We start from the raw sequence: 53,048 nt of genomic DNA, 5'->3' as shown, positions 1-53,048 counted from the left end.
TGCCGATCGAGGTGCGCGGCCCGGATGCCGAGCGGCTCCTCGACCGCGTCTTCACGCGCGACGTCTCGAAAGTGCGCGTCGGGCGGTGCAGCTATCAGATCGCGTGTTATGCCGACGGCGGCATGATCCTCGACGGCGTACTGGTGCGCCTCGCCGAGGATCGCTTCTGGTACGGGCAGGCCGACGGCGACCTGACGCACTGGCTGCGCGCGCATGCGCAGGACCTCGACGTCGAGGTGACCGACCCGCAGGTCTGGATCAGCCAGGTGCAGGGGCCTGACTCGCTCCGCGTGCTCGCGGCGGCGGTGGACGGCGCCTACCCGGAGCCCTTCCGCTACTTCGATGCGGCGCGGGTCACCATCGCGGGGCAGGAGGTGGTGATCACCCGCACGGGCTTCACCAACGAGCTCGGCTGGGAGGTCTACCTCGGCCCCGAGATCGATGCCGCGGCCGTGGGCGCACGGCTGCTGGAGGCGGGCGCGCCCTACGGTCTGACGCCTGTCGCCATCGGCGGCGCGCGCCGCATCGAGGCGGGGCTCCTGAACGCGGGCGCGGATTTCGACGGCTCGGTGACGCCCTTCGCCGCCGGGCTCGGCGCCATGGTGAGCGTCAGCAAGGGCGACTACGTCGGCAAGGCCGCACTGGAAGGCGCCGACCGCCGCTGCCGGACGTGGGGCCTGCGCGTGGCGGGCGGCGTCGCGCGGCTCGGTCCCGTGCTCTGGCAGGCGGGCGCGCCGGCGGGCCGCGTCTGCTCCAGCGCGTGGTCGCCCTATCAGGCGTGCGGCGTGGCGATCGTGCGCCTCGAGAACCCGGACCTCGGCCCCGGCACGCGTCTCGAGGTCGCCTGCCGCGACGGCGTGACCCGCGATGCCGAAATCTGCGCGCTGCCGATGTACGACGCCGAGCGCCGCATCCCGCGCGGCGATCTCGTGGACATTCCCGAGCGGCCCTGAGCCTTCGAGCATGAGCAGAGGCGGCTTTGTCGCAACCAAGCCGCCCCTCGCGCCCATCCTGTTCACCCCCTCCTGTACACGTCCTCATACCGCGTGATGTCGTCCTCGCCGAGGTAGGCGCCGGTCTGGACCTCGATGAGGACGACGTCGAGCTTGCCGGGGTTCTCGAGGCGGTGTACGGCGCCGAGGGGGACGTAGACGGACTGGTTCTCGGAGACGAGTTGGGTGGCGTCGTCGATGGTGACCTTCGCGGTGCCTTCGACCACGATCCAGTGTTCGGCGCGGTGGTGGTGGGACTGGAGCGAGAGGGCGGCGCCGGGCTTCACGACGATGCGCTTCACCTGGAAGCGCGGGCCGGTGACGAGGCTCTCGAAGCTGCCCCATGGGCGGTGATCGACGGGGAGCTGCACGGCCTGCGCCGCGCCCTCGGCCTTCAGCGCCGCGACGGCCTCCTTCACGCGCTGCGCCTCGCTCTTCTTCGCCACGAGGACGGCGTCGGGCATGGCCACCGCGACGATGTCCTCGAGCCCGAGGCCCACGATGCGCTGGCCGCCGCTCTCCGCGCGCAGGAGCGTGTCGCGGCAGTCGATCGCCGTGGCGCCGTCACCGGCCACGGTGCCGTCGGCGTCCGGCCCCGCCTCCTGCCAGACGGCGTCCCAGCCGCCGAGGTCGGACCAACGCCCGGCGTAGGACATGACGGCGAGGTCCTCGGCCTTCTCCATCACCGCGTAGTCGATTGAGATGTCCGGAAGCGTGGCCCATGGCTCCGGCGAAAGCCGGGTGAAGCCGAGGTCGGCCTCGGCCCCGGCGAGCGCGGCCGCGACGCCCTCGAGCACCTCCGGCGCGTGGCGCGCGTAGGCGTCGCGCAGCGCGTCCGCGCGGGCGAGGAAGATGCCGGCGTTCCAGAGATGGCGGCCGGAGGCGGCCATCTCGGCGGCGCGCGCGGCGTCGGGCTTCTCGACGAAGCGGGCCAGTGGCTGCGGCGTTTCGGCCCCCGCCTCGGCCTCGGGGGCGAGCTCGAGGTAGCCGTAGCCCGTCTCGGCCCGCGTGGGCGCGATGCCGAAGGTGACGAGCGCGCCCTCGGCCGCGCGCGGCGCGGCGGCGGCGACGGCGGCGCGGAAGGCCTCCGGCTCCGGCATCACGTGGTCCGAGGGCGCGGCGAGGACGAGCGCCTCCGGCTCCCGCTCGGCGAGCCAGAGCGCGGCGGCGAGCACGGCGGGCGCGGTGTTGCGCCCCTCGGGCTCGATCAGCACCGTCTGCGCGGCCTGCTCCACGCCGGCGAGCTGCTCGGTCGCGATGAAGCGGAAGGGCTCGGCGGTGATCACCAGCGGCGCGGCGAAGCCCGGCCCGGAAAGCCGCCGCGCCGAGGCCTGAAAGAGGCTCTCGGGCCCGGTGAGCTGCGCGAACTGCTTCGGGTAGGACTTCCGCGAGAGCGGCCAGAGCCGCGTGCCGGAGCCCCCGGCGAGGAGGACGGGATGGATCGGGGTCATGTGTTCTCCCGTTCAGGCCCGTACCCGGGCCGCGTTCTCCAGATACCAGCGATAGGTCGCCTCGACACCCTCGCGGAGGCCGATCCTCGCGCGCCAGCCCATCGCCGTGAGGCGCGAGACGTCCATCAGCTTGCGCGGCGTGCCGTCGGGCTTCGTCGGATCGGTCTCGATCCGGCCCGTGAAGCCCGTGACCTCGGCCACCATCCGCGCGAGCTCGAGGATCGAGATGTCCTCGCCGGTGCCGACGTTGATGTGGCTGAGCATGGGCTCGGTGTTGGCCTCGTAGGTGGCCCGGTCGAGGTCGAGCACGAAGAGGCTCGCCTCGGCCATGTCGTCGACGTGCAGGAACTCGCGCCGGGGCCTGCCGGTGCCCCAGATGGTCACGCGCTCGGCGCCGGTCTGCGTCGCCTCGTGGAAGCGGCGGATCAGGGCGGGCAGGACATGGCTGTTCTCGGGGTGGAAGTTGTCGCCCGGGCCGTAGAGGTTCGTCGGCATGACGGAGCGATAATCCCGCCCGTATTGCCGGTTGTAGCTCTCGCAGAGCTTGATGCCGGCGATCTTGGCGATGGCGTAGGGCTCGTTCGTGGGCTCGAGCGGGCCCGTCAGCAGCGCGTCCTCCGCCATCGGCTGCGCCGCGTCGCGCGGGTAGATGCAGGACGAGCCGAGCTGCAACAGCCGCTCGACGCCGGCCTCGTGGGCGGCGTGGATCACGTTTGCCGCGATCATCAGGTTCGCGTGGATGAACTCGGCCGGGTAGGTGTTGTTGGCGTGAATGCCGCCGACCTTCGCCGCGGCGAGGATCACGACGTCGGGCCGCTCGGCGGCCATGAAGGCACGCACGGCCGCCTGATCGGTGAGGTCGAGCTCGGCGTGCGTGCGGGTGATCAGATCGAGATCCTCCCCCGCATCCCGCCGCGCCTCCAGCTGCCGCAGGATGGCGCTCCCCACCATGCCGCGGTGGCCGGCGATGTAGATCTTCATGGCCTCAGCCCTCCTGCGCGACGGGGATGTCGTAGCCGTTCTCGCGCAAGAGCGCATGGCGCCGTGCGGTCTCGAGGTCGGCGGCGACCATCTCGGCGCACATCTCGCGGGCGGTGATCTCGGGCGTCCAGCCGAGCTTCGCCTTGGCCTTCGCCGGGTCGCCGAGGAGCGTCTCGACCTCGGCGGGGCGGAAGTAGCGCGGGTCGATGCGCAGGATCACGTCGCCGGGCCGCACGGCCGGGGCGCTGTCGCTGCGCACGCGGGCCACGCGGGCGATCTCCTCGACGCCCTCGCCCTCGAAGGTGAGCTCGATGCCGAGCTCCTCGGCGGCCCAGGTGATGAACCGGCGCACGGAATACTGTTCGCCGGTGGCGATCACGAAATCCTCCGGCGTCTCCTGCTGCAGCATCATCCACTGCATGCGCACGTAGTCCTTCGCGTGGCCCCAGTCGCGCAGCGCGTCGATGTTGCCCATGTAGAGGCAGTCCTGCAGGCCCTGCGCGATATTGGCGAAGCCGCGGGTGATCTTGCGGGTGACGAAGGTCTCGCCCCGCCGCGGGCTCTCGTGATTGAAGAGGAGGCCGTTGCAGGCATACATCCCGTAGGCCTCGCGGTAGTTCACCGTGATCCAGTAGGCGTAGAGCTTCGCCACGGCGTAGGGTGAGCGCGGGTGGAAGGGCGTCGCCTCGGTCTGTGGCACCTCTTGCACGAGGCCGTAGAGCTCCGAGGTCGAGGCTTGGTAGAAGCGCGTGGTCTCATGGAGCCCGAGGAACCGGATGGCCTCCAAGAGCCGCAACGTGCCCATCGCGTCGACGTCGGCGGTGTACTCCGGGCTCTCGAAGCTCACCGCGACATGGCTCTGCGCGCCGAGGTTATAGACTTCATCAGGGCGCACCTCCGCGAGGATCCGCGTGAGGTTGGATGTCGGTGAGATCGCCGTAATGCAGCTGCAACCGCGGGTCGGGATCGTGCGGATCCTGGTAGATGTGATCGATCCGCTCGGTGTTGAAGAGAGAGGCGCGGCGCTTGACTCCGTGCACCTCGTAGCCCTTCGCGAGGAGGAACTCCGCGAGGTAGGAGCCATCCTGCCCGGTGATGCCGGTGATGAGCGCGCGTTTGGTCATATCGTCTCTCTCCGGGCACGAGGGCGTCCCGTCTTTCAGGACAGGGCGCCGCAGCCGGTCCACTTTGCGACAAATCCAGCCGATCACCGGTATGGTCAGCGGAGGGTTTCCAAGTGGTTAACAAGCCGCCGAAGCCGGTGGTGCGTGAGGTCGGCGTGGCCGTGGCCAACCCAAGCGGCTGGCGCGATCGCTTTCTTGCTGGTGGGGCTATGCAGGGCAGGGCGCCTCGGAGGCGGCGCGCGGTGGACTGGCGACCGACCTCAGTGCCGGCGCCAGAGGGCGCGTCCGTTCACGCGTCTCCGGCCGGGCCGCGCCGCACTTCGCCGCCGGAGATGTGGATGCCGCATTCGGTTTTTTCCGCGCCCGGCCAGCGACCGGCGCGGGGGTCTTCGCCCGGGTCCACGGGCATGGTGCAGGGCCAGCAGCCGATCGAAGGGTAGCCCTCGGCGACCAGCGGGTGCTGGGGCAGATCGTACGCGGTGATGTAGTGGGCGACGTCGTCGGCCGTCCAGTGGGCGAGGGGGTTCACCTTGATCCGCGGCGGGGCGTCGGGCGGGCGCTCGACCTCGAAGGGGTCCAGCGTCGCACGCTCTGCGGTCTGGTAGCGCTTGCGCCCGGTGACCCAGCCGTCGAACCTGGCGAGCGCCGCCTGCAGCGGCTCCGTCTTGCGCAGGGCGCAGCAGGCGTCCGGGTCCTCGTGGTAAAGCGTGTCGTCCGGATCGACGGCGCGGATGCGCTCGGGGTCGGGGCGGATGACCTCCAGCCCCGCGAGCCCGAGGCGGTCTGCGAGCATGTCGCGATAGGCCAGCGTCTCGGGAAAGAGCCGCCCGGTATCGACGAGCAGCACCGGGGCGCGCGGGTCGATCCTGGCTGTCATGTGCAGGAGCACCGCCGAGTCCGCGCCGAAGGAGCTGACCACCGCGACGCGTCCCATGGCGTTGAGCGCGTGCGCCATGATGTCCCAGCCGGGGCGGCCGAAAAACCAGCGGTTCAGCATTCTGACGCGCGCGTCGAGCGACATAGGTCTGATCCCGGATGCGAACTTCGATAAGAAGGTAGCTGCCCGCCGCGCGCGCCCCCAATGCGGCTAAGCGCCGCCCATCATCGCACACTGGGCGCGGCGCCGGGCGGACCTGTTTCGGCCGCCGCGGCCCGGCCCGGCACCGCCGCCAGCATGCGCCGCGCTGCATCGCGCGACCCCGGCCAGCGGATCCTCCACAGATCAGGGTCGGTCGACGCGGAGTGATCGAAGTATCAACCCACCTTATTCATCGAAATCGGGGGAGATGGCTGGCGTGCCCGCGAAAGCTCTGTAGAATCAAGTTGCTACACGAAACCCGACAGCAACGTTCGGAGCACGCCACGGGTGGAACGCGACAGCCGGTCGCCACGGGGTTCAACAGGTCCCTGCGCGTCGAGAGCCGGGCCGAGTGGCTGACTGGTGGTTCGGCAGGACCGTGGCCCCCGATGGGGCCGTGGTGCTGCGCGAGGTCCTCGAGCGGAGCGGCATCGTCGAGTGGATGATCCCTCAGCTGACCGATCCGCGGCGCCGGGAGGACGTGGTCCATGACCTCCCCTCGCTGATCCGGACGAGCGTTCTGCTCGCCGCGCAGGGCTGGCGCGACCACGACGACGCGGACGCGCTCAGGGACGATCCCGCCTTCCGGCGGGCGGCCAGTTCGGCCTCCGGGCGCACCCCGCTCGACCGCCCGCATGGCTTGGCCTCGCAGCCCACGCTGTCGCGCTTCACCGCCATCATGGCGGAGCCGTCCAACCGGTCCGAGCTACGCAAGGCGGCCCTCGAGCTCGGCGCCCGGGCCCCGCGCGCTGAGCGGGGCGGCAAGCGGCCCCGGCGGCTGACCCTCGATGTCGACAGCCTTCGCATCGAAGTCCACGGCCACCAGCCCAAGCCCGAGTCGCACGTCAGCGTCGGCGTTCCTTGCTCCGCGCGATCCAGTCGGCGCCGGCATAGGCGACGGCGTGCACGTGAACTTCGCGGCTATCGTCGTCCACTGTGAACGCGACGACCGCTTTTCGGCCGGCGGGAACGGCGCGCAATCCTGGAGCGATCTCGTCGCGACGGCTGCCCTTGTGCGGCAGGTTGGCCAAGGCCTCGATCGTCGCTTCGATTTCCTCCAGCCGGCGCTCTGCCACCGCGGAGCCGGCGTAGTCCATCAGCCATGCCGTTATGGAATCGAGATCCTCGGAAACGGCAGGATGAAATCGGATGCGGTAGCTCACGTCTTACTGGCGGTTCGAAGCCGCGCACGGGCGGCGCTGAAGGCTTTTTCGGCCGAGACATAGTCGGCGCGGGGCGTGCCGAGGCGGGCGCGAAGCTCCTCGGTCATCGCGGCAAGCGCCAGCTCGCGTTCCTCGTCATCCCGCATCATCTGTTCAAGAGCGGCTGCCACAGCCGCGCTCTGCGTCGCGAACACGCCCTCGTCAACCTTCTCGACGAGAAAGCGATGGTGGCGGTCGGTGAAGCTCAGCGTCGTCTTGACGGTCATGTGGACACTCCGAGTATGACTTGGTCATATAGCTTGTCACCTGCACGCCTGCAAGGCTTCCGCGTGGGGAGCCGGGCAGAGCGGCTGACCGCGCGTTCGGCAGTCCGGTGCAACCGACGGGGGCGCGCAAGCCTGCTGAACGGGGCCGTGGTGCTGCGCGAGATCATGGAGCGAAGCGGCATCGTTGAGTGGATGATCCCGCAGCTGACCGATCCGCGGCGCCGGGAGGAAGAAGCGGCCCCGCCGCATCGTGCTCGTCGTCCAGGAGCGCGAAGACAACCTGCTGCTCGACCGCTTCTTCCTCGTAACCTCGCTGGACCATGGCCAGATGAGCCGACAGGAGGTACTCGACCATGACCGCGAGCGCGGCCCCCGCCGAGGGTCATATGGGCGAACTGAAGGACGTCCTCGGCCCCGCGCTCTCATCGACCAACCGGCCGAAGTCGCACTGGCGGGGTCAGAGGCCGCCGAGCGGCTCCGAGGCCGTCGATGCCTTCGCCCCGCACACCAGGTCCGGCTGCTCATCTCGCTCCTGACCTATCAGCTGACGCACATCGCCCGCCGCGCCATGGCGCACATCACCGGGGCGGCTGGAGCTTGCGCCACCCGCGCGATCACGTGCGCCGCGCCGGCTCTCGGCTTGTCCTCTCGGGCGGACGGATGACGCTCGTGCTCTCAAGAAAAGCCACGCCCCTCTGGGCTCTCCTCTGGCCGCGGATCGCCCGGATGCACTGGGCTGGTCCTTGAGCCCGCTCCGGCGGACCGTCTTTCGAGCCACAAGTGAATGCTGCCTGACCACCGGCGTCATCGCGCATGCGAGGTCATTCCCTCCGGAACACGCGTTCGTTGCCACGAGGAGCCAACCCGCAGGCTATGCGTGTATGGCCGCCGTCCACCAGTCGTCCACGCTCCTCGATGCCCCGTCACCCCCTGCGCCGGGCCATCAAACAGGCCCCGAGCAGCGTTCGGCGAATATTGCGGGATCAAAGTCCGCACGTTCAGTATCGCATCGCGGCATGACGAGGGCGTTTTGAGTTGACAGCTTATCGATAGATTAAAAAATATGACCGGCGAGATCATTTTGTGACCTTGTGATAGCTTGCGTTATGCTTCAAATATGTGCATGGGTGCCACAACACAGGGCGCACCGATGCTTTCACACAATATAGGCGTTGACCTGGGAACGGCCAACACGGTCATCGTTACTGCAAGAAAAGGCATCGTGCTTGACGAGCCGTCTGTGGTCGCCTTTCAAAATTCGAAAGGCAAGAGAAACTTCTTGGCCGTGGGCGAAGATGCGAAGCTCATGCTTGGCAAAACCCCGCAAAGCATCGTTGCCAGTCAGCCGTTGAGTGACGGCGTGATCGCGGATTTTGATTACGCCGAAACAATGATAAAACAATTCTTCAAGAAGGCTACGCCCCGAAGCAGGTACTTGAAGCTCAAGACTGTCGTCTGTGTGCCTTTCGGCGCCACTCCTGTCGAAAAAAGAGCTATACAACAGGCGATTAAATCTGCCGGTGCGAGCTCCGCTGGCCTGCTCGAAGAGCCGATGGCCGCTGCTTTGGGTGCGAACCTCCCGGTATTGACGCCAAAAGGATCAATGGTGGTCGATATTGGTGGGGGGACCACTGAGATTGCAGTTGTTGCCCTTGGCGGTATCGTTGAGGCGACGTCTATAAAGACAGGTGGCAATCATTTTGATTCCGCGATTATCCAGAGTGTTAAAAAGAGATTGAATCTGCACATAGGAGGGGCAACAGCTGAGCAAATCAAGCTTGAAATCGGCTCCGCCAACTGCCCATGTCTGGCAGATGATAAGGAACCATTACAGATTTCAGGCGTCGGCAGTACGGATGGAATTCCAAAATCCGAAAGTATTAACCAGAAAAGCTATTCAGTCGCGGTGAAGCCTTTAATTGATAATATCGAGATCGCGATTAGAAATGTTCTCGAGCGAACGCCTCCTGACGTGGCGTCCGATGTTTACGAATATGGTATAACCCTTACGGGCGGCGGCTGTCTCTTGAAAGACTTGGATATCGAGCTGACAAGGCGCCTAAAAATCCGTGTTGTAGTTGCAGAGAACCCGAAATATTGCGTAGCCTATGGTGCAGCTCGTGCCGTCCAGATGGGTAAAAAGTTCGTTCATGCTATAGAGTACGACGTTTAGCGGATACCCGAAAACGCCAGCCGGATGCGCGGCGCCTCGAAGGGGATGACCTCTCCCCCGAGCACAGCGACCGGCTCGATCAGCGCCGTCATCTCGGAGATGCCCAGATCGGGAAACGCGAGGCCCATCGAGTGAAAGCAGGCGAGGCGGCGGCCCGGTTTCGGGTTGAGGCCGGGATGGATGTCGCGACGCCCGAGTTTCAGGTGATGGGCGATGTCCCACTCCGCGCTCGCGCCGTCGATCCGGGTGACGACCCAGCAATGGCCGTCCTCGCAGGTGCCGCCCTTCTCCTCAGGGAAGAAGAAGCCCGTGACGTAGCCCGCCTCGATCCCGGCGGCGCGGAGCGCGGCGATGAAGTAGGTGTTGATGTCCACGCAGGAGCCCTCGACGAGGCCGCAGCCGAGGGCCGGCACGACCTCGAACCCGTCGTTGAAGCGCGCCTCGGGGTGGCCGTAGGTGAAGCGGGCGGCGACGTGGTTCGCCACGGCGCGGGCGCGCTCGAGGCCCGCGCGGTCGCCGGCGATGTCGTCGACCTCCGCGACCAGGTCGTCCGCGTAGCGCGTGAAGCGCGAGGGGTGGGGCGTGAAGATCGCGTCGGGGTAGGCGCCGCAAGAGGGGTCGAAGCGGAAGGTGACGGCGATCTCGTCGCCCTCCGGCGCCAAGCGATAGGCCCGTTGCCCCGTGGTGGCCTCCTCGATCGCGTCCATCCCGGGCGTCGCGACCGGCGCCCATCTGCCGTGCGGGGTCACCAGCCCGCCGGGGATGAGGACGGCCTCGGCGCCCTCGGGCACTCTGGCGGAATAGGTCATCTGCATCGGCGGGGTCTCCACTGGCACGGGCGGTGCCGCGGTCATGTCAGGCTCGCGACGAGCTGGAACAGGACGCCGGCGGCGAAGGCCCCCGCGAGCGAGAGCGCGATATAGAGCGCGAAGACCGGCGGCCGCGCCAGCGCCCAGACCGCCACGGCGGCAGGGATCGAGGTGACCCCGCCCGCGACGAGGAAGGCCATGCCCGCGCCGGGCGCCATCCCCTGTTCCATCAGGCCGCCGACGAGCGGCAGGGCGGCATAGCCGTTGAGATAGGCGGGCACGCCTACCACCGTCGCGGTCAGGATCGGCATGAGCCCCTCGCCGCCGAGCGTGGCGGTCACCGTCTCGGCCGGGATCCAGGCGAGCATCAGGCTTTCGAGGAGGAAGGCGAGCGTCAGCCACTTGGCGAGAAAGAGCGTCGTACTCGTGGCCTCGCGCGCGAACTTCGCCCGCCGCTCGGGCAAGGTCCAGAAGCGCCAGACGACGGGCTTCGGCGCGCGCACCTTGGACCCGCCGCATCCCCCGTCGCCGATGCCGGGGCGCAGCGGATCGGCGAGCGCGGCGGTGCCGGACAGCAGATGCACCACGAGGCCGCCCACCGCGCCGAGGCCGATCGCGGCGAGGGTCTTGGCCACGGCGAACTGCAGATCGAGGACGCCCGAGGTCAGCACGAACATGGACGGGTCCATGATCGGAGAGGCCAGCCAGAAGGCCATGACCGCCGAGAGCGGCACGCCCATCGCCAGAAGCGCGGCGATCAGCGGGATCACCCCGCAGGAGCAGAAGGGCGACAGCCCGCCTGCTGCCGCGCCGAAGACGATCATCAGGAGCGGCGCGCCGGTGAAGGCCTTCGCGATCAGGTTGTCGGCCCCTGTCGCCCCCGCCCAGGCAGCGATGGCGATGGAGAGGACGAGATAGGGCGCCGTTTTCAGAAGCGCGGCGCCCGTGAAGACCGCGCTTTCCCCCGCCTGCGCCGGGGCGAAGACGGCCAGCACGGCGAGGATCAGGGCGGAGACCAGCCAGACCCGCTGCGTCGTCCAGAGGCTCCGGAGCGCGGCGCGCGACCCGGTGGTGGGGAGTGTCGTGTCGGCCATCACCGGACCTCCGGTTTTCTGGTTGTTTCAGGCATGAAAGGGCAGGGCTCGCGCGTCACGCGGCATCCTCCGACGTGTGAAGGGCGACCCCGGAGCAGCACTCCGACGTGAGGAAATCGAGGACCCGATGCATGGCGGGGTAGTCGACGCGGTTCAGCACCTCGCGCCCGTGCTTCTCCTGTACGACGAGGCCCGCGTCCACGAGCGTCGAGAGGTGATGCGCGAGCGTCGAGGGCGCGAGGCCGAGGTGCTCTCCGATGTCGCTCACGCGCAGACCCTCCGCTCCGGCTTTCACCAGAAGCCGGAAGATCGACAGCCGCGCGTCATGACCGAGCGCGGCGAGCGCGCGGGCGTTGGGGCTCGTGATACTCATGGCAGGCATCGTAACCATATTTCTGGTTATGTCGAGTCGCTTTTCGTTCGGGGGGGTGCGGGTAGGCGCTCTCCGGGCATCGGGATCGCGCGTCGCGCCAACGGCGGTCACCTGGCGGGCCAGCCTCGACGAAGCGCCTCCGCGCGGGACACGTTGACAGCCGCATGCTGCGCGACTACGCGAGCCATGTTGCCGGCGTGATGGCGTCACGACGGTCGCATCCTGCTTTCCTGAGTTCCGTCCTGAACGCCCGGACGTGTCTTCCGCAGAGGTCTGCGGGAGCCATCGTTGTGAGGTGACGTCATGAGCCACGCTCCGAACCTGACCCGTGCCGCTGCGCCCGTATGGTCGAGCCCGACCAGCGGCATGATCTTCATGGCGCTCGCCATGCTGCTCCTGCCGATCGGCGACACCTTCGCCAAGCTGCTGACCGGCGTGATGCACCCGGTCGAGGTGACCATGTGGCGGATGCTGGCGCAGGGGCTCTGCCTGCTCCCGGTCGCGGTCCTGCTGCGCGATCGGTTGCGCGGCGCGATGTTCTCGCCGGTCGTCGCGCTCTCGGGTCTCCTGGTGATGATCACGCTCATCAGCCTCGTGACGGCGTTTTCCGTGATGCCCATCGCGACCGCCATCGCGATCTTCTTCGCAGAGCCGCTGATCCTGACGCTGCTGGCCGGCCCGCTTCTGGGCGAGGTGGCGGGGCCGCGCCGCTACGTCGCCGTGTGCGTCGGGCTGGCGGGGGCGCTCATCGTCATCCGGCCGGGGTTTTCCGAGTTCGGCGCCGCGACGCTGCTGCCGCTCGTCGCGGCCACGGCTTATGCGCTCAACATGATCCTGCTCCGCCGCATCTCCGGCACTCGCTCGGCGCTCACGGTGCAATGCGGGGCGACGGTCTACGCCGCGCTCGGCATGGTCATGTTCGCCGCGGGACTGGGGGCCAGTGGTCTCATCGATCTGACGCCGCTGGACCGGCCCGCCTGGACCTGGGGCGCGATCCTCGGCTGCGGCGCCTTCGCGGCAGCGAGCTTCGTGCTGATCGCGGAAGCGTTCCGCCGGGCCGAGGCGACGACGCTGGCCCCGTTCCAGTACCTGGAGATCGTCGGGGCCACGGCGGCCGGTTTCCTCGTCTTCGCGGAGTTCCCCGACGCGCTCACCTGGCTCGGCGTCGCGATCATCCTCGGCTCGGGCGCCTACATCGTCCACCGAGAGCGCCAACGCGACGCCCGCGTCCCGCGCCGCCGGCGCGGCGGACGCTGACGGTCGGGGCGCGGCCCGCGCTCGTCATAAGGCGCCGGCCGGGGGCGGCGTGCTTTGGGACGCGGATCGGTGCGCTGCCTCTTCTCGTGCAACGTTCGCTGTCTCGCTCGCCAGGGCGCTGAACGGGCCTGATCCGGGTCCGGCCGCGTGCCTGCACGGCGACGACGCCAGTCCGACGCGGACGCTGCACGCTTGCCGGTCGGGCGGCACACTTCCTCGCGACTCACCTCAGGTCGGCGGACGGGCAGGGGGCGGTGCCCCGGTCAGGCGATCACCGATTCGGAAAACTCGTGGCGAGAAGGCCACGGTGCGATCGCCCGCGCGCACCGGTGGTCGGCTGTCGGGTGCGGCGCGCGGCGCCGGGCCGAGAAGTGTAAACCGGGGGTGTAAACTTTCGGGCGGGGCGAGCGGCGGGTGCTCGCTAAGTTCTTGATTTTGCTTGGAGGCGAGTACCGGAATCGAACCGGTGTAGACGGATTTGCAATAGAGTTACACTTATGAAATAGCCAATAAAATATGGCTATATTGCGCCCAAAGTGCACCCTGTGTACAATTTTGTGTACAAGGATTATGGCTGTGGATGTGGGTAGAGTAGCTGCTGCGCAGCGTTACGCAGGCACACAATCCGCCATCCGTGTACCTTACTAATGCAGTCAGCTTTACTACAAAAAGTGATGCAACTGTTACTTCAAAGTTTGCTGTAAGCGTAGGGGCGTCAACGAGCAGCACACAGTGCGTTAAGGTGCTTGGCCGCTGTCAGTGTGCATTGTGTGGCTGGAGAGCGGCTGTAGGGCGCTTGCATTGTGAGTGTCCTTTGGTAGTTTGCTTGCAAACAGGCTCAGCGATAGGGTGAGGTAAGATGATTGGAGTTTTGTGGGGGCGAAGCAGCTTAGTGGTTGCTTCCGTATTTGCTACCGTCGCCAGCGCGGCAGCGGAAACGGCTAATAACAGCTGTCCATTTGAGGTCGGTGACTTGCTTTCTCCGCTTACAGGTTCTGATTTAGATGCGGTCCTATCGTCAGTCCCTCTTGAAAAAGGTGATTTTGAAACCACGCAGGAATTTGAAAGCCGTAGGCAGAGCGCTCTTAAAGATTTCATTGATGCGCCAGTTGTAGCCTTCACGCACGGCGATCCAAAATATCCAGATCAAGACTTCACAACGGCCAGGTATGACGCTGATCTAGAGCGTGTGCTATATAATAGATACTTTATTTCTAACGGCTACGGTGACGCAGGGACAGCTTTGCAAAATACTGAGGTGATAGGTCAATATGATTTTTACGAATACATTTCTTTTGATCTTATATTAGAAGAAGAAGTTGTTGGGACGTATGCTGGCGGCAACGCATTGGGTGCGTCCGTTGAGGTTAAAGAGATTGTGCGCCGTACGATCTCCGTAGCGCAATTAACTCCAAGCCGTGGGTCTGGAGGCCCATATTTCCAAGGCTTGATATCAGCTGATATGCCCCATTGGTCTGGCGATGGATTGGAGCCTGATGAGGTGTTGGCATTTGACTTGCCGCTGGACGTAGCTAAAGACGAATATCACTCGTTGAAAACAGTTGTTGCCTTCAGCTTGGAAGAGCCATACCTCGCTTATAATGAGCACTACATTGGTCCAATTATTACAACCCCATTAGACCGTACTATTCTAAGTACAGTAATGATAGGCAACATCTACTGCGCGGCAGTTCTTGACAGCAAAAATACTGTACTCGATGTGGCTGCCGTGGCGAATTACGACTAAGACCAGCTCTTTTGCGCTTGGCTTGAAGTTAATATCCGTCAGCTTTACTGCAGAAAGTGATGTAACTGTTACTTCAAAGTTTGATGTAAGCGCACAGGCGTCAACGAGCAGCACACAGCGGTCTTAGGTGCTTGGCCGCTGTCAATGCTCCAAACAAGCCTTATGACGGGGTAGAAGTTGGGAGCATTGGTGTTGCGCTTGCGTGTTTGAATGCCTGCCGCTTTGAAGGTCTTTTGAAGGTAATCTTTTTTCTGCTCCGCTTCTCGCCACCATAAATATGTATCAACGAAGTTTTCATATAGCTGTTGACGGCTGGCAGCGTGTGTCTGAGTTTGCGCTTCTGCAGCCGATTTCAGTTGCTCTAGCTTGGTGTCCAGTGTGTCAGCCATACCTTGCTCCTTACTTCAAAGTTTGAAGTAGTGGACCGCATCTGACGGTGGATGACAAGTCTTTATAAATAGTTGTGTGAAGTTGGTTATGCTGTGGCCGCTTGGTCTGCTGCGGTTTGAGCTGGTGAAGTACTTATGTTTTTGAGGTGGTGATTTTGCGTATATGGGAGATTTTAGAGGGCAGGAAAAAGCGCAAGCGCAAGCCAAGCACTGCTGACAGAAAAACAGACTGGGAGCGCAACTTGACCCGTATGCGCAGTCGCAAGCGCCGTTTTGACACTGAAAAGCCCGTCAAGCCTGTGCCGCCTGCATAGCGTGCTGTGAAAGAACTGGCTGAATTTAGACGGGCAAGACGCTTGTGCGCAGTAATAGATTTGAGTTGACGGAACGGGGTAGGGGCATAGTGGAAATAGTGTTCGTTTCGTTCGTTTCGTTCTTTCGTCCGTTCAGTAGTTCACCAGCTCAACCGCACTGCGCAGCTTGTTTTCGTTCAAATCAATATAACGCATTGTGGTGTTGAGGTGCTTGTGACGTGCAAGAGCCTGGATGACACGTGCGTTAATGCCCTTGTCAGCCAACTCTGTCACAAACTGCCTGCGACCTGAGTGTGAGCTTGCACCTGCTATACCAGCTGCTTTGTAAAGTGCTTGAAACAGATTGACGATGGTTTGCGCAGTAAAGCTGCCGCCCTTTGCTGAGTATATGAGTGGGGCATTGGGTTGCTGAGTGCGATTTGGGTGCTGTGCAGCATAACGCTTGAGTTGTTGCGCCAGTCTTTTGTTTACGAGCACTGTCGCCGCGTCGTTGCCCTTTGTCTGCGCTGCCCGCAAATGTATCGTGTCACGTACAGCACCCGTGTCGTCAAATACGTCTCCAACCCGCAGTGCCGCGATCTCACACGCACGCAGTCCTGCATAAAACGAAAGCGCTACAGCTGTGTGGTTGCGAGTTGCATAGCGCTTGTGGTCAATTACAGCTGCCAGTCGCTTGCGCTCCTGTTGCGTCAATAGCTTGGCCTGTTTCATAGCGCAGTTCCCCAAAATGTGTTGTTCTCTTACGTATAAATGTAAATTCAAACATTTTTGCGGACGACCTCTTTTTATGTGTGACGCAAGTCATTGTTTTTGTTGGCGATTGGGTCATAATGTTAGGGATTACTTAATCTATAATATTTTGTATCAGCACACATCAGCCACGCAATATTGAGCATTCAAGTAAGCCAGCAGCTGCTGTTCCGTGTTTTTGAGTGCTTGAGCTTGCGCAGTAGTGATCGCTGTTTGACGCTGCTGCGAGCGTATTGAGCGTAGACACTGTATAGCCGCGCTCACGCTGTAATCGCGTCCTGTGTGTTTTTGATAGGCATACCAGTTACTGTTCTTGCCTAAATAATTTCTGCTAAATGCCTCAGCGCAGTGCACCAGCCCTGCGCTCTGTAGTTGTGTGTATGTTGTTTCAAGTAATGTCATTTTCAAATGCCTCTATGTATTTACCGTTGCTGTTTGAGCGAATGTGTTTTGTTTTAGTTATTTGACATAACAAGGATGTGAGCTGGACAAGCCAACCCACATTCCTCATATTCAAATTTTGTACGATTAAGTTAAGAGCGCCGCATTGCCGCTGCTCTTGCCTTTTCTCGCCTCGTAAAGTTTTTTTGTGTGGTTTCTATGTGCTGTGGCAGGGCCAAGCGTGCCTTTAGTAAGTTGGTGTCAGTTGCCTTTGCGTGGAGCTTTCCAAGTGCATCTGTGCGCACAAGATGCTGTGGGCCTGAATTTATGTATGTGAGCCTGTCGTCCAAACTGCCTAAATCTTGCCTGAACTCTTCGTGTTGTGAATAGCCTGTTGCGCCTTTTATTGTGAGTATGGGAGCGATTGAATTGCTGATAGGGCTGGCAGCTGCGTCAAACTTTGATGCCCATATCGCATTCCACGCTACACAAAATTCGTTTGTGTCGATGGGCGATTTTGCAAGTATGTGGATATGGGGATTTGTTGCTGTGTCGCCAAAGTGCCTAAACACAACGCGATCAAAGCGGCGCTGACAGCTACGGGATTTCCCGTATAGTGTGTGATCCAGCGTGTTAAGACAGCTGCGCCATAGTTTTGCAGCAGCGTCAGTTTTGTTGCCATCAAGTAAGTAAAGGCGGCCAAAATTGAGCGTTGCGTAAATGTCCCAATCGTATGCCTCCATCCACGCTTCCCAAGTCCAGTTTACTCGCTTTTGCCACATAACCGCGTTCCTTTCGCAGTTATTTATCCTTTGCTTACAAAGGCAGTTAGAAAATGGTCGTTCTTGTTATGTTCTGGCCGTAGCATTGCGGCAGCTGATATAGAAAAGGAGCTGTTGCTATGTCTCATCTTGCTAAACTTAACCTGAAAACTGTTCATCGCAGCGCACAAAAAGACCCTGTCGTAAAGCGACGTGAAAAGCTCAGTGCTGCTATTGAAGAACAGTTACAGGTGCTGGCTGCTGCTGAGAAGGGGGAGCAATACGGCGTTGCTTCAAAGCGTTGGCAGCAAAATGACGCTGGCGAGCGTGTTCTTGTTGAGCATCAAAAGCGTGTGCGTGCGTGGTTTTTTGCGCAAGATGGCGGGTGGTATGTGCAGTGTAAATATGGGTCTCGCGTTGTGCAGCTTGGCGATAAGGGCAACGCTGTGTTTGTGAAAGACCTGGCCGCTGTTAAGACTGTGCTGGAAGCGTTCTATGCGGCTTGTGCTGGTGGCGAATTTGACGCTGCACTGAGCGAGCTGGCAGTGCGCAAGCGCAAATAGCTTACATCAAAGTTTGAAGTAAGGGCGCTGTTGCAATGCAGCGCCTTTCTTTTTATCCGTTTAGGATTTTCAAAAGTGTGTTGCTGTCGATCAGATCAGCGTTTTTCGCCTCAAGTGCTCGCATTGCAATTTCTTCCGTTACTGCATAGCCGTCACGCTCCACGCCAAGCGCAGCCAAAAGTTCCGTTTCTGTTAGCTTGCCAGCGGTCAACATATCAAACGCAAGTGTGGCGGGACTTGCTTGGGTGTTGGTGGGTTTTTGGCTTTGCTTTTTTGAAGTGCGCCCGCTGTGCAACTCCGCGTTAAGCAAGGGGCTGTATTTGCTATAGTGCTTGTCCAGCATCGTTGTGCTGTTCCCCATTTGCTTGCTGAGAGCGTGTGTGCTGACACCTCGTTCCAAATCTTGCGTAGCGTAAAAATGACGCCAGCTGTAAAGCGTACGCGGTTGTCCGTCTGCGCCTGTTTTAAGATCAAGTTTTTTTAGCAAGGCGTTATAAGCACGGTTAAGGTTAGCAACTGTCGCAGTCTCTCCCTGTCGTGTCGTCCATACCTTTCCTGTGCTTTTGGCCGCTATCAAAGCATCCAGCGTTTCGTAACTTAGGCGAGGGTTGAGTTGACTTTGACGAAACAGAAAATCAGCCACCCTGTCGCGTGCAACAGCTTTTCGTTTGTTGGTCTTGCCGTCCACATTCACTGCGAGAAAACGATCGTCACCTTTTGTGTGCCATTCAATGTTGCGCCATTCCAAGCCAAGCGCCTCAGTGCCGTGTCGTATGCCAGTATTTGCAAGAAATAAGACGTAGTTGCGCAGGGTTTCGCGTGTTGCTGCTGCTTTGGTGTTGGTTGTTTTTTGATGGAAAGTGCGCAGCGCTGTATAAATTGTTTTGTATTCTGCTGCCGTATAGCTGCCCCTGCTTTGCGTGGGCACGCCTTTGTTAAGAAGGGTGGGGCGCATTGACTTGTTGATCCAACCACGCAGTTCAGCTTCGTCCAAAACCCTGTTCAGTGCTGCGTTGTGATTGTTGATGGTGCTTTGCGCTAGCTTTTTGCCAAATTCTTGTTCTCGCCAAGCGTCAAATGCTGTCAGTGCAGCAAGGTCAATTTTTTCAACGTCTGTTTTTTCAAAGTAGGGTATCAGCCACTTGTTGATAGCGGCGATATAATCTTTATACGCCTGCTTGCCCGTACCTGCCGCCACGTCGTCCTGCATACGCTTAACCGCGAATTCAGCTACGTGCTTGAATTTACGGGTATTTGCGGGCAGCTGATTTTTCAATCGCGCCTGCACATCGTAATACATCTCAAGCGCAACTTCCTTCGCTTTTTCCAAGTCATCCGTGCCAGTGCTTTTTACTTGGCGTTGGCCATTTTGCAGCGTTAGGCGAGCATACCAGTTGTTGCTGCCCTTGCGTTTATCCAGCCGCAGTTTTTTGTGTACTTGGATTGTGCTTGTGCCGTAGCTCATCGCACCTTTGCCTGTAAGTGGTTGACTTGGCGAGATTATAGCTGATTTGGGCTGATTTTGCACGTCAAAACTGTGTACGAATTGTGTGCAGAATTTTGGTGACTAAATATTGTGGGTGACTGCTGAAAATGTAGTAAAAACAACAATATATTGTGGAGGCGAGTAGGGGAATCGAACCCCTGTACACGGATTTGCAATCCGCTGCGTAACCACTCCGCCAACTCGCCTTCGCCACATGAGCTAGACCATACGCGCGCGTGCTGCAAGAGCGCAGGCGCCGGCGCGCGCGGCGCAGGGCGCCGCGGCGCGCATTGCCGGCGCATGGGCCGTGTGGCACTATCGATACAAACCACATCCCGAGCACGACAGGCCCGCATGACCGACTTCGCCGCACGCCGCGAAACCATGGTGGACACGCAGATCCGCCCCGCCGACGTCACCAAGTTTCCCGTGATCGACGCCTTCCTCACCGTCCCGCGCGAACTTTTCGTGCCGGAGGAGAAGCGGGAAGCGGCGTACATGGGAGACAACATCGCCCTCGGGGGCGGGCGCGCGATCCTCGAGCCGCGCACGCTCGCCAAGATGCTCGACGCGCTCGACCTGCAGCCCGACGACCTCGTTCTCGATATCGGGAGCGCCTACGGCTACTCGGCCGCCGTGGCCGCGCATCTCGCCGAGGCGGTGGTCGCCGTCGAGGAGGACGAGGGGATGGCGCGCGAGGCGCAGACCCGCCTCGCCGAATACGGCTCGGACAACGTCGCGCTGCACGACGGGCCGCTCGCCGAGGGGGCGGCGCGGCACGGACCTTACGACGCGATCCTCGTGCAGGGCGCGGTGGGCGAGCTGCCGCAGGCCATCGTCGACCAGCTCAAGGAGGACGGGCGCATCGTCTGCCTGTTCGAGGACGGGCGGCTCGGCACGGTGCGGCTCGGCCACAAGGTCGAGGGCGCGGTGAGCTGGCGCTTCGCCTTCAACGCCGGCGCGCCGGTGCTGCCCGGGTTCGAGCGGCGCACGGAGTTCTCGCTCTGAGGGACGGATCGGCACAATGACGAAGAGAACGAAAGAGGCAGGCATGGGACAGTGGAATGCGGTGCGTCGCCGCCTCGCGGGGCTCGCTCTGGCGGCGGCGACGGCGGCGGGCGCGGCCGGGGGCGCCTCGGCGCAGACGCTCGCCGAGGCGCTCTCGGACGCCTACGTCAACAGCGGCCTTCTGGAGCAGAACCGCGCGCTCCTGCGCGCCGCCGACGAGGACGTGGCGCAGGCGGTCGCGGGGCTGCGGCCGGTGCTCGACTGGTCGGTGTCGATGACCCGGCAGTACGGGCGGGCGCGGTCGCAAGTCACCGGCGCCGTCGGCGGCTTCGTCAGCGAACAGGCTTCGGCCGGCGTCGAGCTGCAATGGCTGCTGTACGATTTCGGCCGCTCCCAACTGCAGCGCGAAGCCGCCAAGGAGACGGTGCTCGCCACGCGCGAAGGCCTCGTATCGATCGAACAGCAGGTGCTGCTCGGCGCGGTGCAGGCCTTCATGAACCTGCGCCGGGCGAGCGACACGGTGGACCTGCGCGAGAACAACGTGCGCGTCATCGAGCGTCAGCTTCGCGCGGCGCGCGACCGGTTCGAGGTGGGCGAGGTGACGCGCACCGACGTGGCGCAGGCGGAGGCGGCGCTGGCGGCGGCGCGCGCCAACCTCGCGCGGGCCGAGGGCGACCTCGCGCAGGCGCGCGAAACATACATCCGCGCCGTCGGCAGCGAGCCGGGGCGCCTCGCCGAGCCGGGGGCGGTGCCCCGCACGGTCTCCAGCGCGGAGGCGGCGCGCGAGCGGGCGGTGCGCGACCATCCCGATCTTGGGCAGGCGCAGCGCGAGGTCACCGTCGAGGAGCTGCGCGTCGCGGCCGCGCGCGCTGGGATGAAGCCGCGCGTCACGCTCGGCGGGCGCTACGGCATCACCGATGATTTCGACGAGGAGGAGTCGCTCGGCACCGGGGAGATCAGCCTCAGCGTCGGCGGCCCCATCTACCGGGGCGGCGAGATTTCGTCGCTGGTGCGCCAAGCGCAGGCGCGCCGCGACGCCGCCCGCGGCAACCTGCACGTCGTGCGCAAGCGCCTCGCCGAGGAGGCGGGCGCCGCCTGGTCCCGGCTCCAGGTCGCGCGCGCCGCCCGCGAGGCGAGCCGCCGCCAGATCGAGGCCGCCGAGATCGCCTTCGAGGGCGTGCGCGAGGAGGCGCGCCTCGGCGCGCGCACCACGCTCGACGTCCTCGAGGCGGAGCAGAACCTGCTCGACGCGCGCACCGAGCTCGTCTCCGCGATCACCGACGAATACATCGCGGCCTACTCGCTCTTCGCCGCGACCGGGCGCCTGACGGCGGAGCAGCTCGGCCTTTCGGTGCCGCGCTACGATCCGGCGGCGTATTACAACCTCGCCAAGGACGCGCCCGTGCCCCTCAGCCCGCAGGGTCAGGCGCTGGACCGCGTCCTGCAATCGATCGGGGGCGACTGACGCGCGGGGCCTCCATTGTGCCGCGCGCCCGGACCGCCTAGGGTCCGGGCGAGGCAGCAGCGAAGATCGGTCCCATGTCACAGCCCCGCGACCCGTCCGAGATCGAGGACGTGCTGGCGGCGATCCGCCGTCTCGTCCGCGAGGAGCACGCGCCGGCGCCCTCGACGGCGGCGGCCGACGACCGCGAGAAGCTGTTGCTGACGCCGGCGCTGCGCGTGACGGGGGCCGCGCCCGGCGACGCCGACGTGCCGGAGAGGCCCGAGCGGCGCGACACCGGCGCGGACGACGTCCTCTTCCTGCATCGGCCCGTATGGACGCCGGACGGCCCGGCGCCCCGCGCGGCGGAGGCGCCGGAGGCCGCGTCCGACGACGCCCTCGAGGCCGAGATCGCCCAACTCGAGGCGCTCGCCGGCATGGAGCGCGGGGCGGACACGCGGGCCGACGCCGCCGATGCACCGGGCACAGGGCCGGAGGCCACCCCCGACGGCGCCGCGCCGGTTCAGAGCTCCGACCCCGTCGGGCGCGCGCCGGAGGTCGGGCCCTTGGACGAGGCGGCGCTGCGCGCCATCGTGCGCGACGTCGTGCGGGAGGAACTGCAGGGCGCCGCGGGGGAGCGCGTCGCCCGAACGCTGCAGACCCTCGTCCGCGACGAGATCCGGCGCGCCCTCGCGGAGCGCGACCTGCGCTGACGCCGCACCCCCGACGAAAAAGCGCGCCGCCCCCGGGGGCGGCGCGCTTTTTGCCGGGATCCATGCGCGTCAGGCGGCTTCCGGGCGCTCCCCGGCGGCGTTGCGGCGCTCGCTCTCCTCGCGCGAGAGCGCGACGGAGGTGCGCACCCCGCGCGCCACGAAGGCCATGAGCCCCTCCACGACACGCTCGGTCGGGTCGATCCCGGCGCAGGACAGAACTTCCCGGCCGTCGCGCGACCGGGCCCAGCGCGCGATCTGATCGGGGCCGTTGCCGTACTTGCGGTCGTCGGCGATCGCGTCGTCCAGCGCGGCCAGCACGACGGCGGCGAAGAGCTTGCGGGCGCGCATCCCCTGCTCCGCGCTGAACGCCGTGCCGTCAACGAAATCCTTCATCAGGGTGTCCTTGTTATTCGACTTGCGCCTCGGGCGTGCCGGCGGTTATGGCCGAAACGTCTCGATTCGGATACATCGCGGACGCAAGCCTGTCATGCACTTCACGCATGGCTCGGGGCGCATGCAACACGAAATAGGCCGGGTTGCCAGCCTGCTCCACGCGAGATATAGGAGCGCCCGAGCAACGATCAACCAGTGGCCCAGGTTCCATGCCCCGCATCAACGGTAACGAGATCCGCCCCGGCAACGTGCTCGAGCACAACGGCGGCCTCTGGGCGGCGGTGAAGGTGGATCACGTCAAGCCCGGCAAGGGCGGCGCCTTCGCCCAGGTCGAGCTGCGCAACCTGCGCAACGGCTCCAAGCTGAACGAACGCTTCCGCTCCGCCGACAAGGTGGAGCGCGTGCGCCTCGAACAGCGCGACCAGCAGTTCCTCTACGAAAACGACGGCATGCTCGTCTTCATGGATGCCGACACCTTCGAACAGATCGAGCTTCCGGCCGCGATCCTCGGCGAGCGGCGTCCCTTCCTCAAGGACGGCATGACCATCGAGGTCGAGTTCTACGAGAGCGAGGCGCTGAACGCCACGCTGCCGCAGAAGGTCACCTGCACCGTCGAGGAGACCGAGCCGGTGGTGAAGGGCCAGACGGCGGCCAATTCCTACAAGCCGGCCGTGCTCGACAACGGCGTGCGCCTCATGGTCCCGCCCTTCGTCGGCCCCGGCGAGGCGATCGTCGTCAACACCGAGACGATGGAATACGCCGAACGCGCATGACCGGGCCGCGCTGCGCGCGCGACACTTGGCCCGGGCGCAGCCCCATCATCTTGGCTTAAATACTCCGGGGGTGAATTGGCCGTCAGGCCAAGAGGGGGCAGCGCCCCCTCCGTGTCCCGTCTCAGCCCTCGGGCCGCCAGTGCACCCGCGCCTCGCCGGCCGTCATGCCTTCTCCCGCGCGGTCGTAGCGCAGATGGGCGATCGCGCGGCCGCCGGACTGGGTGAGCAGCGTGCCCGCCGCCTTGCCATCGGCGCTTTCGATCGGCGTGCCCACGGGTGCCGCGCCCTCGACCTCCACCGTGGCGAGGCCCTTCTTCAGCTCCGTCTTGTGGTGCATCCGGGCCGTCACCTCCTGCCCGACGTAGCAGCCTTTGCGGAAGTCCACGCCGTTCAGCCGCTCGAAGCCGGCCTCGAGGATGAAGGTCTCGGGCGTGAGTTCGACGCCGCTCTCGGGCACGCAGGCGGCCACGCGCAGGGCGTCCCAGTCGGTGCCGTCGTCGCCGCCCTCGGCGCCGTAGAGCCGCCAGCCGAGTCGCGGGTCGCGCGGATCGGCGAAGGCGCCCTCGGGCGCGGGGCCGGTGCCGCGGCGCACGTGGAGGTCGGTCTCCTCGATCTCGACCCTGGCGCGGAGCTTGTAGAGCTTCAGCCGCTTCTGGACGTCCGCCGCGAGCGGCGCGGCGAGGTCCATCAGCACCGCGCCGCCGGCCTCGGGCGCGAGGAAGAAATCCGCGATGTACTTGCCCTGCGGCGTGAGGATCGCGGCGTAGACGAGCCCCTCATCGAGCTTCGCCACGTCGTTGGTCACGAGGCCCTGCAGGAAGTCGCGCGCCTCCTCCCCGGAGATCCTGAGCACCGTTCGGTCCGCGCCTGTGGTCGTCATCGCTCCCCCTTTCCGTTGCGCCGAACATAGGCGTCGCGTCGCCGATCCGAAAGGCGGGGTTCGCCCGGCGGCGTCGGCTGCGCTATCCTCATTAGGGCAACCGAGGGAGTGCGCCCATGTCCGAGCGCCCCGTGCGCCGCGTCGAGGACTACACCGGCACCTGCCTGGTCCTCCGCGCGCTCAATCTCTTCTGGATGCTCGTCGCGCTGATGCTGACGCTCGGCTGGCCGGCGGTGCTCGTCACCGCGGTCGCGCTCGACGCCGGGCTGCGGCGGCTGCGCCGCGCGCCCGTCAGGGATTGAGGTAGGGCGTCGGGTCCACGCGCTCGGTCCCGCGGGTGACCTCGAAGTGCAGGAAGGCCGGGTCGCCCGGCGCCACGGCCGCGATCGGGTCGCCGCGCGCGACGGCGTCGCCCTTGGACACCGTGATATCGGCGAGGTTGACGTAGACCGTCAGCAGGTTCTCGGGGTGCTTGATCACCACGATCGCCACGTCCTCGGTGTTCTCGGTCACCGCCGCCACGCGGCCCGAGGCGGCGGCGCGCACCGGTGTGCCTGCGTCGGCGGCGATGGCGATGCCGTTGTTGCGGCCCTTGTCGAAGTCCCGGATGATCGGCCCGTCCACGGGCATGCTCATCCGCGCCTCGGCGGCGCTCTCGGTCTGGCCGATGTCGGGCGCGGGTTCGGGCTCGGGCGCCGCGGCCGCCGTCTCGGTCGCGGGGGCCGGGTCCTCCTGCGGCACCGGGCGCGAGGCGCTCGGCGGCGGCGGGGTGGGGGAGCCGGTGCCGGGCGGCGGCGTCTCGGCCTCCGTCTGCGCCATCCGGGGGCGCGGCGCTTCGAGCGCGACGGGGATCAGCAGATACTGCCCCTCGCGCACGCGGAACTCCGGGCCGAGCCCGTTCCACTCGGCGAGCGCGCGCACCGAGACGTCGTAGAGCCGCGCGATGGAATAGGCCGTCTCGCCGCGCTCGACCTGGTGGCGGATCGGTTCCCGCTCCGCGACTCTCTGTGCCGCGCCATCGGGCTGCGCGCTCCGCTCCGCCGTGTCCGCGGCGTTCTCCTGCGGCGCTGCCGCCTGTTCGCCGGCAGCCCGGGCCGCGGGCAGCGTCTCCGTGTCGACGGCGGAGGCCTCGGCGCTGTCGAGCGCGGGTCCGGCGAGCGCGGCGACGTCGACGCGGCCGCGCTCCGCGTCCGCGGGCTCCGCAACCCGGCGGGGCAGGGCGAGCACCTCGCCCTGCCGGAGGGGCGTGTCCGGGTCGATCCCGTTGTGCCGCGCGAGTTCCCTGGCGGGCAGCCCGACGCGCGCGGCCACCTCGGTCGCCGTGTCGCCGCGCCGCGCGACCGCGACCTGATAGGTCGGATAGGAGATCACGCCGCGCGCATCCGGGGCGGGCCGCTCGGCCACTGCGCGCTGCGCGGCCGAGGCGGTGTTGAGCTCGGGCGGGCGCAGGTCCACGTCCAGCGTGCCGCCGCAGGCGCCGAGCGCGAGACAGGCCGCGCCCGCGAAGAGGGCGCGCCGGGTGGACGGAATGGGCGCAGTCATCGCTCGATATCCCTCGTTGCGCGCCCCTTGTCGCCGGGGCCCCGGGCCTCCGTTGCGTCAGCCGTCGCGCCCGAGCCCCTCGACGAGCGGCACGAAGCGCACCGCGCGCAGTTCGTCGTAGTCGTATCCGCTCTCGCTGCGCGTGACGCGGATGAGGCGCTGCACCGTGTCCGACTGACCCACCGGAACCACCATGATACCGCCGATCTTGAGTTGCGCCAAGAGCGGGCCGGGCGGATCCTCGGCCGCGGCCGTCACGAGAATGCGATCGAAGGGCGCCTGATCCGGCAGGCCGTGGCTACCGTCGCCGAGGACCGCGGTGATGTTGGGCATGTCGAGCGCGCCGAAGAGCTCGCGCGCCTCCCGCACGAGCCGCGCGTGGCGCTCCACCGTGTAGACGCGCCGCGCGAGCTGCGCGAGCACAGCGGCCTGATAGCCCGAGCCGGTGCCGATCTCGAGCACCTTGTCGCGCGGCGCCACGCGGAGCGCCTCGGTCATCAGCCCGACGATCGAGGGCTGGCTGATCGTCTGCCCGCAGGCGATGGGCAGCGGCATGTCGTCGTAGGCACGGTCCTGGAAGTAGTGGCGCACGAAGCGGCCGCGGTCGAGCTTCTCCATCGCCGTGAGCACCCGCGCGTCGGTCACCCCGCGCGAGCGCAGGGCGAAGAGGAGGCGCATGGTGCGCTCGGCGTCGGTCTCCGACCGCTCCCCGTCGGTCATAGCCTCTCCCGGAAGTGGTCGAGCGCGTCGTGCGCGGTCAGATCGGCGCGCATCGGCGTCACCGAGATCCAGCCCTCGAGGTTCACCGCCGCGTCGGTGCCGGGCGCCGAGGGCACCTGCTGATTGACGCCGCGCATCCAGAGAAAGCGCCGCCCCGAGGGCGAAAGATGCGGCTCCGTGCGGAAGGCCGTGCCGCGCCGGAAGCCCTGTTCGGCCACCTTGAGGCCGGCCACTTCGTCGGCCGGGACCGGCGGGAAGTTCACGTTGAAGAAGAGCCCGTAGTCGCGGTCCTCCTCCGGCGTGGCGGCGAGGATGCGGCGCACGGTCTCGGCGCCGTGCCGCTCGGAGGGCTCGAAGCGGTTCTCAAGGTGCGCGATGCGCGGCCCGTAGAACTGCGACAGCGCGATCGCGGGCAGGCCCTGAAGCGCGCCCTCCATCGCGCCGCCGAGCGTGCCGGAATAGAGCGCGTTCTCGGCCGAATTGTTGCCGCGATTGACGCCTGAGAGGACGAGATCCGGCCGCTCGCCGTCGAGCACGTCGTAGATGCCGGCCATGACGCAGTCCGCGGGGCTCCCCTCGGCGGCGTAGCGGCGCTCGCCCATCTCGGCGATCAGCATGGGGTGGGTGTAGCTGATCTTGTGCGCGACGCCCGATTGCTCGAAGGCGGGCGCGACGACCCAGACCTCGCCGCCGGGGCCCGCCAGCTCGGCCGCGATGGCCTCGAGCACCGCCAGTCCCGGCGCGTTGATCCCGTCGTCGTTCGTCACAAGTATGCGCATCGGCCGCCCCGCTGTCCCTCGGCCCTCCTCCTAGAGAAGGGGGCGCGGCGCGGCAAGCGAGCGCGCTCAGTCCGCCGCGGCCAGAAGCCGCCGCGCCTCGGCATGGCGCTCGGCGAGGCCGTCGCGCGCCTCGCCGGGGAAGAAGCGCGCGCGCAGCGCCGTGGGCATGGGCGCGGGCGTCAGGACCTGCACGCGCGGGCCGGTGCGCACCGTCTCCGCCTGCCAGCTCCGCGCGAGGGCGGCCTGCGCCGCCTTGGTCGCGCCGTAACCCCCGAAGAAGGCCTCCCCCGCTTGCGGGTCGTCGAAGAAGAGCGCGCGGCCCTCCGTGCCGAGGAGCGGCGCGAGCGCGGCGATCAGCGCCTGCGTCGCGGTGACGTTGGTGGCGAGCGCCCGCGCGAAGCCCTTCGCGTCGATCGAGGGCGCGGGCGAGAGCGGAGGCGCGTGGATCGCCGTGTGCGCCCAGAGGTCGAGCCGGCCCCAGCGGTCGAAGATCCCGCGCGCGAGGCCTGCCACCGCGTCGGCCTGCGTCAGGTCCATCGGCGCGAGCGTGGCCTGCCCGCCGGCGGCGCGGATGCGGTCGTCGAGCTCCTCGAGCGCGCCCTGCGTGCGGGCGACGGCGAGGACGTGATGCGTCGCGGCGAGGGTCTCGGCGAGCGCGGCGCCGAGCCCCCGCGAGGCGCCCGTCACGAGGGCGAGGGGTCTGTCGTCGGTCATGGCCCGCTCTTTCCACGCCGGGGCGCGGCTGGCAAGCCGGGAGAGGGGGCGCTGCCCCCTCTTGGCCTGCGGCCAATTCACCCCCGGGATATTTCTCCCAAGAAGAAGGGGCCGGGGCCCGGGGTCTGCGCCGGCGATGCGGCCGGAGGGGCGCCCGCGCGGCAGAAAGGGGTTTTCTTTCGGGGCCGGATCGTGGATTTTGCGCGCGACCCAAGGTTCCGAGGAGACTGCACAGTGACACTCGCCCAAGCCGCGCTCGGCCAACGTTCCCTCACCACTCAGGCGCTTCTGGTGCTCACGGGCTCGGCGGCGCTCGGCCTGCTGTCGCAGGTCGAGGTGCCGATGCTGCCGGTGCCGATGTCGCTCCAGACGCTCGGCGTCACGCTGATCGGGCTCACCCTCGGCGCGCGCCTCGCCGCGCTGACCGTGCTCGCCTATCTCGCGCAGGGCGCGGCGGGGCTGCCGGTCTTTTCCGGGGGCGACGCCGGGGCGCATCACCTCGTCGGCCCGACGGCGGGCTTCCTCTGGGGTTTCGTCGCCATGGCCTGGGCGACCGGCTGGCTCGTCGAGCGCGGGCTCGACCGGGGGTTCCTGCGCCTCTTCGCGGCGGCGGCCGTGCCGGCGGCGCTCCTGTACGTTCCCGGCGTGGCGTGGCTGACGCTTTTCGTCGGCATGGACCTCTCCACGGCGATCGCCGCGGGTGCGGCGCCCTTCCTGCTCGGCGACGCGATCAAATGCGCCATCGCGGCGGTGACCGTCTCGGGCGGCTGGAAGGCGCTGGGCGCGCGCCGGCGCTGAGCCGCCGCGCTCGCGACGACGCCCGCGAGGGCGGAGGAGCGGCCCCTGCGGGGGCCGTTTTCGTGTGGGGTCGCCGCCGTCCGGCGGTTACTCGGCGGCCTTCAGGGTGAAGCCCTGCTCGATCATGTCGGAGGGCTCCACCGGGTACTCGCCCGAGAAACAGGCGTCGCAGTATTGCGGCGTGCCCGCGTCGCGGCCCTGCGGCTCGCCCACCGCGCGGTAGAGCCCGTCGAGCGAGATGAAGCGCAGCGAATCGACGGCGAGGTGGCTGCGCATCTCCTCCTCCGACATGCTGGCGGCGAGCAGCTTCTCGCGCTGCGGCGTGTCCACGCCGTAGAAGCAGGGCCAGGAGGTCGGCGGGCTCGCGATGCGGAAGTGCACCTCGGCGGCGCCCGCGTCGAGGATCATCTCCTTGATCTTGCGCGAGGTGGTGCCCCGCACGACCGAGTCGTCCACGAGGATCACGCGCTTGCCGCGGATCAGCGCGCGGTTGACGTTGAGCTTGAGGCGCACGCCCATGTTGCGGATCTGCTCGGTCGGCTCGATGAAGGTGCGGCCCATGTACTGGTTGCGCACGATCCCCATGGCGTAGGGAATGCCCGATTCCTGGCTGAAGCCGATGGCCGCGGGCGTGCCGCTGTCGGGCACGGGGCAGACGAGGTCGGCCTCCACCGGCGCCTCGCGCGCGAGTTCCACGCCGATCTGGCGGCGGGTTTCGTAGACCGAGCGCCCGCCGATGATCGAATCGGGGCGCGAGAAATAGACGTGCTCGAAGATGCAGAAGCGCGGGCGCACGGGCCGGAAGGGGCGCAGGCTCTCGACGCCGTGCTCCTCGGTGATGACGACCATCTCGCCGGGATCGATCTCGCGGACGAGCTCGGCGCCGATGATGTCGAGCGCGCAGGTTTCGGAGCTCAGCACCCAGCCGTCGCCGACGCGGCCGAGCACGAGCGGTCGCACGCCCAGCGGATCGCGCACGCCGATGAGCTTGGTGCGCGTCATCGCCACGATGGAAAACGCGCCCTCCACCCGGCGCAGCGCGTCCTCCATCCGCTCGGGGATGCCCTTCTGCAGGGACCGGGCCATCAGGTGGATGATGCACTCGGTGTCGGAGGACGACTGGAAGATCGAGCCGCGCTCGATCAGCTCGCGGCGCAGCGCCTGCGCGTTGGTGATGTTGCCGTTGTGCGCGATCGCCGCGCCGCCCATCGAGAACTCCCCGAAGAAGGGCTGCACGTCCCGGATCTGCGCCGGGCCCTTGGACCCGGAGGTGGAGTAGCGCACGTGCCCGATGCCGAGGCTGCCGGGCAGCGTCTGCATCACGTCGGCGGAGGTGAAGGTGTCGCGCACGTAGCCGAAGCGCCGGGCGGAGTTGAAGCCGCGCTCGGCGTCGTAGGTGACGATGCCGCCGGCCTCCTGTCCGCGGTGCTGCAGCGCGTGCAGGCCGAGGGCGACGAAGTTGGCCGCGTCGGCGACGCCGAGCACGCCGAAGACGCCGCACTCCTCCCGGAGCTTGTCGTCGTCGAAGGGATGGGCGCGATAGGCGGGGGGCTGGTCGGTCATGCCGACGGGACTCCGGGACTGTGGCGGCGGGTCTGACCCTCACATAAGCGTTCAGGGCCGCGGTGTCATCAAACGATCATGAACGCGGGCGCGCCGTCACGCGTCGGCGTCGCAGACGCCCACGAGCTGTTCATACTGCCCCGTGATCCAGCCGAGCGCGGCGTCCGGGTCGCTCTGTTCGTCGATCTCGGCGGCGAGGCTCGCGAAGATCTGCGCCGAGCGGCTGTCGTCGATCATCTCGATCTGCTGCGCGGCGGCCACCGTCTGATAGAGGAAATAGGCGAGCGCCACGACGAGCACGCCGCGCGCCGCGCCGAAGAGAAAGCCGAGCGCCTGGTCCACCCCGCCGAGGGCGGAGCGCCGCACCGCCGAGGCGAAGACCGGCACGAAGAGCGAGACCACGAGCAGCGCCACCGCGAAGACGCCCGCGAAGGCGGCGATCACCGAAAGCTCGCAGCTGTCGGCGAGGATGGTGCCGAGACCGGGGATTTCCTTGACGAGGGGAGTGGCCTGCGGCGCGAAGACGAAGGCGACCACCGCCGCGGCGGCCCAGCCGCCGATCGCCAGAACCTCGCGCACGAAGCCGCGGGCGTAGGCGAGCAGAGCCGAGACGACGACGACGAGCGCCACGGCGCCGTCGATGATGGTGAACCCCTCCATGCGCGCTGCCCGTTCCCCTGCCGTCCTCTGCCCTCGCCGTGCCGTCCCGCCGCCGGGCGCCTCAGCCGGCGCCGAAGGTCTCGTCCGCCAGGTCGGCCAGCTGGCCCATCCGGGTCAGCGTCAGGCCGCCGGTCGGCGCGCTCTTGCCGCCCTCGGACAGGATGGCCGAGGTGAAACCAAGTTTCCGGGCCTCTTTCAACCTGTTTTCCGTCTGGCTCACCGGGCGCAGCGCGCCGGAGAGGCTGATTTCGCCGAAGACGACCGTCTCGGGGGCGAGCGGCGTGCCCTCGCGCGCCGACAGGAGCGCCGCGGCGACCGCGAGATCGGCGGCCGGTTCGGAGATCTTCAGCCCGCCGGCGACGTTCAGGTAGACGTCGAGCCCGGCGAAGGGGATGCCGCAGCGCGCCTCGAGCACGGCGAGGATCATGGCGAGCCGCCCGCCGTCCCAGCCGACGACGGTGCGCCGCGGCTGCGCCTGCGGCGTCGGCGCGACGAGGGCCTGAAGCTCCACCAGCAGCGGGCGCGAGCCCTCGATGCCGGCGAAGACGACCGAGCCGGGCGCGGGCTGGCCGCGCTCCGACAGGAAGAGCTCCGAAGGGTTGCCGATCTCGGCGAGGCCCGATCCCGTCATCTCGAAGACGCCGATCTCGTCGGTGGCGCCGAAGCGGTTCTTGACCCCGCGCAGGATGCGGAACTGATGCCCGCGCTCGCCCTCGAAGTGGAGCACGGTGTCCACCATGTGCTCGACGACGCGGGGACCGGCGATCTGCCCCTCCTTGGTGACATGGCCGACGAGGATGATTGCCGTGCCGCGCCGCTTGGCGAAGGCGGTGAGCTGATGCGCCACCGCGCGCACCTGTCCCACGGAGCCCGGTGCGCTGTCGGCGGCGTCGGTCCACATGGTCTGGATCGAGTCGATGATGGCGAGGCCGGGCCGCTCGGCCTCCAGCGTGGCGAGGATGTCGGAGAGCGCGGTCTCGGCGCCGAGGCGCACCGGCGCGTCGGCGAGGCCGAGGCGCTTCGCGCGCATCCGCACCTGCGCGGCCGCCTCCTCGCCCGAGATGTAGACGGTCGAGAGCCCGCCGGCCGCGAAGCGCGCCGCCGCCTGCAGGAGCAGGGTGGATTTCCCGATCCCCGGATCGCCCGCGAGCAGCACCGCCGAGGCCGGCACCAGCCCGCCGCCGAGCACCCGGTCGAGCTCCGCGATGCCGGAGGCCGCGCGCGGCGCCGGCGCCTCCTCCGCGTCGAGGGTCGAGAGCGCGATCGCCCGGCCCGCCGAGGGCGCCTTGCCCGGCCCGGCGCGCGCGCCCTCTTCCTCGAGCGTGTTCCAAGCGCCGCAGGCGTCGCAGCGCCCGGCCCACTTCGGATGGGTGGCGCCGCAGGCGGTGCAGACGTAGCGGGGGGCGGATCTGGCCATGCCGCCTTGTCGCCCGCGCGGGGCCGGGCCGCAAGCCCGGCGCGGCGGCCTCAGTCCCGCGCCGGTCCCGCCGGGCGCAGCACGCGCGTGGCGGCGCGGGGCCTCAGCCCCACTGCGCGTAGCCCCAGAGCCCGAGCAATGCGGCGAGCCAGAGAAGGTGCGCCCAGTCGAGCCACGCCCACCGCCGCCCCGGCGCGATCCCGGCCGCGAGCAGGGGCGCCGAGGCGGCGAGCGGCACGGCCATGCCGCCGCCCGCGGTGCGCACCCATCCGGCCGCCTCGACGAGCGGCGCGCCCGGCAGGAGTGCGGCGAGCTTCACCGCCACCGCCGCCGCCGCCACCGCGAGCGCCGCGAGCGCGAGCCGGCGGCAGGCCCCGCGCGCCACCACCGCCCGGAGCGCGGCGAGCACGACGAGCCCCTCGAGGTAGACGGTCTGGCGAAAGCCGATGAAGGCCAGAAGGACGGGATCGGGTTCCAGAAACTCCATCAGCGCACCGCCGCGATGGGGCCGTCCGCACGGCCGTGGATGAATTGCTCGACGTAAGGATCGCCCGAGGCGTCGAGCGCGTCCACCGGCCCGGTCCACTTGATCACGCCGTCGTGCAGCATCGCCACCCTGTCGGCGATCTGGCGCACGCTGCCCATGTCGTGGGTGATGGCGACGGCGGTCGCGCCCATCTCGGTCACGATCTCGCGGATCAGGTCGTCGATCACGCCGGCCATGATCGGGTCGAGGCCGGTCGTCGGCTCGTCGAAGAAGATGATCTCGGGATCGGCGGCGATGGCGCGGGCCAGCCCCACGCGCTTCTGCATGCCGCCCGAGAGCTCGGCCGGGTAGGCGTCGGCCACATCCGGCGAGAGGCCGACGCGGCGGAGCTTTTCCACCGCGATCTCGCGCGCCTCCGCCCGCGGCCGCTTCAGCGCGCCGCGCAGGAGGCGGAAGGCGACGTTCTGCCAGACGGGCAGCGAATCGAAGAGCGCCGCGCCCTGAAAGAGCATCCCGAAGCGCGCGAGGAAGGCGTCGCGGTCGCCCGCGCGCACGTCGCGCCCGTCCACCGTGATCTCGCCCGCGTCGGGGGCGACCAGCCCGAGCACGCATTTCAGAAGCACGGATTTGCCCGTGCCGGACGCGCCGATCACCACCATCGAAGTGCCGCGCGGCACGGAAAGGTCCACGCCCCGCAGCACGCGGGTCTCGCCGAAGGCCTTGGTCACGCCCCTGAGCTCGATCATGCCGCGAAGAAGACCTCCGTCAGGATGTAGTTCGCGGCGAAGATCAGCACGCTCGCCGAGACGACCGCCTGCTTGGTCGCGCGACCCACGCCCTGCGCGCCGCGGCTCGAATGCATGCCGTGATAGCAGCCCATCAGAGCCACGATGAAGCCGAAGGCCGCGCCCTTCACGAGGCCGGAGGCGACGTCCCACGTCTCGAGGAAATTCACCGTGTTCTCGAGATAGGCGGCGCCGTTGAAGTCGAGCCGCGCGACGCCCACCAGCCAGCCGCCCATGACGCCGACCGAATCGCCCACCGCGACGAGCACCGGCACCGCCAGCGTGGCGGCCAGCACGCGCGGCGCGGCGAGGTATTTCATCGGGTCGGTCGAGAGCGTCACCAGCGCGTCGATCTGCTCGGTCACCTTCATGGTGCCGATCTCGGCGGCGATGGAGCTCGCCACGCGCGCGGCGACCATCAGCCCGCCGAGCACCGGGCCGAGCTCGCGCACGATGCCGATGGCGACGATCTGCGGCACCACGGCCTCGGCGTTGAAGCGCGCGCCGCCGGCGTAGATCTGCAGGGCCAGCGCGCCCCCGGTGAAGAGCGCGGTCAGCCCCACCACCGGCAGCGAGAGCCAGCCGATCTGCACCAGAGCCTGCGCGAACTCGCGCGCGTAGAAGGGCGGACGCAGGACGTGGCTCACCGCCGCGAGCGCGAAGAGCGCGACGCGCCCCACCTCGCCGAGCAGGCGCAGCACCGCCCGCCCGAGCGCGCCGAGAGGCGCGAGCGCCCTCATCCGCCGGTGTAGCGCCGCGCGTAGCGGCCCTGTCCGAGCGCGGTCAGGATCTCGTAGCCGATGGTGCCCGCATGGGCGGCAAGGTCGTCCACGCCCTGATGCGCGCCGAGAAGCTCCAGCGTCTCGGGCGGCGCGTCGAGATGCGTGACCTCCACGCCGATCAGGTCCATCGAGATGCGCCCGCGCACGGGGCAGGGGGTCTCGCCGGCGTGGAAGGCCAGATGCGGCCCCATGATCCGGTGCAGCCCGTCGCCGTAGCCCCCCGCGACCGTGGCGATGCGCGCGTCCCGCTCGGCGATCCAGGTCATGCCGTAGCCCACGCTCTCTCCGGCGACGACCTCGCGCGTCTGGATGACCGGCAGGCGCAGGGTGACGACCGGGCGCGCCTCGGCGAAGGGCAGGCCGCCGTAGACGCCGATGCCGGGGCGCGTGAGATCGAAGTGAAAGCCCGGGTCCATCAGCACGCCTCCTGTCGCGGCGAGCGAGCGGGGCGCGTCCACCCCCTCGGTCATCGCGCGGAAGGCGGCGAGCTGGCGGGCGTTCATCGGGTGGTCGGCGTCGTCGGCGCAGGCCAGATGGCTCATCACCAGCCGCGGCGCGGCCAGGCGCGGGCGCACCTCGGCCCAGTCGGCGGGCTCCAGGCCGAGCCGGTTCATCCCCGAATCGAGCTGCACGCCGCAGGGCGCCTCCGGCGCGGCCTCGAGGTGGCGCGCGACCTGTTCGGGGGAGTTCAGGAGCGGCACGAGGTCCGCCGCGCGGATCGTGTCGGCGTCGCCGGCCATGTGCCCGTTGAAGACGAAGATCTCCGGCCCCGCGCCGAGCGCGGCGCGGAGCGCCGCGCCCTCCTCGGCCTCTGCCACGAAGAAGCGCCGCGCGCCCGCGCGCGCGAGCGCGGTCGCCACCGGCGCGAGGCCGAGGCCGTAGGCGTCCGCCTTGACCACCGCGCCGGCCTCGCTGGCCGAGCGGTCCGAGAGGGCGCGCCAGTTGGCCACCAGCGCGTCCAGATCGACGATGAGCTCCGCTTGCGCCATGGCGTCTAATTCGCAGCCCTGCGCCCCGCGTCAAGCCGAATCCGCCCGGCTTGCCGCGCCGCGCGCGCGGGGCTAAGGCCGGGTCATGACGCAGGACCCGACGCAGGAACCGCCCTTCGCCGGCTGGCGCGACGAGCTCGGGGTCTTCGCCCTCGCCGTGCAGTTTCTCACGCGGCTGCCGGTGCCGCGGTATCTTACCTTTTCCGAGGGGCGGCTTCTGCGCGCGACGCGGTATTACCCGGCCGTGGGGCTGATCGTCGGCGCGATCGGGGCGGCGGTGCTGCTCGGCGCGGCGCTGGCGCTGCCGTGGCCGGTCGCGGTGCTTTTGTCGGTGGCGGCGACGGTGGCGGCGACCGGGGCCTTTCACGAGGACGGGCTCGCCGACGCGGCCGACGGGCTGGGCGGCGGGCTGACGCGCGAGCGCGCGCTCGAGATCATGCGCGACAGCCGCGTGGGCACCTACGGGGTGCTCGCGCTGGGCCTCGTTCTGGCGCTCAAGGTGGCGGCGCTCGCCGCGCTCGCGCCGGGGCAGGCGGCGGCGCTGGTCCTTTGCGGGCACGCGATCAGCCGGTACGCCCCGGTGGCGGTGGTCGCGCGGGCCGATTACGCGCGCGAGCAGGGCGCGAAGTTCACCGCTCCCTCGGTCTCTCGTGCGGGCGAGCGCGTCGCGCTCGCCACGGCGGCGCTCGCTGCGCTCGCGCTGGCGCTCGCGCTTGGGCCCGGGGCGGCGCTCGCTGCGCTCGCGCTCGCTGCACTCCTCGCTGCGCTCCTCGCGCGGCGCTTTCTCGCCCGGCTCGGCGGCTACACCGGCGACTGCCTTGGCGCGACGCAGCAAGCGGCGGAGCTCGGCCTCTACCTCGGGGCGCTCGCATGGCTCTGACGCTCCTGCGCCACACGACGCCGGCGGTCGCGCCCGGCACCTGCTACGGGCGCACGGACCTCGCCCTCGCCGAGAGCTTCGAGGCGGAGGCCGAGGCGGCGCTCGCCCGTCTGCCCGAGGTCGCGCATGTCCTGACGAGCCCGCTCACCCGCTGCCGGCGTCTCGCCGAGCGGGTCGCGGCGGCGCGGGGCCTCATGGCCGAGGTCGTGCCGCTCTGGACGGAGATGGATTTCGGCCGCTGGGAGGGGCGTCCCTGGTCCGAGCTGCCACGGGACGAGCTCGACGCCTGGGCGGCGGATTTCTACCACGCGCGCCCGCACGGCGGCGAGAGCGTGGCCGACCTGCGCGACCGGGTGGCGGCGGCGCTGGAGCAGGTGCCCGAGGCGCCGACGCTCGTCGTCACCCACATGGGCGCGATCAAGGCGGCGCTGCATCTCAGCGGGCGCGCCGACGGGTGGGAGCACACGGTGCCCTTCGGCACGGCGGTGCCGCTGCCGTAGCGGAAACCGGACCGCCGACGCCACGGGTCCCGCTTCGGACGGCCTGGCGCCGCCGCGCAGGCGGGCGGCGCGTCGAGAGGCCGTCCCTGCATCACGGCACCGGCCGTGGGCGCGCGCGATATGCGGCCCCTTCGGCGAATGCGCGCGCGGCGTCCGACAACCGGCGCCATCCCGGGCGCGTGCGGCGCCAATCTGTGGGTGGTGTCTCTTCCACGAACTCGCCCGGGCGTTTATCGATGTCGCGATGCAGGACGCGATGACCCTCGCGGATCTGCGCGCCCGTCTCGCCGGGCAGATCCGCCCGCTCGCCCGCCTGATCGCCACGACGGAGGAGCCATGACCCGCTACAACCAGCCGCTCGGCGGCAACGCGATGCCCCGCTTCGGCGGCCCCGTCACCATGATGCGCCTGCCCGCGCAGGACACCGCCGGGGGACTCGACGCCTGTTTCGTCGGCATCCCGATGGACATCGGCACCTCGAACCGGCCCGGCACGCGGCTCGGCCCCCGCCAGATCCGGGACGAAAGCCGGATGCTGCGCCCCTACAACATGGCCACCCGCGCCGCGCCCTTCGAGCGGATGCAGGTGGCCGACATCGGCGACGTGCCCATCAACACCTTCGACCTGAAGAAATCCGTGGGCATCATCGCCGACCACTACCGCGGCATTCTCGCCCACGGCGCGGTGCCGCTGACGCTCGGCGGCGATCACACGCTGACCTGGCCGATCCTGCGCGCGATGAAGGACCGCCATGGCCCCGTCGCGCTGATCCATGTGGACGCGCATGCCGACGTCAACGAGGCGATGTTCGGCGAGGCGGAGGCGCACGGCACCCCCTTCCGCCGCGCGTGGGAGGAGGGCTGCCTGCTCAACGACCGCGTTTTCCAGATCGGGCTGCGCGGCACGGGCTACGCGGCGGAGGATTTCGACTGGGGCCGCGCGCAGGGCTGGACGGTCGTGCAGGCCGAGGAGCTCTGGTACCGCCCCGCGACGCCGCTGATGGAGCAGGTGCGCGAGACCGTGGGCGACGCGCCGGTGTATCTGAGCTTCGACATCGACAGCCTCGACCCGGCCTTCGCGCCCGGCACCGGCACGGTGGAGCCCGGCGGCCTTTCGACCTGGCAGGCGCTGGAGATCGTGCGCGGCTGCGCGGGGCTGAACCTCGTGGGCTGCGATCTGGTCGAGGTCTCGCCGCCCTACGATCCCTCGGGCAACACCGCGCTGATCGCCGCGAACCTCCTTTACGAGATGCTCTGCGTCCTGCCCTGACGCGCGTGCGCGCCCGCCTCCGGGCCGCCCGATGCCCGCGCGCGCCGGGCGGTCAGAGGCCGCGCAGCCCTGCCAGATCGTCGAGGTAGCTCGCCTCCGCCCGCTCCCGCGCGATGCGCGCGCGGTCCAGATCGGCCATGATCAACCCGCTCTCCTCGCCCGGCCCGGCCTGCGCCAGCGTCTCGCCGCGCGGGCCGGCGATGGTCGAAAGCCCGACGTAGGAGAGGCCCGGCTCCGCCCCCGCGCGGTTGCAGTAGCCGAGGAAGATCTGGTTCTCGAGCGCGCGCACCGGGATCACCTGCCGCGCGACCCGGTCGTGGGGCGCCATCAGCGCCGTGGGCGCCACGACGAGATCGACGCCCGCCCGCGCCTCGGCGCGGACGAGTTCGGGAAACTCCACGTCGTAGCAGATCAGCACGCCGACCCGCCAACGGCCCAGCCGGACCCGGCAGGGCGCCGCGCCGGCGAGGAAGGTCGCCTTTTCCCAGTCGCCGAAGAGCGCGCGCTTGTGGTAGCGGCCGAGCTCCGCGCCGTCGGGGCCGAAGACCACGGCCGCGTTGCGCAGCCCCTCGGGCCGGTCGAGGTGGGTACCCATCACGACGGCGAGGCCCGCGGCCCGCGCCGCCGCCCCCACCTGCGCAAGCGCCTCCTCCACGCCGGCGAGGCCGCCCGGCGCGAGGCCGGGGACGTGGTAGCCGGTCAGGAACCCCTCGGGAAAGACGAGCAGATCGGCGCCCCCTCGCGCCGCGGCATCGATCGCCTGCGCCGCCTCGGCGACCGTCGCGCCCAGATCGCCGGGCACGCCCGCCCCCTGTCGGAGCGCCAGCTTCATCGTTCCTCCACCCGGTCCGCGCCGAGCAGCCGCGGCAGGTTGCCGAAGCGCCCGATCAGGCCGAAGACCGCCACCGCGAGCGCCACGAAGAGCACCGCGACCACCGCCATGATCGGCGTGTAGCCGTAGCGCAGGCTGTTGAAGATCTTGATCGGCAGCGTCTCGACCGTGAAGCCCGCGACCATATAGGCGATGATGTACTCGTTGAGCGAGAGCACGAAGGCGAAGGCGTAGCCCGAGACGATGTAGGGCAGGAGCAGCGGCAGGATCACCGTGCGCAGCACCTGTCCCCGCGTCGCGCCCATGGTCCGCGCCGCCTCCACCAGCGCGGGGTCCATCGCGCCGAGCCCGAGCGACAGCGTCACCACCGGCAGCGTCACGAGAAATACTCCGTGCGAGACGATGGTCGCCGTCATCTGCCCGTACATGCCGATGGTGACCCAGAACACGAGGAACCCGAGCGCCGAGATCACCGGCGGCAGCATGAAGGGCGCGACGCCGAGCGTCGAGAGCGCCCGCGCCAGCCACCCCGACCGCGACCAGACATGCAGCGCGAGCGGCAGCGCCACCAGAACGGCGAGCGCGGCCGAGGCCGCGGCGATCACCAGCGAGTTCCGGAGCGGCACCAGCCAGTCGGAGGTGGTGAAGAGCGCCCCGTACCAGCGCAGCGAGGTCTCGGGCGGCGGGAAGAGCAGCGCTTGCTGGGCGTTGAGCGAGACGCCGGCGACCACGACGATCGGCGCCGCCAGCAGCGCGAGGATCGCCAGCACGTAGCCCGTGCGCACCGCGCCGTTCATGCCGCCCCCGCCCGGTCGCGCCCGAGGAGCAGCGTCAGCCCCACGAGCGCCAGCGACACGATCAGAAGCAGCACCGCCATCGCCGCCGCGAAGGGCAGGTTCGACTGAAAGATCGCCTGATCCGTGATGTGCACCGACAGCGTCCAGTGCGCCGGCTGCCCGAGCACCTGCGGCAACAGGTAGACCCCCAGCGTGAACACGAAGACGAGGATGCCCGCCCCCATCAGCGGCGCGCGCAGCATGGGCACGGTGACGGTCCAGAAGGCGCGCATCGGGCTCGCCCCCATGATCCGCGCCGCCTCGCCGAGTTCCGGGTCGAGGCGCGAGACCGGCGGATAGAGCACCAGCACCGCGTAGGGCAGCGCCAGATAGCAGAGCCCCGTCATCAGCGCGAAGAAGCTCGGCGTGTAGGCGCGCGACTCCGCGATCAGCCCGAGCCAGGCGAAGAAGTTGCCGATGCCCGCGGTCTTGGACAAAAGCGTCGAGAGCGAAAAGCCGATGATGACCTCCGAGAGCGAAAGCACCGCCAGCAGCGCCACCAGCACCAGCGTCTGCGCCCGCCGCCCCATCCGCGCTAGGATCACCGTGAAGGGAAAGGCGAGCGCCACGCAGATCGCCGCGGCCCCCGCCGAGAGCGCGACGGAGGTCAGGAGGATCTTGCCGAAGAAGGGCGTGAGAAAGCGCGCGTAGCTCGCGAGCTCGAAGCCCGGCTCGTAGAAGCCGCCGGGCACGCGGTGCGCGACGCTCACCCCCAGCATGATCGCGAAGGGCACGAGGAAAAAGACCGCGAGCCAGGCCGCCGGCAGCGCGGCGAGCCAGCCGGGCGTGGGTTTTTCGGACGGCGCGCTCATGCCGGCAGAACCACGCGCCCGCCCGGCGCGAAGGAAAGGCCGACCTCCTGCCCGACGGCGACCTCCGGCCGCGCGCCCGGGGCGTAGAGCGCCGTGATCTCGCGGTCGCCGTGGTCGATCATGACCTGCACGCTCTCGCCCAGATCGCGCACGAAGCTCACCCTGCCGGGCAGGCCGTCCTCGGCGATGCGGACGTCCTCGGGCCGGACCGAGAGCATCGCCGCCCCCGGGCGCGCCTTCACCCGGTCGGCGGGGTCGAGCGCGATGCGGTGGCCCGAGACGGCGATCTCGCCCTCGCCGAGCTCGCAGGGCAGAAGGTTCGAGGTGCCGATGAAGCCCGCGACGAAGGCGTTGGCCGGGTCGCGGTATACCTCCATCGGCGGGCCCACCTGCTGCACACGGCCCTGATCCATGACGATGACGATGTCGGCCATGGTCAGCGCCTCCTTCTGGTCGTGGGTGACGACCACGGTGGTGACGCCGAGGCGCTGCTGAAGCTGGCGGAGCTCGACCTGCATGTGCTCGCGCAGGTTGGCGTCGAGCGCCGAGAGCGGCTCGTCGAGCAGGAAGAGCCGCGGCGCGATGGCCAGCCCGCGCGCGATCGCCACGCGCTGGCGCTGCCCGCCCGACAGCTGGTGAATGCGCCGCCCGCCCATCCCCTCGAGCTGAACGAGCGCGAGAAGCTCCTCGGCCCGGGCGCGGCACTCGGCTTTGGGTCGGCCGCGGATCGAGAGCGGATAGGCCACGTTCTCGGCCACCGTCAGATGCGGGAAGAGCGCGAGCGACTGGAAGACCATGCCGAAGCGGCGCGCGTGCGCCGGCGTCTCGGTCACGTCCTCGCCGGCCACGAGAAGCCGCCCGGCGCTCGGCGTCTCGAGCCCGGCGAGCAGGCGCAACAGCGTGGTCTTGCCGCAACCCGAGGGGCCGAGCAGGCAGACGAAGCTGCCGTCCGGGATCTCGAGCGAGACGTCGTCCACGGCCGCGACGTCGCCGAAGCGCTTGCTCAGCCCCTGTAGCGATAGATCGGTCATGTGCGTGCCCTGTCGGGCGCCGGCCCCGGAGGGCCGGCGCGGTGTCGCGGTCTCAGCCGGTGACGATCTCCGTCCACTTCTGGTTCACCCAGTCGCCGCGGTCGATGTAGAGGTCGTACTGCGGCAGGATCGGCGCGATGTCCGACGACACCGCGGCGAACTCCGCGTCCGTCAGATCGGTGAGCTCGCGCGGGACCGTGGGCGCGGTGCCGACGAAGCGGGCGAGCTTGGCCTGCACCTCGGGCTGCGCCATGTAGTCGATGAAGACCTGGCTCGGTTCCAGCATCTCCGAGGCGCGCGAGACGACCCAGCTGCCGGAATCGAGCACCGCGCCCTCCTGCGGGAAGGTCGAGCGCACCGGCTTGCCGTCCGCCGCGGCGAGGCCCGTGACGTCGTGGTAGTACTGCCCCATCGGGATCTCGCCGGTCTCCAGCGCCTGCTGGAACTGGCCCTCGTCGCGGTACCAGAGGCGGACGTTGGGTTTCACTTCGGCGAGTTTCTCCATGACCTCGAGGATGCCCTCCTCGGTGGCGAGGATCTCCTTGCCGCCGAAGTGCACCGTCGCCGTGACCTCGAGCAGGAAGGAGTTCGACGCCAGCGCCAGGAGCCCCAGCCGGTTCTCGTTCGCCGGGTCCCAGAGCTCGGCCCAGCTGTCGGGCGCCTCCGGGTAGACGTCGGTGTTGGTCACGAGCGTGATGAACCAGCTCACCGCGCCGGTGCCGTAGGTGCGCCCGTCGTCGTAGGCGTGGACGAAGTGCTCCGGCAGGTTGCCGAGGTTCTCCATCGCGCCGGTGTCGAGCCCGGCCCAGAGGCCCGCGCGCTCGCCGCGGATGCGCGGCACCTGCGCCATCATCGAGACGTCGGCCGGCGCCTGCCCGGCGCGCGCCGCCTGCTGAAGCTGCACGAGCCACGCCTCGCCCGTGGGCTCGGGGATGGATTCGACCTCGATGCCCGTGGCGGCGGTGAAGTCGGGATAGATGTGCTCGCGGAAGCTTTCCTCGAAATAGCCGCCGTAGGTGCCGATCTTGAGCGGCCCGGACTGCGCGCGCAGCACCGAGGGCGCCGCGAGCGTGCCGAGCGCGGCGGCCCCGGTGGAGGCGAGGAACGTGCGTCTTCTTATCATGTCGTGTCTCCCTGTCGTGCGGATGTGCCGCGACAGGCATGATACGCCCCGCGCCGCGAGGCAAGATGCCCTGTCGGGGTTTCTTTGCGCGGGCCGCGCGCTGCACATCTCCTGAGCGGGGGCCGGGCGCCCCCGATGCGGCATCTCGTGCCGGGGAGGAGGGGCGCGCCCGCAGACGAATCGCGATGCGCTGGGCGGCGCCGCGGCGCCTCAGGGATCGCCCCAGGTCCGGCGGTAGCGGTCCCACGTCTTTTCGCCGACGAGGCAGTCGACGCGCGGCGCCCCCGGCGCCTCGGCCTGCCAGAGGCGCGCGGGCGGGCCCGCGATCTCGAGGACCAGCTTGCGCGTCACCGCCTCGGGGAAGGCGGCCCAGCCGCGGACGGGCACGACGAAGGCGCCCGGGCCGCCGACGACGCAGTCCTCGTAGTAGATGTCGAGATCCGCGATGTCCCAGATGGCGAGCTCGTCCTCGGGCGTCATCAGGGGCAGGCCGTTGATGGTGATGCCCTCGGCCACCACCGCGTCGCGCGCGGCGGCGACCGGACCGCCCTGATTGTTCGGCCCGTCGCCCGAGATGTCGATCACCCGCCGCAGCCCGTGAAAGCCGTTGTCCTCGAAGCTCTCGGCCGCATGGAAGAGCGCGCCCGAGATCGAGGTGCGCCGCATCCCCGGCGCGGTGCGCTCGCCGATGCGCGCGGCGAAGCGGGCGGCGTCCTCGGCCCCTTCGATCAGGGTCCAGTCCACGACGCTGCGCTGCGCGGCGGCGCCGGCCCATTCGACGTAGCTCAGTGCGACGCGCCCGATCATGCCGGAGGTGATCGCGGCGACCACCTCGTCGGAGGTGAGCGCCGCCGCGTAGCCGCGCCGCTGCGTCTCGAGCTCGTCGGGCGACATGGAGCGCGAGACGTCCACCGCGAGCACGAGCTCGAGATCGACCTCCAGCCCGTCGGGCTCCCAGGCCGGCGCGGCGAGGGGCAGCAGGGCGAGGCAGGCGGCGAAGCAGGCGCGCATAGGGTCATTACGCAGGGGAAGGTGCGCCCTGTCCAGTCACAAGGCCGGGAGCGGCGGCATCGCCGTTGCCCGATGCGCGCCTGCGCCGGGGGAGCGCGCGACCTTCCGGCGCACCGGGCGACCCGAGGCCCGGCGGTCGCATCCCGCGGCGCCGGTCCGGGGCGTGCGCGGCGCGGCATATCCCCGAACCTGCGGCGATGCGGGGAGGCCGTGCCCCGCCGCGCGCTCGGAGACTCGAAGAGGGAAGGGGGGAGCGCGATCGACCCGCCGGGACTGTCCCCGCGGGCGAGGTGCGCCGTCGCGCCCGCGCCGAGGCGCCGGGCCGGTCTGACGCCCCCGGCCCGGAGGCCGACGCGGCAGCCTGCCCGACAGGTGTCAGGTCCGTGGCAGCGCCGCCTTCCGACCCCAGGGCCGCCGGATCAGAACCCGCCGCCCTCCTGCTGCCAGGGCTTGGCGAGGTTGCCGAAGCGGGTGAACTTGCCCTCGAAGCTGAGCTCGACCGAGCCGATGGGGCCGTGGCGCTGCTTGCCGATGATGACCTCGGCGCGGCCGTGGAGCTTCTCCATCTCCTCCTGCCACTTGGCCATCGCGTCGAGGTCGTGGTCGCCCGGCTTTTCGCGCTCCTTGTAGTATTCCTCGCGGAAGACGAACATCACCACGTCGGCGTCCTGCTCGATCGAGCCCGATTCGCGCAGGTCGGCGAGCTGCGGGCGTTTGTCCTCGCGGCTTTCGACCTGCCGCGAAAGCTGGCTGAGCGCGATCACGGGCACGTCGAGTTCCTTGGCGATGGCCTTCAGGCCTTGCGTGATCTCGCTCACCTCGTTGACGCGGCTGTCCTTCGCCGCGCCCGGGCGGACCAGTTGCAGGTAGTCCACCATGATGAGATCGAGCCCGTACGTCCGCTTCAGCCGCCGCGCCCGCGCGGCGAGCTGCGCGATGGGCAGCGCCGGGGTGTCGTCGATGTAGAGCGGGCAGGCCTCGAGCTCGCGCGCGGCGGCGGCGAAGCGCTGGAACTCCTCCTCGGTCAGGTCGCCCTTGCGCACCCGTTCCGAGGGGATCTCGGAGGCGTCCGAGAGCACGCGGGTGGCGAGCTGTTCGGCGCTCATCTCGAGGCTGAAGAAGCCGACCGCGCCGCCCTCGACCGCGCCCTCGCTCCCGTCGGAGAGCGTGCCGCGCTTGTAGGCGCGCGCGACGTTGAAGGCGACGTTGGTGGCGAGCGACGTCTTGCCCATCGAGGGGCGCCCGGCGAGGATCAGCAGGTCGGACTTGTGCAGGCCGCCGAGCTTCGCGTCGAGGTCCATGAGCCCGGTGGAGATGCCGGCTAGCTGCCCCTTGCGCTTGTGCGCGGCCACCGCGACCTGCACCGCCTCGAGCGAGGCGTTGAGGAAGGACTTGAAGCCGCTGTCGGACTTGCCCTGCTCGGCGAGGCGGTAGAGCGCCTGCTCGGCCTCGACGATCTGCTCGCGCGGCTCGCTGTCGACCTCCATCTTGGCGGCCCGGGCCGAGATGTCGCGCCCGAGCCCGATCAGCTCGCGCCGGATGGCGAGGTCGTAGATGAGCTGCGCGTAGTCCTTCGCCGCGTAGCCCGCGATCGCCGCGCCCGCGAGCCGGGCGAGATAGGCCGGCCCGCCGAGCGCCTCGAGCCCCTCGTCGCCCTCCATGAAGGTCTTGAGCGTGACCGGCGTTGCCAGCGCATTCTTTGAGATGCGCGCCGCCGCGATCTCGAAGATGCGGGCGTGCACCGGATCGTAGAAATGCTGCGGGCCGACGACCGCCGCGACGCGGTCGAAGATGTCGTTGTTGGTCAGGATCGCGCCGAGAAGCTGCTGCTCGGCCTCGACCGAATGCGGCATCGTCTCCGGGGCGTCGATCTCCGCCCCGGCCGGGTTGAACCCCGCGAGCTGATTCATGGCTGGCCCCCTCGTCCTGATGCGGACCGGATAGCCCCGACCGTCCGATCAGGGCAAACTGTATAAGCTGTGGACAGCCTGTGGACGCTTTGCCCGCGCCGATCTTGCGGCGTGTCCCGGCGTGGCGTCAACATCTGGCGTCGCGCGGAGCGGACTGTGCCGCGCGGGACACACCCGCGCCTCAGCCGCCGCGCGCCGCCTGCCAGGCCTGCGGCGCGTCGAGGAAGGCCGCCACCTCGTCGAGCGTCCCGGCGGGAAACGCCGCCTGCGCGCGGGCTTCGGCGAGCACGTCGCGCCAGGTCGTCAGCGACAGGAGCCGCACGCCGGCCTCTGCCAGCTTTGCCTCGCCCTCGGGAAAGATGCCGTAGGCGAAGATCACCGCGGTGTAGGCGCATTCGCCCCCCGCCTCGCGAATCGCCTCGACGAAGGAGAGCTTGGAGCCGCCGTCGGTCGCCAGATCCTCGACCAGCAGCACCCGGTCGCCCTCGTTCACCACGCCCTCGATCCGCGCGTTGCGCCCGTAGCCCTTCGGCTTCTTGCGGATGTAGGCCATAGGCAGGCCGAGCCGCTCGGCGATCAGCGCGGCGAAGGGGATGCCCGCCGTCTCGCCGCCCGCGACGACGTCGAAGCGCTCGAACCCGGCCTCGCGCAGGACCGTGGCGGCGAGGTAATCCATCAGCGCGGTGCGCACCCGCGGGAAGCCGATGAGCCGGCGGCAGTCGATGTAGGTGGGCGAGGGCTTGCCGGAGGCCAGCGTGAAGGGCGCTTCGGCGTTGAAATGCACCGCCTCCACCTCCAGCAGCATGCGGGCGGCGAGGCGGGCGATCTCCTCGGGCGGGGGCGCGGTGGTGATCATCGGGGTCTCCTCGAAGGGCTCGGTCCGCCCTCGCGGGCGTCCTCGCAGCGAGGACGCCCGGCAGGGCGGACGCGCGGTCAGGCGCGGAGGCGCCAGTGCAGGGGAAAGCCGGGGTCGAAGACGGTGACCGGGCCGTCGCCCGTCTCGACGCGGGCGGGCGGGACGGTGGCCTCGCCCTTCTCGAGCGTCACCGTCTCCTCGTTCACGGGCAGCCCGTAGAAGGCCGGGCCGTGGCGGGAGGTGAAGCCCTCGAGCCGGTCGAGCGCGCCCTCGGCCTCGAAGACCTCGGCCAGCACCGGCAGCGCCACCGGCGCCGTGAAGATGCCCGCGCAGCCGCAGGCGGTCTCCTTCTCGGCGTCGACGTGGGGCGCGCTGTCGGTGCCGAGGAAGAAGCGCGGATCGCCCGAGACCGCCGCCTCGCGCAGGGCCTGACGGTGCGTCTCGCGCTTGGCCACGGGCAGGCAGTAGTAATGCGGGCGGATACCCCCGGCGAGCAGGTGATTCCGGTTGATGACGAGATGGTGCACCGTGATCGTCGCGCCGAGATCGCGCTCGGCGCTCTTGACGTAGGTGACGGCGTCGGCGGTGGTCACGTGTTCCATCACCACGCGCAGCCCCGGCGTCGCGCGGCGCATCGGGTCGAGCACCCGCTCGATGAAGACGGCCTCCCGGTCGAAGATGTCGATGTCGGGGTCCGTCACCTCCCCGTGCACGCAGAGCGGCACGCCGGCCTCGGCCATGCGCTCCAGCACGCCGCGCACGCGGCCGAAGTCGCGCACGCCCGAGGCCGAGTTCGTCGTCGCGCCGGCGGGGTAGAGCTTCACCGCCGTCACGAGCCCCTCGGCATGGGCGCGCACCACGTCCTCCGGGTCCGTCTCCTCGGTCAGGTAGAGCGTCATCAGCGGCGTGAAGCGCGCGCCCTCGGGCAGCGCGGCGCGGATGCGGTCGCGGTAGGCGGCGGCCTGCGCCCCGGTCACCACCGGCGGCACGAGGTTGGGCATCACGATGGCCCGGGCGAAGGCCTGCGCGCTCGCCGGCAGAACGCCCGCGAGCGTCGCGCCGTCGCGCAGGTGCAGGTGCCAGTCGTCGGGGCGGCGGATCTCGAGTGTCGTCGTCATGGCCCCGCGCTTATCCCATCCCCGCGCGGCGCGCCAGCGCGACGGACGATTGCCCGCGCCGGGCGCATGCGGCAGACAGCGCGCGCCGAGCGAAGGGAGGGAGCCCCATGCTCTTCACGCTGATCGTCGCGGCGGCTGCGGGGGCCGCCACCCCTTACATCGAGGACCGGGTCACCGAGGCGATGGCCCGCGCGCTGGGCGAGGCGCGGATGCCCGACGCCGCCGGGCGGCGCGTCGCGGCCTTCGCCGCGGCGCTCTTCGCGGCCTCGGTGCTTTTGGTGCTGGTGATGGACGAGGTCTCGCCGGTGCTCGTCGTCCTCGGCGGCGCGATCGGCGTTTTCCAGAACGAGCTCCGCGGCGCGGTCGCCGACCGGCGGCGCTAGACCGTCTCGCCGAGCATCTCCTCCAGCCGCTCCATCCGCCGCGCGAAGCGCGGGGCGTCGCGCCGCGCCGTGACGGTGCGGCAGAGCCGCCAGGCGAGTTTCAGGCGCCCCCGCTCCTCCGCCCGCGCCAGCAGCCGGCGCAGGTAGGGCATGTGATCGCGCCGCGCGCGCAGGTGCTCGTAGAAGAGCTCTCGGTCGAGCACGCTGTCGCCGGCGGCGGCGAGCAACGGCTCGAGAACGCCCATGCCGATCAGGTCGCCCTGGATCGCGCCGCCCATGTTGCGCAGGCGCAGCCGGATCACGTTGTCACCCTGAAAGAGCGCGGCGTGCATCGCGTCGAGCGGCTCGTGCGGGTCGTAGATCAGGAACATCTCGATTGCCGCCTCGACCATCGCGGGCGCGTAGCCGTAGCGCGATCTGAAATCGGTGCGCCGCATCTCGGTGAAGCGGTCGTCCCATTCCGCGCGGTCCGGGTCGAGCGTCGCCTGCGGCTGCACGGCGATCACGCTCGCCCCCGGCGCGGCGACCGAATAGGCGGCGGCGGCGTAGCCGCAGGGCCCCGCGCCGTAGAAGACGACGCGCTCGAAATCCTCGAAGAAGGCCTCGTCCACCAGCCGGTCGACGTAGGCGTAGACCTCCGGATCGCGGAACCACGTGTCGCCCTGCGCCATCAGGCAGAGGTGCGACCAGCCGTGATCGCGCACCATCTGCCAGCCGAGCGGTTCCTCGCGCGCCGAGAGCGCGCGCGTGCCGTCCACCGTCTCGAATGTGACGAGCAGCGTCTCGCCATGGTCGATGTAGCTCGCAAGGTGGCGCGCGCCGAGCACGTCGAAATGACCGTTCTCGACGGTGATTTCGGCCAGCCGGTCCAGCCACTCGGCCCGCTCCAGTCCGGTCAGGGGGTGCGAGTCGAGGTCGGGGGCGTCCTGCATCCCTTGTCTCCGTTCGGGCGGTCCGTGGCGCGCTGCCGCGTCGATAGTAACGCATTTGGGCGAAATTGCGCGGGAAACCGCCTCTTAGTGTGGCGCCCCGCCCGCACGGTCGCGCGCGCGCCGGGCGTGGGTCATGAGCCGCTGCGCCAGCGCGCGCGGCACCGGCCGGGAGGGCGGCGCGGCGATCAGCCGGCCCATGAGGTCGCGGAAGCGGTCCTCCTCCATCAGCGCGGCGAAGCGCGCGTGGCGCCAGGCGACCGCCTCGGCGTGCAGCGCCGCAAGGCGCGGGTCCGCCGCGAGCTCCGCGCGGATCGCCGCCGCGGCCGGGGCGAGGGCGGCGATGCTGGTGTCCTCCTCGGCGCAGAGGTTGCGCTCCACCCAGTAGTCGAGGCCGAGCCGATCCTCGGCGTGCACCGCGCGGCCCCGGTCGGCCTTGAGCACGAAGCTCTCCATCGCGCCGAGGGGATAGTGGTTGAGCTGCGCGAGGCCGAAGTTGGCCCGCCCGAAATCGGAAAAGACCCGCCGCGTCCGGAAGGTCTCGGGCAGCTCGCGCCCGTGCCCGTCGAACCAGCGCGCGGCCGCGACGCGCTCCGGGTCGGGCGCGCGGGGCCGGTGGACGCCGGGTTTCGCGTAGGTGCCGTCGTTGCGGTAGAGCGTCTTGAACATCGCCGCGCGCCACGGCCACCAGATCACCTCGGGCGCGGCGCGGGTGAACTGCTCGGTCACCGGGCGGTCCTTGTAGCCGACCACGCCGCAGTTGCCGAAGAGCCGCCAGGTGAGCGTGATCGCCGTGGCCTCGGGCAGCGCGGCGATGAGCGCCGGCAGCGTCCGGTCGCCGGCGTGGATGTTCACGAACTCGTCGATGTCGAGCGGCAGGATCCAGTCCGCCGCGCGGGTGATCGGCAGGCCGGCCGCCCGGTTCAGCGCGGTGAACTGCACGCCTTGCGCGGCGTGGGGCGGCGGGTTGCGGTGATGCTCCACCCAGCCGAGGTCCGCCAGCCGGTCGAGCAGGGCGTCGGTCCCGTCCTGGCAGTCGTTCGAGAAAACGAGAAAATCGGTGACCCCCGCCGCGCGGTGATGCGCCAGCCAGTCGAGCAGGAACGCCCCCTCGTTGCGCACGGTCAGGATGGCGAGAATGCGCATCACCAGCCCCGGCGGAAGGCGACGGTCTTGCGCTCCGAGGCGCGGGGGAAACAGGTGAGCCCGGCGCGCTGCATCGCGTCGAAGACCGCCTGCACGCCCGCCTGTCCGATCCACTGCGGATGAAGCTCCACCACCGCCGCGCGCAGCCCGGACCAGTCGGCCGCCGGCAGGAGCTCCGCCTCCGCCCCTTCGATGTCGCAGACGAGGACGTCGGGCCGCACCTCCGCCAGCACGTCGCCCACCGCGCGCACCGGCACCGCGACCGTCTCCACCACGCCGCCCGCGGCGTCGCGGTCGAGCGAGGAGGCGAGGAAATCCTCGCGGATGTGGAAGGGTCGCGGCGGCCCGGCTTCCGCGGCCAGAAGCGCGTTCTCGACGGTGGCGGTCGTCACGCCGTTGGCGCGGTGGACCTCCGCGATGAATGGCAGGAGCGCCGGGTTCGCCTCGAAGGCGGTGATCGCGGCGGCCTGCGTCTGCGTGGCGATCAGGGCCGAGATGTCGCCGATCCCGGCGCCCAGCTCGAGCACCCGGTCGCCCGGGCGCACAATGCGCAGCACCGCGTCGCTTTCCTTGCGCTCGTAGGTGCCCGCGCGCAGGTTGCGCCGCGCCCGCCCCCTCACGACGCGCCCGTTCTTCGGGATCCGCACCCCGCGCGAGGTGAGGGTCTCGGTCCCCGCCATCTCAGCTCTCCGTGTCGAGGGCGAGCGACCAGGCCGCGCGCTCCGCGCCGGTCAGCCGCGTCGCCAGCGCCTGCTCGTGGAGCGCGCGGAACTCCGGCGTCGCGCGCAGCGCGGCCGCACGCTCGCGGTGCCAGGCGAGGCCAGCGGCGTGAAGCCGCGCCACCTCCGGATCGGCCATCAGCCGCCCCGCTTCGGCGCGCAGCCGCGGCAGGTTGCGCTGGATCGTCAGGTCGGTCGCGTCGGACCAGTCCATGCGGATCCAGTCGTTGAGCCCGATCTGCCGGTCCACGTGCAGCGCGCGCCCGCGCTGGCGCTTGACGAGGAAGCTCTCGGCCGAGCGCAGCGCGGAGTGGTCGAGCTGCAGGAGGTCGTAGCCCACGCTGCGCTGCGAGCTGCGCCAGCCGCTCTGCGCGACCTCCGCCGTGATGTCCGCGCCCGAGCCGTTGACCCGGCACACGCGGTCCTCGACCCCGGGCGCGCGCTTGTCGGGCCTGTGGCAGGACATCCGCCCATAGGCGCCGATGTCGCGGAACAGCGTCTTGAAGCCCCGGCCCGTGTGCGGCTTGGGGCAGAAGCGTGGCGGGTGACCTGCTCGATCACGAAGCGATCCTCCAGCCGCGCGACGCCCGAGCGCCCGAAGAGCCGCCAGGTCATGGCGACGTTGGTCGCCTCCGGCCCGCGCGCGAGAAAGGCGTCGAGCGTGCCGTCGCCGCAGCGCACGTTCACGAACTCGTCGACGTCGATGTGCATGAGCCACGCCGCGTCGCGCCCGACCGGCTCCGCGCGCGTGGTCGAGCCCGTGCTGCTGCGGCGCGTCGCCCTGCCACGCGCCCTCGGTCCGGTGGCGGACCACGCCCGGCGCGGCGGTGCCGTCCTCGCAGTCGTTGGTGCAGATCAGGACGTCGTCCACCCCGATCGCGCGGTGGTGGGCGACCCACTCGATCAGGCAAGGCCCCTCGGTCCTGACGCAGGTCACCGCGGCTACGCGCATCTCGCCCCTCTCGCGTGGCTCGTCCGGCCGGGCGATGCCCGGCCTGCTCGCCGCGCCTCGCAGCCGATCGTGGCCGAATCATGACGAGCGCGGGGCGCGCGGTCAACGCGGCGCGCTTGACCCGGCGCCCGCCCGCGTGCCCTTCTCCCGGGCGGAGGAGGACCCGCATGACCACACCCGGCTCGATCGACGACGTTCAGGACCTGCTCGCGGGGGAGGGCTACGTCTGCGGCCGCGCCCTCGCCACGGTGGTCTTTCTCGGCCAGCGCCTCGGCCGGCCGCTCTTCCTCGAGGGGGAGGCCGGCGTCGGCAAGACCGAGATCGCCAAGGCGCTCGCCGCCGGGCTCGGCCGGCGGCTGATCCGCCTGCAATGCTACGAGGGGCTCGACGCCGCCTCCGCGGTCTACGAGTGGAACTTCCCCGCGCAGATGGTCGCCATCCGCACCGCCGAGGCGGTGGAGGGCACCGACCGCGCCGCGCTCACCGACGAGCTCTTTTCGGATCGCTTCCTGATCCGCCGCCCGCTGCTCGAGGCGATGTCGCCGCAGGACGGCGGCGCGCCCGTGCTCCTGATCGACGAGCTCGACCGCACCGACGCCCCCTTCGAGGCCTTCCTGCTCGAGGCGCTCTCGGATTTCCAGGTGACGATCCCCGAAATCGGCACCATCCGCGCGCCCGAACCGCCGATCGTCGTGCTCACCTCCAACCGCACGCGCGAGGTGCACGACGCGCTCAAGCGCCGCTGCCTCTACCACTGGGTCGACTATCCGGATTTCGACCGCGAGATGGCGATCCTCGAGGCCCGCGTGCCCGAGGCCGCCGCGGCGCTCTCGCGCGAGGTGGTGGCCTTCGTGCAGCGCCTGCGCACCGAGGATCTCTTCAAGGCGCCCGGCGTGGCGGAGACGATCGACTGGGCGAAGTGCCTCCTCGCACTCGACGTGATCGCGCTCTCGCCGCAGGTGATAGCCGACACGCTCGGCGCGCTCCTCAAGTATCAGGACGACATCGCCCGCCTTCAGGGTTCCGAGGCCGCCCGCCTGCTCGAGGAGGCGCGCGCCGAGGCCGCCCCGGCATGAGCCCCGCGCGCCGCCCCGTGCGCCCGCCGCGCCGGCGCGCGACCGGCGGCCGCGCTCCCGCCACCGGCG

The 53,048-nt window shown here is 69.0% G+C and carries 57 protein-coding genes, 1 tRNA gene and 2 pseudogenes (1 of these 60 running past the window's edge); 17 read left to right on the top strand and 43 right to left on the bottom strand.

Annotation, left to right across the window (positions count from 1 at the left end; translation table 11 throughout):
• On the top strand, positions 1–953 hold the 3' portion of the coding sequence (locus DRV84_RS09935) for an aminomethyl transferase family protein (protein ID WP_115979937.1). The gene continues 241 nt to the left of window position 1, outside the view; only the last 953 of its 1,194 coding nucleotides appear in the window; its start codon lies off the left edge, out of view; the stop codon is at positions 951–953.
• Between the two features lie 62 nt (positions 954–1,015).
• On the opposite strand, the gene DRV84_RS09930 is transcribed toward DRV84_RS09935, so the two are convergent.
• From DRV84_RS09930 to DRV84_RS09915, 4 genes and pseudogenes are all read right to left on the bottom strand, one after another.
• Positions 1,016–2,443, bottom strand: a complete 1,428-nt coding sequence (locus DRV84_RS09930; protein WP_115979935.1) for a mannose-1-phosphate guanylyltransferase/mannose-6-phosphate isomerase — start codon at positions 2,441–2,443, stop codon at positions 1,016–1,018.
• A gap of 12 nt (positions 2,444–2,455) precedes the next feature.
• On the bottom strand, positions 2,456–3,424 hold the full coding sequence (gene fcl, locus DRV84_RS09925; protein ID WP_115979932.1) for a GDP-L-fucose synthase: 969 nt from the start codon (positions 3,422–3,424) through the stop codon (positions 2,456–2,458).
• 4 nt (positions 3,425–3,428) lie between these two features.
• Positions 3,429–4,548 (bottom strand): annotated as a pseudogene (gene gmd, locus DRV84_RS09920) (GDP-mannose 4,6-dehydratase).
• A gap of 289 nt (positions 4,549–4,837) precedes the next feature.
• Positions 4,838–5,569, bottom strand: coding sequence for a phosphoadenylyl-sulfate reductase (locus DRV84_RS09915; RefSeq protein ID WP_115979929.1), 732 nt, complete (start codon positions 5,567–5,569; stop codon positions 4,838–4,840).
• A 409-nt stretch (positions 5,570–5,978) separates the two neighbouring features.
• On the opposite strand from DRV84_RS09915, the gene DRV84_RS16250 reads away from it, so the two are divergent.
• Positions 5,979–6,566, top strand: coding sequence for a transposase (locus DRV84_RS16250; protein WP_115979926.1), 588 nt, complete (start codon positions 5,979–5,981; stop codon positions 6,564–6,566).
• Here the strand turns inward: DRV84_RS16250 and DRV84_RS09905 are convergent.
• The 3 genes from DRV84_RS09905 to DRV84_RS15630 all read right to left on the bottom strand — a co-directional run bounded on the left by DRV84_RS09905 (position 6,472) and on the right by DRV84_RS15630 (position 7,410).
• Positions 6,472–6,789, bottom strand: coding sequence for a type II toxin-antitoxin system RelE/ParE family toxin (locus tag DRV84_RS09905; RefSeq protein ID WP_115979924.1), 318 nt, complete (start codon positions 6,787–6,789; stop codon positions 6,472–6,474). The genes DRV84_RS16250 and DRV84_RS09905 overlap by 95 nt on opposite strands.
• The gene (locus DRV84_RS09900) at positions 6,786–7,055 is read right to left on the bottom strand and encodes a hypothetical protein (RefSeq protein ID WP_115979922.1); all 270 of its coding nucleotides are present in this window, start codon (positions 7,053–7,055) and stop codon (positions 6,786–6,788) included. The genes DRV84_RS09905 and DRV84_RS09900 overlap by 4 nt, the downstream gene beginning before the upstream one ends.
• Before the next feature lie 163 nt (positions 7,056–7,218).
• Positions 7,219–7,410, bottom strand: a complete 192-nt coding sequence (locus DRV84_RS15630; protein WP_158547793.1) for a hypothetical protein — start codon at positions 7,408–7,410, stop codon at positions 7,219–7,221.
• 768 nt (positions 7,411–8,178) lie between these two features.
• On the opposite strand from DRV84_RS15630, the gene mreB reads away from it, so the two are divergent.
• A complete protein-coding gene (mreB, locus tag DRV84_RS09890) occupies positions 8,179–9,228 on the top strand; it encodes a rod shape-determining protein (RefSeq protein ID WP_239995046.1) in 1,050 nt (349 codons plus the stop codon).
• Here the strand turns inward: mreB and DRV84_RS09885 are convergent.
• The 3 genes from DRV84_RS09885 to DRV84_RS09875 are packed head-to-tail and all read right to left on the bottom strand — an operon-like array spanning position 9,225 to position 11,504.
• Entirely contained in the window at positions 9,225–10,082 is an 858-nt protein-coding gene (locus DRV84_RS09885; protein ID WP_239995045.1) for a transglutaminase-like domain-containing protein, read from the bottom strand. The genes mreB and DRV84_RS09885 overlap by 4 nt on opposite strands.
• Positions 10,079–11,131, bottom strand: coding sequence for a permease (locus DRV84_RS09880; protein ID WP_115979912.1), 1,053 nt, complete (start codon positions 11,129–11,131; stop codon positions 10,079–10,081). The genes DRV84_RS09885 and DRV84_RS09880 overlap by 4 nt, the downstream gene beginning before the upstream one ends.
• 55 nt (positions 11,132–11,186) lie before the next feature.
• A complete protein-coding gene (locus DRV84_RS09875) occupies positions 11,187–11,504 on the bottom strand; it encodes an ArsR/SmtB family transcription factor (RefSeq protein ID WP_115979909.1) in 318 nt (105 codons plus the stop codon).
• Positions 11,505–11,807: 303 nt separating this feature from the next.
• Here DRV84_RS09875 and DRV84_RS09870 point away from each other — a divergent pair, with 303 nt between their 5' ends.
• Positions 11,808–12,761: a DMT family transporter gene (locus tag DRV84_RS09870; RefSeq protein WP_239995044.1), complete on the top strand. Its 954-nt coding sequence runs from the start codon at positions 11,808–11,810 to the stop codon at positions 12,759–12,761.
• Positions 12,762–13,620: 859 nt separating this feature from the next.
• On the top strand, positions 13,621–14,508 hold the full coding sequence (locus DRV84_RS15435) for a hypothetical protein (protein WP_147298847.1): 888 nt from the start codon (positions 13,621–13,623) through the stop codon (positions 14,506–14,508).
• A gap of 68 nt (positions 14,509–14,576) precedes the next feature.
• On the opposite strand, the gene DRV84_RS15430 is transcribed toward DRV84_RS15435, so the two are convergent.
• The 4 genes from DRV84_RS15430 to DRV84_RS15425 all read right to left on the bottom strand — a co-directional run bounded on the left by DRV84_RS15430 (position 14,577) and on the right by DRV84_RS15425 (position 17,085).
• A complete protein-coding gene (locus DRV84_RS15430; protein WP_147298846.1) occupies positions 14,577–14,897 on the bottom strand; it encodes a hypothetical protein in 321 nt (106 codons plus the stop codon).
• A gap of 446 nt (positions 14,898–15,343) precedes the next feature.
• The gene (locus DRV84_RS09865; protein ID WP_115979906.1) at positions 15,344–15,922 is read right to left on the bottom strand and encodes a tyrosine-type recombinase/integrase; all 579 of its coding nucleotides are present in this window, start codon (positions 15,920–15,922) and stop codon (positions 15,344–15,346) included.
• A gap of 153 nt (positions 15,923–16,075) precedes the next feature.
• Entirely contained in the window at positions 16,076–16,363 is a 288-nt protein-coding gene (locus tag DRV84_RS16245; RefSeq protein ID WP_420852972.1) for a DUF6626 family protein, read from the bottom strand.
• Positions 16,364–16,494: 131 nt separating this feature from the next.
• Positions 16,495–17,085, bottom strand: a complete 591-nt coding sequence (locus DRV84_RS15425) for a hypothetical protein (protein ID WP_147298845.1) — start codon at positions 17,083–17,085, stop codon at positions 16,495–16,497.
• Positions 17,086–17,243: 158 nt separating this feature from the next.
• Between DRV84_RS15425 and DRV84_RS09860 the strand changes: the two genes are divergently transcribed.
• Positions 17,244–17,666 (top strand): DUF6641 family protein, encoded by a 423-nt coding sequence (locus DRV84_RS09860; RefSeq protein WP_115979903.1) that lies wholly within the window; start codon positions 17,244–17,246, stop codon positions 17,664–17,666.
• 52 nt (positions 17,667–17,718) lie between these two features.
• Here the strand turns inward: DRV84_RS09860 and DRV84_RS09855 are convergent, their stop codons facing one another.
• Together DRV84_RS09855 and DRV84_RS09850 are read right to left on the bottom strand one after the other, a co-directional pair.
• Positions 17,719–19,131: a tyrosine-type recombinase/integrase gene (locus DRV84_RS09855; protein WP_115979900.1), complete on the bottom strand. Its 1,413-nt coding sequence runs from the start codon at positions 19,129–19,131 to the stop codon at positions 17,719–17,721.
• Positions 19,132–19,284: 153 nt separating this feature from the next.
• Positions 19,285–19,358: transfer RNA gene (locus tag DRV84_RS09850), tRNA-Cys, on the bottom strand.
• Between the two features lie 148 nt (positions 19,359–19,506).
• Between DRV84_RS09850 and DRV84_RS09845 the strand changes: the two genes are divergently transcribed.
• The 3 genes from DRV84_RS09845 to DRV84_RS09835 all read left to right on the top strand — a co-directional run bounded on the left by DRV84_RS09845 (position 19,507) and on the right by DRV84_RS09835 (position 22,314).
• A complete protein-coding gene (locus tag DRV84_RS09845; RefSeq protein WP_115979898.1) occupies positions 19,507–20,160 on the top strand; it encodes a protein-L-isoaspartate O-methyltransferase family protein in 654 nt (217 codons plus the stop codon).
• Between the two features lie 43 nt (positions 20,161–20,203).
• Positions 20,204–21,625, top strand: coding sequence for a TolC family outer membrane protein (locus DRV84_RS09840; protein ID WP_115979896.1), 1,422 nt, complete (start codon positions 20,204–20,206; stop codon positions 21,623–21,625).
• Positions 21,626–21,699: 74 nt separating this feature from the next.
• Positions 21,700–22,314 carry a hypothetical protein gene (locus tag DRV84_RS09835; RefSeq protein WP_115979893.1) on the top strand — a complete coding sequence of 205 codons (615 nt, stop codon included), beginning with the start codon at positions 21,700–21,702 and terminating at the stop codon, positions 22,312–22,314.
• 69 nt (positions 22,315–22,383) lie between these two features.
• Here the strand turns inward: DRV84_RS09835 and DRV84_RS09830 are convergent, their stop codons facing one another.
• Positions 22,384–22,707, bottom strand: a complete 324-nt coding sequence (locus DRV84_RS09830; RefSeq protein ID WP_115979891.1) for a DUF6280 family protein — start codon at positions 22,705–22,707, stop codon at positions 22,384–22,386.
• 209 nt (positions 22,708–22,916) lie between these two features.
• Between DRV84_RS09830 and efp the strand changes: the two genes are divergently transcribed.
• Positions 22,917–23,480 (top strand): elongation factor P, encoded by a 564-nt coding sequence (gene efp, locus DRV84_RS09825; RefSeq protein WP_115979888.1) that lies wholly within the window; start codon positions 22,917–22,919, stop codon positions 23,478–23,480.
• A gap of 121 nt (positions 23,481–23,601) precedes the next feature.
• Here the strand turns inward: efp and ygfZ are convergent, their stop codons facing one another.
• Complete coding sequence (gene ygfZ, locus DRV84_RS09820) at positions 23,602–24,360, bottom strand: CAF17-like 4Fe-4S cluster assembly/insertion protein YgfZ (RefSeq protein ID WP_115979885.1); 759 nt, start codon at positions 24,358–24,360, stop codon at positions 23,602–23,604.
• A 116-nt stretch (positions 24,361–24,476) separates the two neighbouring features.
• Between ygfZ and DRV84_RS09815 the strand changes: the two genes are divergently transcribed.
• A complete protein-coding gene (locus DRV84_RS09815; protein WP_115979882.1) occupies positions 24,477–24,662 on the top strand; it encodes a hypothetical protein in 186 nt (61 codons plus the stop codon).
• On the opposite strand, the gene DRV84_RS09810 is transcribed toward DRV84_RS09815, so the two are convergent.
• From DRV84_RS09810 to DRV84_RS09795, 4 genes are all read right to left on the bottom strand, one after another.
• The gene (locus DRV84_RS09810) at positions 24,652–25,902 is read right to left on the bottom strand and encodes a peptidoglycan DD-metalloendopeptidase family protein (RefSeq protein ID WP_115979879.1); all 1,251 of its coding nucleotides are present in this window, start codon (positions 25,900–25,902) and stop codon (positions 24,652–24,654) included. The two genes, DRV84_RS09815 and DRV84_RS09810, sit on opposite strands and share 11 nt — an antisense overlap.
• Before the next feature lie 57 nt (positions 25,903–25,959).
• Positions 25,960–26,622: a protein-L-isoaspartate(D-aspartate) O-methyltransferase gene (locus DRV84_RS09805; protein ID WP_115979877.1), complete on the bottom strand. Its 663-nt coding sequence runs from the start codon at positions 26,620–26,622 to the stop codon at positions 25,960–25,962.
• Positions 26,619–27,401: a 5'/3'-nucleotidase SurE gene (surE, locus tag DRV84_RS09800; protein ID WP_115979874.1), complete on the bottom strand. Its 783-nt coding sequence runs from the start codon at positions 27,399–27,401 to the stop codon at positions 26,619–26,621. Before surE ends, DRV84_RS09805 begins: the two co-directional genes overlap by 4 nt.
• Before the next feature lie 66 nt (positions 27,402–27,467).
• Positions 27,468–28,115, bottom strand: coding sequence for an SDR family NAD(P)-dependent oxidoreductase (locus DRV84_RS09795; RefSeq protein ID WP_115979872.1), 648 nt, complete (start codon positions 28,113–28,115; stop codon positions 27,468–27,470).
• Between the two features lie 234 nt (positions 28,116–28,349).
• Between DRV84_RS09795 and DRV84_RS16010 the strand changes: the two genes are divergently transcribed.
• Positions 28,350–28,913, top strand: coding sequence for a biotin transporter BioY (locus DRV84_RS16010; RefSeq protein WP_239995043.1), 564 nt, complete (start codon positions 28,350–28,352; stop codon positions 28,911–28,913).
• A gap of 87 nt (positions 28,914–29,000) precedes the next feature.
• On the opposite strand, the gene purF is transcribed toward DRV84_RS16010, so the two are convergent.
• From purF to alr, 7 genes are all read right to left on the bottom strand, one after another.
• Complete coding sequence (gene purF, locus DRV84_RS09785; protein WP_115979867.1) at positions 29,001–30,476, bottom strand: amidophosphoribosyltransferase; 1,476 nt, start codon at positions 30,474–30,476, stop codon at positions 29,001–29,003.
• Positions 30,477–30,572: 96 nt separating this feature from the next.
• Complete coding sequence (locus tag DRV84_RS09780; protein WP_115979864.1) at positions 30,573–31,136, bottom strand: CvpA family protein; 564 nt, start codon at positions 31,134–31,136, stop codon at positions 30,573–30,575.
• A gap of 61 nt (positions 31,137–31,197) precedes the next feature.
• Entirely contained in the window at positions 31,198–32,553 is a 1,356-nt protein-coding gene (gene radA, locus DRV84_RS09775) for a DNA repair protein RadA (protein WP_115979861.1), read from the bottom strand.
• A gap of 103 nt (positions 32,554–32,656) precedes the next feature.
• A complete protein-coding gene (locus DRV84_RS09770) occupies positions 32,657–33,040 on the bottom strand; it encodes a hypothetical protein (protein WP_115979858.1) in 384 nt (127 codons plus the stop codon).
• Complete coding sequence (locus DRV84_RS09765) at positions 33,040–33,786, bottom strand: ABC transporter ATP-binding protein (protein WP_115979855.1); 747 nt, start codon at positions 33,784–33,786, stop codon at positions 33,040–33,042. The genes DRV84_RS09770 and DRV84_RS09765 overlap by 1 nt, the downstream gene beginning before the upstream one ends.
• Entirely contained in the window at positions 33,783–34,565 is a 783-nt protein-coding gene (locus DRV84_RS09760) for an MlaE family ABC transporter permease (protein ID WP_115979852.1), read from the bottom strand. Before DRV84_RS09760 ends, DRV84_RS09765 begins: the two co-directional genes overlap by 4 nt.
• On the bottom strand, positions 34,562–35,596 hold the full coding sequence (alr, locus tag DRV84_RS09755; RefSeq protein WP_115979849.1) for an alanine racemase: 1,035 nt from the start codon (positions 35,594–35,596) through the stop codon (positions 34,562–34,564). Before alr ends, DRV84_RS09760 begins: the two co-directional genes overlap by 4 nt.
• 85 nt (positions 35,597–35,681) lie before the next feature.
• Between alr and cobS the strand changes: the two genes are divergently transcribed.
• From cobS to speB, 3 genes are all read left to right on the top strand, one after another.
• Positions 35,682–36,476 (top strand): adenosylcobinamide-GDP ribazoletransferase, encoded by a 795-nt coding sequence (gene cobS / locus DRV84_RS09750; RefSeq protein ID WP_115979847.1) that lies wholly within the window; start codon positions 35,682–35,684, stop codon positions 36,474–36,476.
• Entirely contained in the window at positions 36,467–36,976 is a 510-nt protein-coding gene (locus DRV84_RS09745) for a histidine phosphatase family protein (RefSeq protein ID WP_115979845.1), read from the top strand. Before cobS ends, DRV84_RS09745 begins: the two co-directional genes overlap by 10 nt.
• Positions 36,977–37,312: 336 nt before the next feature.
• Positions 37,313–38,245, top strand: coding sequence for an agmatinase (gene speB / locus DRV84_RS09740; protein WP_115979842.1), 933 nt, complete (start codon positions 37,313–37,315; stop codon positions 38,243–38,245).
• A 52-nt stretch (positions 38,246–38,297) separates the two neighbouring features.
• On the opposite strand, the gene DRV84_RS09735 is transcribed toward speB, so the two are convergent.
• The 9 genes from DRV84_RS09735 to pyrC all read right to left on the bottom strand — a co-directional run bounded on the left by DRV84_RS09735 (position 38,298) and on the right by pyrC (position 47,774).
• Positions 38,298–39,077: a nitrilase-related carbon-nitrogen hydrolase gene (locus DRV84_RS09735; RefSeq protein ID WP_115979840.1), complete on the bottom strand. Its 780-nt coding sequence runs from the start codon at positions 39,075–39,077 to the stop codon at positions 38,298–38,300.
• Positions 39,074–39,874 (bottom strand): ABC transporter permease, encoded by an 801-nt coding sequence (locus tag DRV84_RS09730; RefSeq protein ID WP_115979838.1) that lies wholly within the window; start codon positions 39,872–39,874, stop codon positions 39,074–39,076. Before DRV84_RS09730 ends, DRV84_RS09735 begins: the two co-directional genes overlap by 4 nt.
• Positions 39,871–40,725 (bottom strand): ABC transporter permease, encoded by an 855-nt coding sequence (locus DRV84_RS09725; protein WP_115979835.1) that lies wholly within the window; start codon positions 40,723–40,725, stop codon positions 39,871–39,873. The genes DRV84_RS09730 and DRV84_RS09725 overlap by 4 nt, the downstream gene beginning before the upstream one ends.
• Entirely contained in the window at positions 40,722–41,756 is a 1,035-nt protein-coding gene (locus tag DRV84_RS09720; RefSeq protein WP_115979832.1) for an ABC transporter ATP-binding protein, read from the bottom strand. Before DRV84_RS09720 ends, DRV84_RS09725 begins: the two co-directional genes overlap by 4 nt.
• A gap of 52 nt (positions 41,757–41,808) precedes the next feature.
• Entirely contained in the window at positions 41,809–42,879 is a 1,071-nt protein-coding gene (locus tag DRV84_RS09715) for an ABC transporter substrate-binding protein (RefSeq protein WP_115979829.1), read from the bottom strand.
• A 210-nt stretch (positions 42,880–43,089) separates the two neighbouring features.
• Entirely contained in the window at positions 43,090–43,890 is an 801-nt protein-coding gene (locus DRV84_RS09710) for a DUF1194 domain-containing protein (protein ID WP_115979826.1), read from the bottom strand.
• A 419-nt stretch (positions 43,891–44,309) separates the two neighbouring features.
• A complete protein-coding gene (locus DRV84_RS09705; protein ID WP_115979823.1) occupies positions 44,310–45,800 on the bottom strand; it encodes a replicative DNA helicase in 1,491 nt (496 codons plus the stop codon).
• Positions 45,801–45,981: 181 nt separating this feature from the next.
• Complete coding sequence (locus DRV84_RS09700; protein ID WP_115979821.1) at positions 45,982–46,656, bottom strand: orotate phosphoribosyltransferase; 675 nt, start codon at positions 46,654–46,656, stop codon at positions 45,982–45,984.
• Positions 46,657–46,733: 77 nt separating this feature from the next.
• Positions 46,734–47,774: a dihydroorotase gene (pyrC, locus tag DRV84_RS09695; RefSeq protein WP_115979818.1), complete on the bottom strand. Its 1,041-nt coding sequence runs from the start codon at positions 47,772–47,774 to the stop codon at positions 46,734–46,736.
• A 107-nt stretch (positions 47,775–47,881) separates the two neighbouring features.
• On the opposite strand from pyrC, the gene DRV84_RS09690 reads away from it, so the two are divergent.
• Positions 47,882–48,157, top strand: a complete 276-nt coding sequence (locus tag DRV84_RS09690; RefSeq protein ID WP_115979816.1) for a hypothetical protein — start codon at positions 47,882–47,884, stop codon at positions 48,155–48,157.
• On the opposite strand, the gene DRV84_RS09685 is transcribed toward DRV84_RS09690, so the two are convergent.
• From DRV84_RS09685 to DRV84_RS16205, 5 genes and pseudogenes are all read right to left on the bottom strand, one after another.
• Entirely contained in the window at positions 48,154–49,089 is a 936-nt protein-coding gene (locus DRV84_RS09685; protein ID WP_115979813.1) for a phosphoadenosine phosphosulfate reductase, read from the bottom strand. The genes DRV84_RS09690 and DRV84_RS09685 overlap by 4 nt on opposite strands.
• A gap of 84 nt (positions 49,090–49,173) precedes the next feature.
• A complete protein-coding gene (locus tag DRV84_RS09680) occupies positions 49,174–50,232 on the bottom strand; it encodes a glycosyltransferase family 2 protein (protein ID WP_115979811.1) in 1,059 nt (352 codons plus the stop codon).
• On the bottom strand, positions 50,232–50,912 hold the full coding sequence (locus tag DRV84_RS09675; RefSeq protein WP_115979809.1) for an FkbM family methyltransferase: 681 nt from the start codon (positions 50,910–50,912) through the stop codon (positions 50,232–50,234). Before DRV84_RS09675 ends, DRV84_RS09680 begins: the two co-directional genes overlap by 1 nt.
• Before the next feature lies 1 nt (position 50,913).
• Positions 50,914–51,417 (bottom strand): hypothetical protein, encoded by a 504-nt coding sequence (locus tag DRV84_RS16210; RefSeq protein WP_338052701.1) that lies wholly within the window; start codon positions 51,415–51,417, stop codon positions 50,914–50,916.
• Positions 51,418–51,786: 369 nt separating this feature from the next.
• A pseudogene (locus tag DRV84_RS16205) lies at positions 51,787–51,903 on the bottom strand (glycosyltransferase family 2 protein); the annotation flags it as partial.
• A 167-nt stretch (positions 51,904–52,070) separates the two neighbouring features.
• Between DRV84_RS16205 and DRV84_RS09665 the strand changes: the two are divergent.
• On the top strand, positions 52,071–52,979 hold the full coding sequence (locus tag DRV84_RS09665; RefSeq protein WP_115979807.1) for an AAA family ATPase: 909 nt from the start codon (positions 52,071–52,073) through the stop codon (positions 52,977–52,979).
• Positions 52,980–53,048 lie beyond the last annotated feature (69 nt).

It is taken from the genome of Rhodosalinus sediminis (assembly GCF_003385555.1).
Classification (GTDB): Bacteria; Pseudomonadota; Alphaproteobacteria; order Rhodobacterales; family Rhodobacteraceae; genus Rhodosalinus; species Rhodosalinus sediminis.
Note: the sequence above shows the minus strand (reverse complement) of the source record. Positions and strands in the feature narration are given on the sequence as shown.

Bases quoted from the DNA above. Each gene is read 5' to 3' on its own strand.
- DRV84_RS09880 (WP_115979912.1), bottom strand. From the start codon at position 11,131: ATGGCCGACACGACACTCCCCACCACCGGGTCGCGCGCCGCGCTCCGG.
- DRV84_RS09760 (WP_115979852.1), bottom strand. From the start codon at position 34,565: ATGAGGGCGCTCGCGCCTCTCGGCGCGCTCGGGCGGGCGGTGCTGCGC.
- DRV84_RS09780 (WP_115979864.1), bottom strand. From the start codon at position 31,136: ATGGAGGGGTTCACCATCATCGACGGCGCCGTGGCGCTCGTCGTCGTC.
- DRV84_RS09765 (WP_115979855.1), bottom strand. From the start codon at position 33,786: ATGATCGAGCTCAGGGGCGTGACCAAGGCCTTCGGCGAGACCCGCGTG.
- DRV84_RS09855 (WP_115979900.1), bottom strand. From the start codon at position 19,131: ATGAGCTACGGCACAAGCACAATCCAAGTACACAAAAAACTGCGGCTG.
- DRV84_RS09700 (WP_115979821.1), bottom strand. From the start codon at position 46,656: ATGATCACCACCGCGCCCCCGCCCGAGGAGATCGCCCGCCTCGCCGCC.
- DRV84_RS09840 (WP_115979896.1), top strand. From the start codon at position 20,204: ATGGGACAGTGGAATGCGGTGCGTCGCCGCCTCGCGGGGCTCGCTCTG.
- DRV84_RS09885 (WP_239995045.1), bottom strand. From the start codon at position 10,082: ATGACCGCGGCACCGCCCGTGCCAGTGGAGACCCCGCCGATGCAGATG.
- DRV84_RS09805 (WP_115979877.1), bottom strand. From the start codon at position 26,622: ATGACCGACGGGGAGCGGTCGGAGACCGACGCCGAGCGCACCATGCGC.
- DRV84_RS09915 (WP_115979929.1), bottom strand. From the start codon at position 5,569: ATGTCGCTCGACGCGCGCGTCAGAATGCTGAACCGCTGGTTTTTCGGC.
- DRV84_RS09710 (WP_115979826.1), bottom strand. From the start codon at position 43,890: ATGCGCGCCTGCTTCGCCGCCTGCCTCGCCCTGCTGCCCCTCGCCGCG.
- fcl (WP_115979932.1), bottom strand. From the start codon at position 3,424: ATGAAGATCTACATCGCCGGCCACCGCGGCATGGTGGGGAGCGCCATC.
- speB (WP_115979842.1), top strand. From the start codon at position 37,313: ATGACCCGCTACAACCAGCCGCTCGGCGGCAACGCGATGCCCCGCTTC.
- DRV84_RS16245 (WP_420852972.1), bottom strand. From the start codon at position 16,363: ATGACATTACTTGAAACAACATACACACAACTACAGAGCGCAGGGCTG.
- purF (WP_115979867.1), bottom strand. From the start codon at position 30,476: ATGACCGACCAGCCCCCCGCCTATCGCGCCCATCCCTTCGACGACGAC.
- DRV84_RS09745 (WP_115979845.1), top strand. From the start codon at position 36,467: ATGGCTCTGACGCTCCTGCGCCACACGACGCCGGCGGTCGCGCCCGGC.
- DRV84_RS09930 (WP_115979935.1), bottom strand. From the start codon at position 2,443: ATGACCCCGATCCATCCCGTCCTCCTCGCCGGGGGCTCCGGCACGCGG.
- DRV84_RS09685 (WP_115979813.1), bottom strand. From the start codon at position 49,089: ATGCAGGACGCCCCCGACCTCGACTCGCACCCCCTGACCGGACTGGAG.
- surE (WP_115979874.1), bottom strand. From the start codon at position 27,401: ATGCGCATACTTGTGACGAACGACGACGGGATCAACGCGCCGGGACTG.
- alr (WP_115979849.1), bottom strand. From the start codon at position 35,596: ATGGCGCAAGCGGAGCTCATCGTCGATCTGGACGCGCTGGTGGCCAAC.
- pyrC (WP_115979818.1), bottom strand. From the start codon at position 47,774: ATGACGACGACACTCGAGATCCGCCGCCCCGACGACTGGCACCTGCAC.
- DRV84_RS09770 (WP_115979858.1), bottom strand. From the start codon at position 33,040: ATGGAGTTTCTGGAACCCGATCCCGTCCTTCTGGCCTTCATCGGCTTT.
- DRV84_RS09725 (WP_115979835.1), bottom strand. From the start codon at position 40,725: ATGAGCGCGCCGTCCGAAAAACCCACGCCCGGCTGGCTCGCCGCGCTG.
- mreB (WP_239995046.1), top strand. From the start codon at position 8,179: ATGGGTGCCACAACACAGGGCGCACCGATGCTTTCACACAATATAGGC.
- DRV84_RS09720 (WP_115979832.1), bottom strand. From the start codon at position 41,756: ATGACCGATCTATCGCTACAGGGGCTGAGCAAGCGCTTCGGCGACGTC.
- cobS (WP_115979847.1), top strand. From the start codon at position 35,682: ATGACGCAGGACCCGACGCAGGAACCGCCCTTCGCCGGCTGGCGCGAC.
- DRV84_RS15630 (WP_158547793.1), bottom strand. From the start codon at position 7,410: ATGGTCGAGTACCTCCTGTCGGCTCATCTGGCCATGGTCCAGCGAGGT.
- DRV84_RS15435 (WP_147298847.1), top strand. From the start codon at position 13,621: ATGATTGGAGTTTTGTGGGGGCGAAGCAGCTTAGTGGTTGCTTCCGTA.
- DRV84_RS09690 (WP_115979816.1), top strand. From the start codon at position 47,882: ATGCTCTTCACGCTGATCGTCGCGGCGGCTGCGGGGGCCGCCACCCCT.
- DRV84_RS09810 (WP_115979879.1), bottom strand. From the start codon at position 25,902: ATGACTGCGCCCATTCCGTCCACCCGGCGCGCCCTCTTCGCGGGCGCG.
- DRV84_RS09865 (WP_115979906.1), bottom strand. From the start codon at position 15,922: ATGAAACAGGCCAAGCTATTGACGCAACAGGAGCGCAAGCGACTGGCA.
- DRV84_RS09680 (WP_115979811.1), bottom strand. From the start codon at position 50,232: ATGCGCATTCTCGCCATCCTGACCGTGCGCAACGAGGGGGCGTTCCTG.
- DRV84_RS09705 (WP_115979823.1), bottom strand. From the start codon at position 45,800: ATGAATCAGCTCGCGGGGTTCAACCCGGCCGGGGCGGAGATCGACGCC.
- DRV84_RS09730 (WP_115979838.1), bottom strand. From the start codon at position 39,874: ATGAACGGCGCGGTGCGCACGGGCTACGTGCTGGCGATCCTCGCGCTG.
- DRV84_RS09875 (WP_115979909.1), bottom strand. From the start codon at position 11,504: ATGAGTATCACGAGCCCCAACGCCCGCGCGCTCGCCGCGCTCGGTCAT.
- DRV84_RS09860 (WP_115979903.1), top strand. From the start codon at position 17,244: ATGTCTCATCTTGCTAAACTTAACCTGAAAACTGTTCATCGCAGCGCA.
- DRV84_RS09900 (WP_115979922.1), bottom strand. From the start codon at position 7,055: ATGACCGTCAAGACGACGCTGAGCTTCACCGACCGCCACCATCGCTTT.
- DRV84_RS09795 (WP_115979872.1), bottom strand. From the start codon at position 28,115: ATGACCGACGACAGACCCCTCGCCCTCGTGACGGGCGCCTCGCGGGGG.
- DRV84_RS09715 (WP_115979829.1), bottom strand. From the start codon at position 42,879: ATGATAAGAAGACGCACGTTCCTCGCCTCCACCGGGGCCGCCGCGCTC.
- ygfZ (WP_115979885.1), bottom strand. From the start codon at position 24,360: ATGACGACCACAGGCGCGGACCGAACGGTGCTCAGGATCTCCGGGGAG.
- DRV84_RS09815 (WP_115979882.1), top strand. From the start codon at position 24,477: ATGTCCGAGCGCCCCGTGCGCCGCGTCGAGGACTACACCGGCACCTGC.
- efp (WP_115979888.1), top strand. From the start codon at position 22,917: ATGCCCCGCATCAACGGTAACGAGATCCGCCCCGGCAACGTGCTCGAG.
- DRV84_RS09665 (WP_115979807.1), top strand. From the start codon at position 52,071: ATGACCACACCCGGCTCGATCGACGACGTTCAGGACCTGCTCGCGGGG.
- DRV84_RS09845 (WP_115979898.1), top strand. From the start codon at position 19,507: ATGACCGACTTCGCCGCACGCCGCGAAACCATGGTGGACACGCAGATC.
- radA (WP_115979861.1), bottom strand. From the start codon at position 32,553: ATGGCCAGATCCGCCCCCCGCTACGTCTGCACCGCCTGCGGCGCCACC.
- DRV84_RS09735 (WP_115979840.1), bottom strand. From the start codon at position 39,077: ATGAAGCTGGCGCTCCGACAGGGGGCGGGCGTGCCCGGCGATCTGGGC.
- DRV84_RS09830 (WP_115979891.1), bottom strand. From the start codon at position 22,707: ATGAAGGATTTCGTTGACGGCACGGCGTTCAGCGCGGAGCAGGGGATG.
- DRV84_RS09870 (WP_239995044.1), top strand. From the start codon at position 11,808: ATGAGCCACGCTCCGAACCTGACCCGTGCCGCTGCGCCCGTATGGTCG.
- DRV84_RS15430 (WP_147298846.1), bottom strand. From the start codon at position 14,897: ATGGCTGACACACTGGACACCAAGCTAGAGCAACTGAAATCGGCTGCA.
- DRV84_RS16210 (WP_338052701.1), bottom strand. From the start codon at position 51,417: ATGTCCTGCCACAGGCCCGACAAGCGCGCGCCCGGGGTCGAGGACCGC.
- DRV84_RS09835 (WP_115979893.1), top strand. From the start codon at position 21,700: ATGTCACAGCCCCGCGACCCGTCCGAGATCGAGGACGTGCTGGCGGCG.
- DRV84_RS15425 (WP_147298845.1), bottom strand. From the start codon at position 17,085: ATGGAGGCATACGATTGGGACATTTACGCAACGCTCAATTTTGGCCGC.
- DRV84_RS09675 (WP_115979809.1), bottom strand. From the start codon at position 50,912: ATGGCGGGGACCGAGACCCTCACCTCGCGCGGGGTGCGGATCCCGAAG.